Annotated in this window: 38 protein-coding genes, 3 tRNA genes and 1 pseudogene; 25 read left to right on the top strand and 17 right to left on the bottom strand. The window is 46.3% G+C overall.

Going from position 1 to position 49,588, the window contains the following annotated elements; all coding sequences use genetic code 11:
* The 4 genes from E5342_RS11170 to E5342_RS11155 form a co-directional block, all read left to right on the top strand.
* Positions 1 to 266: DegT/DnrJ/EryC1/StrS family aminotransferase (locus E5342_RS11170; RefSeq protein ID WP_210434966.1), on the top strand; the 266-nt coding region annotated here is incomplete at its 5' end.
* Between the two features lie 15 nt (positions 267 to 281).
* Positions 282 to 872, top strand: coding sequence for a sugar transferase (locus E5342_RS11165; protein ID WP_121736787.1), 591 nt, complete (start codon positions 282 to 284; stop codon positions 870 to 872).
* 57 nt (positions 873 to 929) lie between these two features.
* Complete coding sequence (locus E5342_RS11160) at positions 930 to 2,843, top strand: polysaccharide biosynthesis protein (RefSeq protein ID WP_121736788.1); 1,914 nt, start codon at positions 930 to 932, stop codon at positions 2,841 to 2,843.
* Positions 2,844 to 2,987: 144 nt separating this feature from the next.
* Positions 2,988 to 6,287 carry an AsmA-like C-terminal region-containing protein gene (locus E5342_RS11155; RefSeq protein ID WP_135959385.1) on the top strand — a complete coding sequence of 1,100 codons (3,300 nt, stop codon included), beginning with the start codon at positions 2,988 to 2,990 and terminating at the stop codon, positions 6,285 to 6,287.
* Here the strand turns inward: E5342_RS11155 and rfbB are convergent.
* Together rfbB and rfbC are read right to left on the bottom strand one after the other, a co-directional pair.
* The gene (gene rfbB / locus E5342_RS11150; protein ID WP_008780237.1) at positions 6,279 to 7,418 is read right to left on the bottom strand and encodes a dTDP-glucose 4,6-dehydratase; all 1,140 of its coding nucleotides are present in this window, start codon (positions 7,416 to 7,418) and stop codon (positions 6,279 to 6,281) included. The genes E5342_RS11155 and rfbB overlap by 9 nt on opposite strands.
* A 13-nt stretch (positions 7,419 to 7,431) precedes the next feature.
* Positions 7,432 to 7,989 carry a dTDP-4-dehydrorhamnose 3,5-epimerase gene (rfbC, locus tag E5342_RS11145; protein WP_057329448.1) on the bottom strand — a complete coding sequence of 186 codons (558 nt, stop codon included), beginning with the start codon at positions 7,987 to 7,989 and terminating at the stop codon, positions 7,432 to 7,434.
* A 165-nt stretch (positions 7,990 to 8,154) separates the two neighbouring features.
* Here rfbC and E5342_RS11140 point away from each other — a divergent pair.
* The 4 genes from E5342_RS11140 to guaA (E5342_RS11120) all read left to right on the top strand — a co-directional run bounded on the left by E5342_RS11140 (position 8,155) and on the right by guaA (E5342_RS11120) (position 11,628).
* Positions 8,155 to 8,226: transfer RNA gene (locus E5342_RS11140), tRNA-Cys, on the top strand.
* A gap of 59 nt (positions 8,227 to 8,285) precedes the next feature.
* Positions 8,286 to 8,357 (top strand) — tRNA-Cys (locus E5342_RS11135).
* Positions 8,358 to 8,748: 391 nt separating this feature from the next.
* A complete protein-coding gene (guaA, locus tag E5342_RS11125; RefSeq protein WP_135959383.1) occupies positions 8,749 to 10,269 on the top strand; it encodes a glutamine-hydrolyzing GMP synthase in 1,521 nt (506 codons plus the stop codon).
* Positions 10,270 to 10,320: 51 nt separating this feature from the next.
* The gene (gene guaA, locus E5342_RS11120) at positions 10,321 to 11,628 is read left to right on the top strand and encodes a glutamine-hydrolyzing GMP synthase (RefSeq protein WP_005854978.1); all 1,308 of its coding nucleotides are present in this window, start codon (positions 10,321 to 10,323) and stop codon (positions 11,626 to 11,628) included.
* An 88-nt stretch (positions 11,629 to 11,716) separates the two neighbouring features.
* Here guaA (E5342_RS11120) and E5342_RS11115 read toward each other — a convergent pair whose 3' ends face one another.
* The 6 genes from E5342_RS11115 to E5342_RS11085 all read right to left on the bottom strand — a co-directional run bounded on the left by E5342_RS11115 (position 11,717) and on the right by E5342_RS11085 (position 17,543).
* A complete protein-coding gene (locus tag E5342_RS11115; protein WP_057327341.1) occupies positions 11,717 to 12,454 on the bottom strand; it encodes a 3-keto-disaccharide hydrolase in 738 nt (245 codons plus the stop codon).
* A 110-nt stretch (positions 12,455 to 12,564) separates the two neighbouring features.
* Positions 12,565 to 13,263, bottom strand: coding sequence for a 16S rRNA (uracil(1498)-N(3))-methyltransferase (locus E5342_RS11110; RefSeq protein WP_135959382.1), 699 nt, complete (start codon positions 13,261 to 13,263; stop codon positions 12,565 to 12,567).
* A gap of 17 nt (positions 13,264 to 13,280) precedes the next feature.
* Positions 13,281 to 14,597, bottom strand: coding sequence for a NupC/NupG family nucleoside CNT transporter (locus tag E5342_RS11105; protein ID WP_135959381.1), 1,317 nt, complete (start codon positions 14,595 to 14,597; stop codon positions 13,281 to 13,283).
* Positions 14,597 to 15,232, bottom strand: coding sequence for a bifunctional nuclease family protein (locus tag E5342_RS11100; RefSeq protein WP_135959380.1), 636 nt, complete (start codon positions 15,230 to 15,232; stop codon positions 14,597 to 14,599). The genes E5342_RS11105 and E5342_RS11100 overlap by 1 nt, the downstream gene beginning before the upstream one ends.
* A 578-nt stretch (positions 15,233 to 15,810) precedes the next feature.
* Positions 15,811 to 16,605: a M48 family metallopeptidase gene (locus E5342_RS11090; protein WP_121736795.1), complete on the bottom strand. Its 795-nt coding sequence runs from the start codon at positions 16,603 to 16,605 to the stop codon at positions 15,811 to 15,813.
* 8 nt (positions 16,606 to 16,613) lie between these two features.
* Positions 16,614 to 17,543 carry a DUF5106 domain-containing protein gene (locus tag E5342_RS11085; RefSeq protein ID WP_168354477.1) on the bottom strand — a complete coding sequence of 310 codons (930 nt, stop codon included), beginning with the start codon at positions 17,541 to 17,543 and terminating at the stop codon, positions 16,614 to 16,616.
* A gap of 81 nt (positions 17,544 to 17,624) precedes the next feature.
* Here E5342_RS11085 and E5342_RS11080 point away from each other — a divergent pair, with 81 nt between their 5' ends.
* The 6 genes from E5342_RS11080 to E5342_RS11055 all read left to right on the top strand — a co-directional run bounded on the left by E5342_RS11080 (position 17,625) and on the right by E5342_RS11055 (position 26,316).
* Positions 17,625 to 18,512, top strand: a complete 888-nt coding sequence (locus E5342_RS11080; protein ID WP_121736796.1) for a LysR family transcriptional regulator — start codon at positions 17,625 to 17,627, stop codon at positions 18,510 to 18,512.
* Between the two features lie 109 nt (positions 18,513 to 18,621).
* Positions 18,622 to 19,677 carry a YeiH family protein gene (locus E5342_RS11075; RefSeq protein WP_135959378.1) on the top strand — a complete coding sequence of 352 codons (1,056 nt, stop codon included), beginning with the start codon at positions 18,622 to 18,624 and terminating at the stop codon, positions 19,675 to 19,677.
* Between the two features lie 87 nt (positions 19,678 to 19,764).
* Complete coding sequence (locus E5342_RS11070) at positions 19,765 to 22,110, top strand: transglycosylase domain-containing protein (protein ID WP_121736798.1); 2,346 nt, start codon at positions 19,765 to 19,767, stop codon at positions 22,108 to 22,110.
* A 226-nt stretch (positions 22,111 to 22,336) separates the two neighbouring features.
* Positions 22,337 to 23,902, top strand: coding sequence for a glycerol-3-phosphate dehydrogenase/oxidase (locus E5342_RS11065; RefSeq protein WP_121736799.1), 1,566 nt, complete (start codon positions 22,337 to 22,339; stop codon positions 23,900 to 23,902).
* A 32-nt stretch (positions 23,903 to 23,934) separates the two neighbouring features.
* Positions 23,935 to 25,434 carry a glycerol kinase GlpK gene (glpK, locus tag E5342_RS11060; RefSeq protein ID WP_121736800.1) on the top strand — a complete coding sequence of 500 codons (1,500 nt, stop codon included), beginning with the start codon at positions 23,935 to 23,937 and terminating at the stop codon, positions 25,432 to 25,434.
* A 144-nt stretch (positions 25,435 to 25,578) separates the two neighbouring features.
* Positions 25,579 to 26,316: an MIP/aquaporin family protein gene (locus E5342_RS11055; RefSeq protein WP_121736801.1), complete on the top strand. Its 738-nt coding sequence runs from the start codon at positions 25,579 to 25,581 to the stop codon at positions 26,314 to 26,316.
* On the opposite strand, the gene E5342_RS11050 is transcribed toward E5342_RS11055, so the two are convergent.
* From E5342_RS11050 to E5342_RS11020, 7 genes are read right to left on the bottom strand one after another with little or no spacing between them, the layout of a single operon-like run.
* Positions 26,282 to 26,761 (bottom strand): hydrogenase maturation protease, encoded by a 480-nt coding sequence (locus E5342_RS11050; protein ID WP_121736802.1) that lies wholly within the window; start codon positions 26,759 to 26,761, stop codon positions 26,282 to 26,284. The two genes, E5342_RS11055 and E5342_RS11050, sit on opposite strands and share 35 nt — an antisense overlap.
* Positions 26,758 to 27,495: a Ni/Fe-hydrogenase, b-type cytochrome subunit gene (cybH, locus tag E5342_RS11045; protein WP_121736803.1), complete on the bottom strand. Its 738-nt coding sequence runs from the start codon at positions 27,493 to 27,495 to the stop codon at positions 26,758 to 26,760. Before cybH ends, E5342_RS11050 begins: the two co-directional genes overlap by 4 nt.
* 14 nt (positions 27,496 to 27,509) lie before the next feature.
* Positions 27,510 to 29,231: a nickel-dependent hydrogenase large subunit gene (locus E5342_RS11040; RefSeq protein WP_121736804.1), complete on the bottom strand. Its 1,722-nt coding sequence runs from the start codon at positions 29,229 to 29,231 to the stop codon at positions 27,510 to 27,512.
* Between the two features lie 15 nt (positions 29,232 to 29,246).
* Positions 29,247 to 30,344: a hydrogenase small subunit gene (locus tag E5342_RS11035; protein ID WP_121736805.1), complete on the bottom strand. Its 1,098-nt coding sequence runs from the start codon at positions 30,342 to 30,344 to the stop codon at positions 29,247 to 29,249.
* A 19-nt stretch (positions 30,345 to 30,363) separates the two neighbouring features.
* Positions 30,364 to 31,413: a hydrogenase expression/formation protein HypE gene (gene hypE, locus E5342_RS11030; protein ID WP_121736806.1), complete on the bottom strand. Its 1,050-nt coding sequence runs from the start codon at positions 31,411 to 31,413 to the stop codon at positions 30,364 to 30,366.
* Positions 31,414 to 31,419: 6 nt separating this feature from the next.
* On the bottom strand, positions 31,420 to 32,499 hold the full coding sequence (gene hypD / locus E5342_RS11025; protein WP_135959377.1) for a hydrogenase formation protein HypD: 1,080 nt from the start codon (positions 32,497 to 32,499) through the stop codon (positions 31,420 to 31,422).
* Entirely contained in the window at positions 32,487 to 32,720 is a 234-nt protein-coding gene (locus tag E5342_RS11020) for a HypC/HybG/HupF family hydrogenase formation chaperone (protein ID WP_121736808.1), read from the bottom strand. The genes hypD and E5342_RS11020 overlap by 13 nt, the downstream gene beginning before the upstream one ends.
* 159 nt (positions 32,721 to 32,879) lie before the next feature.
* Between E5342_RS11020 and hypF the strand changes: the two genes are divergently transcribed.
* The 4 genes from hypF to E5342_RS11000 are packed head-to-tail and all read left to right on the top strand — an operon-like array spanning position 32,880 to position 38,339.
* On the top strand, positions 32,880 to 35,162 hold the full coding sequence (hypF, locus tag E5342_RS11015) for a carbamoyltransferase HypF (RefSeq protein WP_135959376.1): 2,283 nt from the start codon (positions 32,880 to 32,882) through the stop codon (positions 35,160 to 35,162).
* Positions 35,163 to 35,174: 12 nt separating this feature from the next.
* On the top strand, positions 35,175 to 35,522 hold the full coding sequence (hypA, locus tag E5342_RS11010; RefSeq protein ID WP_121736810.1) for a hydrogenase maturation nickel metallochaperone HypA: 348 nt from the start codon (positions 35,175 to 35,177) through the stop codon (positions 35,520 to 35,522).
* Between the two features lie 29 nt (positions 35,523 to 35,551).
* Positions 35,552 to 36,256 carry a hydrogenase nickel incorporation protein HypB gene (hypB, locus tag E5342_RS11005; RefSeq protein ID WP_121736811.1) on the top strand — a complete coding sequence of 235 codons (705 nt, stop codon included), beginning with the start codon at positions 35,552 to 35,554 and terminating at the stop codon, positions 36,254 to 36,256.
* Between the two features lie 22 nt (positions 36,257 to 36,278).
* Entirely contained in the window at positions 36,279 to 38,339 is a 2,061-nt protein-coding gene (locus E5342_RS11000) for an acetate--CoA ligase family protein (RefSeq protein WP_121736812.1), read from the top strand.
* 62 nt (positions 38,340 to 38,401) lie between these two features.
* On the opposite strand, the gene E5342_RS10995 is transcribed toward E5342_RS11000, so the two are convergent.
* Positions 38,402 to 39,019, bottom strand: a complete 618-nt coding sequence (locus E5342_RS10995) for a recombinase family protein (RefSeq protein WP_005855033.1) — start codon at positions 39,017 to 39,019, stop codon at positions 38,402 to 38,404.
* 140 nt (positions 39,020 to 39,159) lie between these two features.
* Positions 39,160 to 39,246: transfer RNA gene (locus E5342_RS10990), tRNA-Ser, on the bottom strand.
* Between the two features lie 139 nt (positions 39,247 to 39,385).
* Between E5342_RS10990 and mltG the strand changes: the two genes are divergently transcribed.
* From mltG to E5342_RS10955, 7 genes and pseudogenes are all read left to right on the top strand, one after another.
* A complete protein-coding gene (gene mltG, locus E5342_RS10985; RefSeq protein ID WP_121736813.1) occupies positions 39,386 to 40,435 on the top strand; it encodes an endolytic transglycosylase MltG in 1,050 nt (349 codons plus the stop codon).
* 209 nt (positions 40,436 to 40,644) lie between these two features.
* The gene (locus E5342_RS10980; RefSeq protein ID WP_121736814.1) at positions 40,645 to 42,246 is read left to right on the top strand and encodes a thiamine pyrophosphate-dependent enzyme; all 1,602 of its coding nucleotides are present in this window, start codon (positions 40,645 to 40,647) and stop codon (positions 42,244 to 42,246) included.
* On the top strand, positions 42,243 to 42,824 hold the full coding sequence (locus E5342_RS10975) for an indolepyruvate oxidoreductase subunit beta (RefSeq protein WP_121736815.1): 582 nt from the start codon (positions 42,243 to 42,245) through the stop codon (positions 42,822 to 42,824). The genes E5342_RS10980 and E5342_RS10975 overlap by 4 nt, the downstream gene beginning before the upstream one ends.
* Positions 42,825 to 43,012: 188 nt before the next feature.
* Positions 43,013 to 43,522 carry a TlpA family protein disulfide reductase gene (locus E5342_RS10970; protein ID WP_121736816.1) on the top strand — a complete coding sequence of 170 codons (510 nt, stop codon included), beginning with the start codon at positions 43,013 to 43,015 and terminating at the stop codon, positions 43,520 to 43,522.
* 5 nt (positions 43,523 to 43,527) lie between these two features.
* Positions 43,528 to 44,316 carry a 4Fe-4S binding protein gene (locus E5342_RS10965; RefSeq protein ID WP_121736817.1) on the top strand — a complete coding sequence of 263 codons (789 nt, stop codon included), beginning with the start codon at positions 43,528 to 43,530 and terminating at the stop codon, positions 44,314 to 44,316.
* 121 nt (positions 44,317 to 44,437) lie between these two features.
* Positions 44,438 to 46,864 (top strand): annotated as a pseudogene (locus E5342_RS10960) (alpha-L-rhamnosidase C-terminal domain-containing protein).
* A gap of 18 nt (positions 46,865 to 46,882) precedes the next feature.
* The gene (locus E5342_RS10955) at positions 46,883 to 48,613 is read left to right on the top strand and encodes a bifunctional metallophosphatase/5'-nucleotidase (protein WP_121736818.1); all 1,731 of its coding nucleotides are present in this window, start codon (positions 46,883 to 46,885) and stop codon (positions 48,611 to 48,613) included.
* The last annotated feature ends 975 nt before the right edge of the window (positions 48,614 to 49,588 follow it).

The raw sequence follows: 49,588 nt of genomic DNA, 5'->3' as shown, positions 1-49,588 counted from the left end.
TGTATCTTGTACGTTTGCTTGGTGAGGATGTGGAATATCGAAATGCTGTGATAGAACGGATGGCTGAACGTGGGATCGCTTGTAACGTACATTATAAACCTTTACCGATGATGACAGCCTATAAAAATTTAGGCTTTGATATCGCAGATTATCCGAATGCTTATAACCAATACCATAATGAGATTACTTTACCTTTACACACCAGTCTTACGGATGAGGATGTGGAGTATGTGATTTCTAATTTTGTTGATATTATTTCCCAATAAAATAATCCAAACGATTTGAAACGTATATTTGATATTGTAGCGAGCGGGATAGGGCTTATCTTGCTTAGTCCTCTATTTGTCATTTTGACAATTTGGATTAAGTGTGATTCTATCGGTCCAGTCTTTTATAAACAAGTTCGTGTGGGGCGTAATAATATGGATTTTCAGCTATTTAAATTCCGTAGCATGCGTGTGGGTTCAGATAAGAAAGGACTTATTACTGTAGGTGGACATGATCCTCGGATTACTCGGTCCGGCTATTATATCCGTAAATACAAATTGGATGAATTTCCTCAATTGATTAATGTGTTTAAAGGGGATATGAGTTTGGTTGGTCCTCGTCCAGAAGTTCGTAAGTATGTTGATATGTATACGGAAGAACAAATGCATGTGTTGGATGTTAGGCCGGGCATTACTGATTTGGCTTCTATTCGGTATCGAAATGAGAATGAACTTCTTGAACGGGTTAATGATCCAGATAAGTATTATGTTGAAGTAATAATGCCAGATAAATTGCGTATTAATCTGGAATATGTTGCCAGACATTCCTTTACTTTCGATATAAGATTGATATTTCAAACATTTAGAGCTATTGTATCGAAATAGCCCAAAAGAGCTTTTATTCTATAGATTATTCGTGTAACTACATAAACAAGAATTGATATGAGGGATCCTTTTTCTCGACTATCTACCTGGTACTTTTCCAAGAAATCCTTACCCTATTGGGGTATTATCTTGCTGGATTGCTGCTTGATCTTATTTTCCGGCTTATTGGTGTATACCTTGAATAATGGTGTGTTGTCGACTTTGGATATCTTAGGACATCTATTGGTCACGCTGTTGGTATGCCTGATTCCTTATCTGGTAGGCTTTCGCCTATTCCATACCTATTCGGGGATTATACGTTATTCCTCTTTCGTGGACTTGCAAAAGGTGGGATTCGCCGTCTTGTTTGGCTTGATTTGCGTGGTCGTGTTTCAGGCGTTGACGGACTTTTCTCCTTATTTGGTGTATATCCGTAAACGGGATCTGATCCTCTCCGCATTGTTGGCTATGAGCTTGATGTGGATGATGCGTGTGTTCGTGAAATATTTTTATGTAAGTACTTTTCGTGTGGCTAAGGCTGAGCGTGCGTTTATCTATGGCGTGAAGCAAGGTGGGGTGAGTTTGGCGAAGAGTATCCAGAATCAGGATCCGGCTCGGTTTGTGCTGGCTGGATTTATCTCGGACATGGCTGAGATTGGGAATCGGTATTTAATGGGAGTCAAGGTTTATCCAAATAACGAGGATTTGATTGGTGTGATGAGAAGGCTGCAAGCCGATGTTTTGTTGGTATCTCCCTTAAAGGTTGAGGCGATCCGGAATAATCAGGAGATGGTGGACAGGCTGATCAAGGCGAATATAAAGATCTATATGACTCCTGCCGCCCAAGAGTGGGACGGGAAGAGCGACTTGAGCCATACCCAGCTGAGGGAGGTGAATATAGAGGATTTACTGCCCCGTGATAAGATCGAGATAGACTTGGAGGCTGTGAGGAAGCAGCTTACCGGTAAGCGGATTCTGATAACAGGAGCCGCCGGGAGTATCGGTAGCGAGATCGTGCGGCAGGTAGCCCAGTTCGCCCCGGAACGTATGGTCTTGATAGATCAGGCGGAGACTCCCTTGCACGATGTCCGCTTGATGATGGCTCGTCAGTGGTCGAATATAGAATCCTATACGGTTGTGAGCGATATTTGTGTACGTGAACGCATGGAGGAATTGTTCGAGGAGCATCGTCCGGATTATGTGTTTCATGCCGCGGCTTACAAGCATGTGCCTATGATGGAGGATAATCCGGAGGAGAGTGTCCGCAATAACGTGGACGGTACCCGGGTGATCGCAGACTTGGCGGTGAAGTACGGCACGAGGAAGTTCGTGATGGTATCGACCGACAAGGCGGTGAATCCCACGAACGTGATGGGCTGTTCGAAACGTATTTGCGAGATCTACGTGCAGAGTTTGGATCAAGCCATCAAGGATGGGAAGGTGAGCGGTCGCACGCAATTCGTGACGACTCGTTTCGGTAATGTGCTGGGATCGAACGGTTCCGTGATCCCGTTATTCAAGGAGCAGATCAAGCGGGGCGGTCCTGTTACGGTGACGCACAAGGATATCATTCGTTTCTTCATGCTGATACCGGAGGCTTGTAAGCTAGTCCTAGAGGCCGGTACGATGGGTAATGGGGGAGAGATCTTCGTGTTCGATATGGGTAAACCTGTACGGATCGTGGATCTGGCTGAGCGTATGATCCGCCTGAGCGGCGTGAAGGGAATCGAGATCCAATTCACGGGATTGCGAGACGGGGAGAAGTTGTATGAGGAGGTACTCAATGAGGAGGAGACCTCTAAGCCTACTTTTCATCCGAAGATCAAGATCGCCCAAGTCCGTGCGTATGACTATGCTGACGCCAATCTGCGGATTGATGCCTTGGTACATGCTTGTGCCGTGGAGGGGGATATGCAGATCGTGAAGCGGATGAAGGAGATCGTTCCCGAGTTCAAGAGCCAGCATTCTAAATACGAGGTTCTGGATAAATAAATTGTAGGAAAATAAATAAGATGTAAAAAGAAGGTCTCTCATTACGAGAGGCCTTTTTTTATGAGATAAGCGTTGTCTTTGAGATAGTATTTCGTATTTTTGCTCATACAATTTAATTAGTGTTGTTTGTGATAAGATGAAGGAATGAGTATGGTACGAATAAGAAAGATATTGCTGGTTGTTGTGTCTGCGTTGGTCGGGATCTTTTTCATATTTCCCTTGATCGGGGTTGGTATACTGAAATGGGCGGTCTTACCCCCGGAAAAGCTGACACCTTTGGTCGTAGAGAAAACAAACGAATTCATAGAGGCGCACCTGGAATGTGAGCGGGTGGAGTTGACTTATTTCGAGACGTATCCTTATCTGGGAGTGAAGTTGACAAATGGGCGTTTGATCTCATATCAGGCTGAGGATTCTATGGAACATCAGGAGGATTTGATGATTCCTTCGGATTCTTTGTTGTCTTTCAAAAAAGCGATCGTCGTATTTAACCCTACGGATTATTTGTTTAGCGGGAAAGTGACGATTCCTCAGATTATCATGGATAGTATCTGTTTTTATGGTTATGTGAACGAGGAGGGAAAGGCGAATTGGGAGATTTATCAAAGTGAGATGGATTCGGTAGACGAATCATCGTCGTCTCTATTGCCTAAAATAGATTTACAGCAAGTGCATATTACGAATGGACACTTTGTCTATAATGACCGCCAGCAGGATTTATATACGGCCATCGATGGTTTCTTTTTACATATAGACGGTCTTTTGACCCAACGAGGAAATAAATTGGATGTGGAGACCGGTTCTTCCTCGATCGTATTCCGTAGCCCGTCTTATTCTTTGGCGAATAAGTTAGCGTTACGCTTCAAGGGACGTTTGTTGTTGGCTGACGGACTTCGCCGGATTGGGTTGAGGGATGCGGAGTTGCTGGTGAATAACCTGCCTTTTACGGCGGATGGCTTTATGGTGCCGGCTACCGAGGATAATCCGTCACGGATCGATATGACTTTCGGGTTGAAGATTTCCGACATGAATGATCTCTTACATTTTATTCCAGATGAATATTTTAAGGATCGGGATAAAACACTTGCTGAGGGACGTATTATTTTAGATGGGGATATCCGTGGAGAATTAGGAGATAGTATCGTTCCTACCGTGAATTTGTGCTGCAAGATAGAGGATGGTTCTTATCATATAAAAGGTATAGAGCAGGGGATTGATACCTTGCGCATGGACGTGGATTTGCATTTGAATGGTGCTTACCCGGATTCTTCCTATGTCTCTTTGGAGGAGTTGGCATTGATCGGGTTGAATACCTCGTTGACCATGAGTGGAGAGGTTAGGGATATCTGGAGGAACCCTGCGATTCGGGCGGAGATGAAAGGGAGGGTTGATTTTACCCGTTTGGCTAAAGAGTTCTTGAATCCCGACACGCTGTTGCTGGAGGGTACCATGATGGCTGATTTATCTACGGTGTTTAAGGTGGATGATATCGTGAATAGTCGCTTTGGAAAAGTCAAGTCATTTGGTAATTTGACGGTTGATCGTTTCAAAGCGTTTAGTAAGCCGTTAGGCGTGGATATGTATATCGCCGGGGCGAATCTGTTCGTAGGTTCTACTGAAAATGAAAGTAAATATCTGAATGCGAAAGGATTGTTGAGTGCTAATCTGTCGGTGGATACCTTGAATATAAAGTATAAGGATGAGATCAGTACGAATATCGGTGGATTGAAGATGGTAGCCAATACGACGCCGGTTATTGATACAACGGCTGTTATTCCTATGACCGCAGGGTTGGAATTTGATCATTTACGTACTAAGTTGCCGGATTCTACTTGGATGGTGGCCGGTAAGACCGTGTTGAAAGGGGGCATCAAGGCTTCTTCTACGGATAAGCGGATCCCTATGGCGGGAGCTACGATCTCGGTGGATACCTTAAAATATATTCTTATCCCTTTACGGACGGGTATGATTCTGACAGAAAGCCAGTTCTCTCTGGAAGCGTTACCTTATCGACAAGCGATCCGTCAACAACGTGAGCGCCGTATCGCCGCCGGTGATACATTGCATAGGCGTACGCAGACCACCCGAAGGGCGAATAGACAGCGGTCGCAAGTGGATTCAGTGGCTTCCTCAAACAGCATCTTGCGTCAATGGGAGGCTCGGGGACAAGTGAGGTTTAAGCAATTGAGGGGCTTTAGCCGCTTATTCCCTATTCCTATGCATATTGATGAGACAAGCGTGACGTTCAATACGAACAATATGACGTTGAGTGGTGCTCGCCTGCATTTAGGAAAAAGCGATCTTACTTTGAGCGGAGAGCTTAATGACATCCGGCGAGCCATGCTACGGGGAGGAAAGCTGAAAGCGAATTTCGAGTTGGAATCCGATCTGATCGATTGTAACCAGTTGATGCTGGCTATAAGTAAAGGTTTGCAGTTTTCTGATCAATTGGCATCCAATTCGGTTGGGGCCTTCTCGGAAGACAGTATCTCCGTACTGGAGACGGATCATCTATTAGCGAATACCGTGGATAGTGTCGCTACGGATTCGATCTCTCAACTATTTGTCGTTCCGAAATTCTTGGATCTGACGCTTCATACAAATGCTAAAAAAATAGATTTTAAGGATCTGAAGTTGGAGGATGTGAAAGGTGAGGTTGTAATCCGGGATCAAAGTATCAATCTGAGCGATTTATGTATGAGCTCGAATATCGGCTCCGGAGATCTGACGATGGTTTATACGACCAAAACAGATCAAGAGGCGACTATGGGATTTGAGTTGTCCTTAAATGATATTTTAGTGGAACGGTTAATCAGTTTATTCCCGGATATCGATACATTGGTACCTATGCTTCGTTCGTTCGAAGGCATGGTAGATTGCCAGATGACGGCGACTTGCAAGGCGGATTCTACGATGTCCGTGTTGCTGCCGTCTGTAAATGCCTCTTGCTACCTGAGCGGAAAGAATATGGTGTTGCTGGATGGTGAGACATTTACCGAGATATCGAAGACGCTGATGTTCAAGAATAAAAAACGGAATATGATTGATAGTATAGCGGTAGATTTAGCGATCCATGATAACAAGATCGAGGTATTCCCATTCTTGGTGGAGATGGACCGGTATAAAGTAGCCGTAGGAGGAACGCATAATTTGGATATGACGTTCGATTACCATCTCTCGGTTTTAAAATCGCCGGTGCCGTTTAAGCTGGGTATCGATATAAAAGGGAATCTGGATGATTTCAAGTTCAAGATCGTGAAATGTAAATATAAAGATTTCTTGAAACCTGCCAAGCAAGCGGAACTGGATAGTACCCGCAGGAATGTGCGTGAGGAGATACGCGAGACGATCCGGAAACAAATAAGAGAGGCCGCTCCCGAATTAGGAAACAGCCTCTCTGAGATTCATCCACATACACATGGTCACGTTGAGGAATCAACGTGATCCATACATTTGCTCGTAATATTTCATGTAATCTCCACCGGTGATATCTTCTACCCATTTTTGGTTCTCAAGATACCAACGGATGGTTTTTACGATACCGACCTCGAAGCAGGTCTCCGGTGTCCAGCCTAATTCGTTGGTAATCTTCGTCGGGTCGATGGCGTATCGTTGGTCATGGCCCAGACGGTCTTTCACGAATGTAATCAAGTTGTCGTTGATCCAGTCGATAGAGATTTCTCCATCGGCACCGATCTCTTTTTTCTTTAATACTTGGCGATATTCCGGTTGTTCGGTCATTAGTTGATGGATCGTCCGGATCGTGAGTTTCACGATCTCGATGTTCTGCTTCTCGTTATGACCGCCTACGTTGTAAACCTCTCCCACACGCCCGTGGTGGATTACGGCGTCGATCGCCTTGCAATGATCCTCTACATATAACCAGTCGCGTACGTTTGTGCCGTCACCATATACAGGTAGGGATTTACCTTCCAATATGTTCTTTATGATTAAGGGAATCAATTTTTCCGGGAAATGGTAAGGTCCGTAGTTGTTGGAACAACGGGTAATAGATACCGGCATCTTATACGTCTCGTGGTAAGCCTTTACGAATAAGTCTGCGCTTGTCTTGGAGGCGCTGTACGGGCTACGGGGATCTAAAGGCGTGGTCTCGTGGAAATACCCTTCGGCACCAAGGCTTCCATAGACCTCATCGGTAGAGACTTGATGGAAACGTACACCTTCACGCCATACCGGATAACCTGTCTCGGCCTTACCGGTAACCCATGCTTTTCGTGCGGCGTCCAATAGGTTTTGTGTACCAAGGATGTTGGTTTGCAGGAATAGCTGGGGATTTTCGATGCTTCGGTCCACATGACTTTCAGCGGCGAAGTTCACGACATAATCGAAGTTGTATTTCTCGAATAGCTGGTCGGCCAAGGCACGGTCGCAAATATCGCCTTTCACGAACTCGCAACGTACTCCATCGATATCCTCGGCGATGGTGCCTAAATTACCTGCGTAAGTCAGCAAGTCTAGGACAACGATCTTGATATCGTCATATTTCGCCAGCATGTGTTTGATGAAATTGGCACCGATAAAACCGGCGGCGCCGGTAACTAGGTAAGTTTTCATATCTGTACAGTGTTTAGTATTTGAAATTAAGCTCAGCGTCTTTCAGCGATGGAGCTTTGGTGTCTTTCTCGGATAGGTTGATCGATTCCGGATCCGTGATGCCCCAATCTACATGGACCGTGGGATCGTCATAGCGGATTCCCCGTTCATGCGTCGGAGCATATGGATTATCTACTTTATAGGTAAAGATAGCCTCGTCACTTAATACATGGAATCCGTGGGCGAATCCCTGTGGAATAAATAACTGGCGTTTATTCTCGTCCGATAACTCTACAGCTACATATTTGCCGAATGTGGGCGAGCCTTCACGTACGTCTACGGCTACATCCAATACCCGTCCTTTGATCACCCTGACTAATTTAGATTGAGAATAGGGCGCTAGCTGATAGTGTAATCCTCGTAGTACGCCTTTAGAGGAGCAAGATTCGTTGTCTTGCACGAACTGGATTTTTCCGATATGCTCCTCGAATTCCGCTTGCTTAAAAGCTTCCATAAAGTATCCGCGCGCATCTTTCAATACCTTTGGCTCAATGATCCATACGCCCGGTATTACAGTTTCTGTATAAGTCATTTTTTCGTTATTTATCTATTTGATAGGCAAAGGTAAGCTCATTTTCTCTACTTCTATAATATTCGGAGGGAAAAATAAAAAAGAAAGGAAAAGTTTGGTAATTCCAATATTATTCTCTTTCTTTGCACTCGCAAAACGAAAGCAGTTGTTTTGTGTTGAAATTATGGTTCCTTGGATGAGTGGCTTAGTCAGCGGTCTGCAAAACCGTGTACGGCGGTTCGAATCCGCCAGGAACCTCTTGGTAATTGAAAATTCAGTATTGAGAATTGAAAATTACTTTTATTTTTGATTGATTCGGTTCCTTGGATGAGTGGCTTAGTCAGTGGTCTGCAAAACCATGTACGGCGGTTCGAATCCGCCAGGAACCTCGGAGGAAAGCCTCGAAGTTGTTTGTAATGAACGCTCCGAGGCTTTTTTTGTTTTGTCCGTCCGTAACTCTCGCCGGGTTGTCGGGCGGTTCGCTGTTTTCATGGCTTCCCTTGGCCGGATCCTTAGGGGGATTTGTGGTTTTCCTCTTGAGGAATTCATCTTCTAATGGCTGTTGCATGATCGTCCACCATCCGTTGCATGATCATGCAACAGTTGGTGGACGATCATGCAACGGATGGTGGATAATGAATGTCTCAGGAGGAAAGGCGTAATAGGACAAGGGAAGATCTTTTAAAAGTATCGTGATAAGGAAGAATATTTGCCCAGTGTGTTTATGCTTCCCGAATTTATTACTACCTTTGCGCCACTCAATTAAATAATCATAATTGCATGCACGAGAAACTTATTATTCTTGATTTCGGCTCGCAAACAACCCAGCTTATCGGCCGTAGGGTCAGAGAGTTGAATATGTATTGTGAGATCGTTCCTTATAACAAATTCCCGCATGACGCTACCGACGTGAAAGGTGTGATCCTTTCCGGAAGTCCTTATTCCGTATACGACGAGAATGCCTTTAAGGCTGATTTGACCGAGATACGGGGGAAGTATCCCGTCTTAGGTATTTGTTATGGAGCGCAGTTTCTAGCTTATACATCCGGAGGTAATGTGGAACCAGCTAATTCACGTGAGTATGGACGTGCTAATTTGTCGCACATTGATGGTGAGGATGAATTACTGAAAGGGATCCATGTGGGTTCGCAGATATGGATGTCTCATGGAGATACGATTACCGTATTGCCGGATAATTTCAAGGTGATCGCCAGCACGGACGACGTGAAGGCTGCCGCTTACCATGTGGAAGGTGAGCAAACGTGGGGCGTTCAGTTTCATCCGGAAGTATTCCATTCGACAGACGGTACGAAGTTGCTGGATAACTTCTTGAATATTTGCGGATGCGCCAAGGATTGGACACCGGCTTCCTTTATCGAATCTACCGTAGCTGAGTTGAAGGAGCAATTGGGAGATGACAAGGTGATCTTGGCTCTTTCCGGCGGTGTGGATTCATCTGTTACGGCCGTATTGCTGAATAAGGCGATCGGTAAGAACTTGACTTGCATTTTCGTGGATCATGGTTTGCTGCGCAAGAATGAGTTCGAGAACGTAATGAGGGATTATGAGCATTTAGGATTGAACGTGATCGGCGTAAACGCGAAAGATAAGTTCTATAAAGAACTAGCGGGCGTTACGGAACCGGAGAAGAAACGTAAGATCATCGGCAAAGGATTTATCGATGTCTTCGATGAGGAGGCGCATAAGCTGAAAGATATCAAGTGGCTGGGGCAAGGTACGATTTATCCGGATGTGATCGAGTCGCTTTCTATCACAGGTACGGTTATCAAGAGCCATCATAATGTGGGCGGACTTCCGGATACGATGAACTTGAAACTCGTCGAGCCGCTTCGTCTTCTTTTCAAGGATGAGGTTCGCCGTGTCGGTATGGAGTTGGGTATGCAACCGCATTTGATCAAGCGCCATCCGTTCCCGGGACCGGGATTGGGTATCCGTATCTTGGGTGATATCACGCCGGAAAAGGTACGTATCCTGCAAGACGCTGACGATATCTATATGTCATTGATGCGTGAGTGGGGACTTTACGATAAGATTTGGCAAGCTGGGGTAATCTTACTTCCGATTCAATCCGTAGGTGTAATGGGCGATGAGCGTACCTATGAGAATACGGTAGCTTTACGTGCGGTAACTTCCACGGACGCTATGACCGCCGATTGGGCGCAGCTTCCGTACGAGTTCCTCGCCAAAGTTTCCAACGAGATTATCAATAAGGTGAAAGGCGTAAATAGAGTCGTGTACGACATCAGCTCGAAGCCGCCTGCAACCATCGAGTGGGAGTGACATTTGTCTTAGGTATAACAAAGTGTAAAATCAATAAAATTTAAAAGTCACATGAAGCAAGATATGATTGTTATCTTGGATTTAGGTAGTCATGAGAATACGGTGTTGGCTCGTGCTATTCGTGCGTTAGGCGTTTATAGTGAGATTTATCCGCATGACATCACGGTTGAGGAATTAAAAGCCTTGCCAAACGTGAAAGGTATCATTATCAATGGTGGCCCAAACAATGTTATCGACGGTGTAGCTATCGACGTGAATCCGGGTATTTACGAGATGGGCACTCCTGTAATGGCCGCAGGTCACGATAAGGCGTTGTGCGAGGTTAAATTGCCGGAGTTTACGGATGATGTCGAGGCGATCAAGGGCGCTGTCAAGTCTTTCGTGTTCGATACTTGCAAGGCTGAGGCAAACTGGAATATGACGAATTTTGTCAATGACCAGATTGAATTGGTAAAGCGTCAGGTAGGGGATAAGAAAGTTCTGCTGGCCTTGTCTGGAGGTGTTGATAGCTCTGTAGTAGCCGCTTTGCTTTTGAAAGCGATCGGCGATAAATTGGTTTGCGTACATGTTAACCATGGCTTGATGCGTAAGGGCGAGTCTGAGGATGTCGTTGAGGTCTTCAAGAACCAGTTGAACGCCAATTTGGTGTATGTAGACGCTACCGATCGTTTCTTGAACAAGCTGGCCGACGTGGAAGATCCGGAGCAAAAGCGTAAGATTATCGGTGGTGAGTTTATCCGTGTATTTGAGGAAGAAGCTCGCAAATTAGATGGAATCGATTTCTTGGCTCAAGGAACGATCTATCCGGATATCGTGGAGAGCGGAACGAAGACGGCTAAGATGGTGAAATCCCATCATAACGTAGGCGGTCTGCCGGAAGATTTGCAATTTGAGTTGGTTGAGCCTTTGCGTCAATTATTCAAGGACGAGGTTCGTGCTTGTGGCGTAGAGTTAGGTTTGCCTTATGACATGGTTTATCGTCAGCCGTTCCCCGGACCGGGTTTGGGCGTACGTTGCTTGGGCGCTATCACTCGTGATAGACTGGAAGCGGTACGTGAGTCGGATGCGATCTTACGGGAGGAGTTCAAGAACGCCGGATTGGATAAAAAGGTATGGCAATACTTTACGGTAGTACCCGACTTTAAGTCGGTTGGCGTACGTGATAACGCCCGTTCTTTCGAATGGCCCGTGATTATCCGTGCCGTCAATACGGTAGATGCCATGACCGCTACGATCGAACCGGTTGATTGGCCAATCTTGATGAAGATTACGGATCGTATCTTGAAAGAGGTGAAGAACGTGAACCGTGTATGCTACGATATGTCTCCGAAACCGAATGCGACAATTGAGTGGGAGTAATTGGGCTTACTTTTTAAACAGATATGAAAAGGCCCGGTGATTTATCAGAATCCCGGGCTTTTTATTTATATACGATAGATTCGAAGAACTATTTTAGTTCACGGATCTTGATATTACGGAACCATATAGGATAGCCATGATCTTGCAGACCTATATAACCTTCTTTAGAGATACCTTCGGTAAAACCCGGGAAGTTCTTGAATTTACTGTTAGCTACCAGATCATCCCACTCTTTGCTCCATAAAGTGTACTCAACTACTTTTTTGCCATTTTGAGTATGCGTTACTTTTCCATCTTTTACACGGATTACGATCGTATTCCACTCGCCGGCAGGATTAACTGTTTTCGGATCTGCGGGAAGCATGTCATATAGAGAACCTGCTAGGTGGTTTGCTAATTTGTTGTCGGTTGCGTCCACGTTATCTAGCACCTGTACTTCGGGAGCCGCATAATAAATAGGTTTACCGGGTACCTCGCGTACATAATAGAAGATACCGGAGTTTCCCATCTTGCTGGCTTTCCAGTCTACCGAAAGCTCGAAGTTTTTGAACTTTTTGTTCTGGTAAAGGATATCGCCATTAGCGCCTTGTCCCGGTTTCTTGCCTTCGCCGGTAAATACTTTCATTGCATTGTCTTCTATAACCCAGTTCGCAGGCATAGCGGTTCCGTTACATTGACGCCATCCTGAGAAGTCTTTTCCGTTGAATAATAATTCCCAGCCAGCTTTTTTCTCCTTTTTAGTCAATGTATTCGGAGTTTGAGCGATACAGGGGATAGCCATAGCTATGGCTGAAAGAATCAAGAATGATTTGAACAAATTTTTCATGTTACTTAAAATTGTTATTAGATTAGATTTGTTAATATCATTACAAATGTAACGATTTGCTTAATAACCCATATAAGGATTAATGTGTTTTTAATGGAAATAGGATTATTCTATTGATTTAACACATGGATCGTTTGGCAAGCGACTAGTGCGGCCGTTTCCGTACGTAGCCGGCTTTCTCCTAAAGAGATCGGCTCGAAACCATTCTCTTGAGCCAGTTTGATTTCTTCCGGGCTAAAATCACCTTCCGGTCCGATGAGGATTAAGGCATTCTCTCCCGGCTGATACGTATGTTTCAATAGCGGTTTCTCGCCTTCCTCGCAATGGGCGATAAACTTACGTCCGTCAAAAGGAGTGGCGACAAACTTCTTGAACTCCGTCATTCCTTCTAACACTGGCAAAGTCGCTTTCTGGGATTGCTTCATGGCGCTGATCAATATCTTCTCCAATCGAACCGGCTTGATCTCTTTACGCTCGGAGAAACGACAATTCAGACAGGTGATCGCATTGATCCCTATCTCCGTCGCTTTTTCCACGAACCATTCCATCCGGTCCATGCTTTTAGTAGGAGCTACGGCTATATGGAGATTGAAGTTCCATAGGTCGGGTTGTTTCCAACTCTCTAAGAGGGTCACCTCACAGTGTTTGGGATGTGCCCGGCTAATAGCCGCTTTATAAAAAGAGCCTTGTCCATCCGTCAATAATATCTCATCGCCTTCGCCTAGACGAAGTACCCGTATACAATGTCCTGCTTCTTCTTCCGGTAATTCCGGGTTTACCGCAATATCTGGTGTGTAAAAAATCTGCATAATAATTTAATTCTCAATTACCCAAGGATCATTCCAATTATAGTAGCCGATAGTACAGAGACCAAGGCTCCGCCGATCATGGCCAGTACGCCGATACGTGAAATTAATCCTCGTTTTTCCGGGGCTAATACACCCAATCCGCCTAATAAGATACCGATAGACGAGATATTAGCGAATCCACAAAGGATATAAGTAGACATCAAGATCGATTTCTCATACATGAATAATCCCGCATCTTTCCATTGTTGTAGCTGGAAATAAGCGACAAATTCATTCAATATGGTCTTTTGTCCTAATAGCGAACCTGCCAACATGATATCTTGACTAGGAATCCCGATCAGCCACATGAAAGGAGACGCTATTACACCTAGTATGAATTGGAAGGTCAAGCCTCTTGCTTTGCCATCGGTGGTCTCCACTATCCAGTCGTTCAATCCAGTGTAACGTCCTATCACGTCTTCCGTAATATAATTCGCTAACGCTACAAGGGATATGAATACCAATAGCATTGCGGCGATATTCGTCATTAACTTTACGCCGGTAACCGTACCTGATGAGATGGCATCTAAAATATTCGAGTTCTCTTTTTCCTTGCCGGAAACAGCTACATGATCTGTAGCTTCTTCCGTCTGCGGACAAAGCATCTTCGCTAAAACGATTGATCCCGGTACCGCCATCACGGAAGCCGAGAGCAAATGAGTGGCGAATAAGACCTTTGCCGCTGGGTCTGTTCCTCCCAACATACCGATGTAAGTACCCATTACCGAACCGGCGATCGTTCCCATTCCGGATACCATGACTAGAAATATCTCCGAACGATTCATCATCGGCAGGTAATTCTTGATCAACACCGGAGATTCTGTCATCCCCATAAAAATATTACCAGCAGCCACTAATCCCTCCGATCCGGATATATTCATGAATTTACGCAATACCCATGCAAAGGCACTGACTACTTTCTGGATAATCCCCCAATGGTAAAACATGGAGACCAAGGCGGAGAAGAATATAACGATAGGTAATGAATGAAGCAAAAAACTGAATCCAGCTGCTTTAGAGGCGTACGTACCTAGTAAGAAAGTAAGACCGGCATCCGTGAAGTCCATCAACTTGACAAATATCTTACCGCATCCTTCCAATAGGTTTCCGACGAACGGCACATATAAAACCGCCAAAGCGAATACGATCTGCATGAACAAACCACCGCCTACTAACTTCCAATCGATCCGTTTACGGTCATAACTCATCGCATAAGCGATACCTAGAATCGTAATGATCCCAAGCAGACCTCTTAAAAATGAGACCAGTCCGAATCCTCCTTGTTCTCCAATCATCAGTTTGTGCTCTCCTCTTCTTCTCGACGGCGCAACTCGTCTTTATACATTTTCGCATATTCGTAATTCTCGTCCGCTATAGCGTCTTCCAATCGTTCCTTTATTTCTTGAGTATCCAATAGGCTTAACCATTTCTTTAACTGGGCTTCGTCTTTGATCTCATCCGGTTCTAATTCTAATAAAGCCTCGTCCTCTTCTGATTCGTCTGTCGGGAGGGATAAGAGGTCTAGTATGACACCGCAATCATTGATGATCTCGTCTGAGATAAATATGTCGCAATTTATCCGGAGCGCTATGGCTATGGCGTCGGAAGTGCGAGAATCCAGCTTTATCGAGCGCTCTCCGTCGCTAAACTCTAATTCAGAGTAAAATACACCATCCTCGAATTTGTAGATATATACTTCCTTTAGAATGACGTTGAACGCTTGTGCGAAAGAGGCGAATAAGTCGTGTGTTAATGGACGAGGAGGTACGATATGTTCCAAAGCGATCGCTATAGACTGTGCTTCAGCGGTTCCAACGATGATTGGAATTCGCCGTGGACCATTTTCTTCAGCCAAAACTAACGCATAGGCCCCAGACTGAGTTTGGCTGTTCGTTAATCCTTGGACTCTTAATTTTATTCTTGTACTCACAGAACTGAAATTTTAAATTGTATACGAAAGCAAAAGTAATATTATTTTCGGGATTATCGAGAATAAATGCGATTAATCACTTTCAGTGTGTTTGGGGTTAAGGGGAAGGATATATGGAAAAACGGCTTCCTTTTCCCACTTCGGGCCCTATGGCGATATACCCATCGAAACGTTCGGCTATCACTTTGCAAATGGATAGTCCCTAACCGGTACCTTTGGCGAATTCATCCAGTTTCGTGAAACGATTGAAAACGCCGTCTTGCTTTTCTTCTTTGATACCAATGCCGGTATATATACATGCCGTTTTGTCTTATTCAATATTTATGTGTGTGTCATGATTCTTAATAGATAGATCTTTTGTAAAGGTAGAAGTTTTTTTTTTGATTATCAAAGCAAAAAAATGGTCATCCGTCACGGATGACCAATCTTCATTACTAACCTTAAATCTAATACCATGAAAAACACAGTGCAAATATATAGTGTTTTATGTTGTACAGCATGATTTCGTGGTACAAATCCTTGATACGTTAGCATTATTTTAATAATAGTCCGGCCTGCTAAAGGGCGGTTAACTGTTATTACTTGCTTTTCATGTACTCATCGGCCTTTTCTTTTACCCGATCGACACGTTTTTGAGTCTCGGGATGGCTTGAGAACATCTGCATAAACTTAGACGATTTAGCTTCCGACTCACTCAATTGTAACAACTTATTTAATGAGTTAGACATTCCGTACGGATCTCGTCCGTTATCTATACAAAATTGGAATCCGAATTCATCCGCCTCATACTCTTGTTTTTGGGAATATTGAGCGCCAGCCAAGGCCTGTGCCATGTCTCCCAATTGAGAGTCGGTAAGTTTGGATACGGTTCCATTTACGGCTCCGGCGGCATTTTTAGCGGCGGAGGTCAAGTAAGCGTTTTTCATGGCGTCTTTAGAGTCAGAATGAACGACGTGTCCGATCTCATGACCGATAACAGCGAATACCTCGTCATCGTCCATGATTTTCATTAATCCGCCACATACGCGTACACTTCCATCTCCACAGGCGAAAGCGTTTACATCTACTACATTATACACTTTAAAATTCAAGTCTAGGCCGGAAACTTTCTTCACATTAGCGGTCAAGCGTTCCAAGCGTTGTCCCATTTCCGTATCCGGACCAGCTACCTCGTTATGAGTGTCCATCCATTCGATGTACTCTTTTGCCATTTTGGCTACATCCTCGTCGGAAAGAGTAGCGGCATGCGCTACATCTGCTGCGGCATTAATCACTTTTTTTGTATTAATGGTCTTGCCGCCAATCTTGAATTGGGCGGAAACCGTTAGGCTCGCTCCTGCTAAGAAAGCCAAGGACAATAAGATTTTTTTCATGTTTTAAATTAGTTAGTTGTTTGTGATAAATAATTTTCGATTTGTTGAAAAGTAGCGTCTTTCAACAATACTTTCTTCTCTTTGTTCAATAGGTATAATGTGGGTATCGCTTTTAAGTCGTAGATCTCGTTGTTTTTAAGCGAAACACTTTTGTCGTATGAGTTGATCCAATCTTTAGGCATGACGGAAATGTGTTTTTTCCATGCGTTCAGATCCTCGTCCGGATAAACGGCTAAAATCTTTAGTTTGTTGTTGTTTGAAAATTCATTGATCAAGAAGGACGATTCCATTTGTCTAGTTATTTCTTGACAAGTATGGCAATCCGGATTATTGAAAAATAATAATAGATAATCCGCTTTTATATTGTATAATTTCTCGGTTTGTCCGTTTGCTAATGTGTATGTGAAATCGGCAGCGGGCGTCCCGATTCTGTTTTTTAATGAGAGCTCTAGCAAATGGGCGGGACGTATTTTTTCCACATCGCTTAATGACGAGGATTCGGTAATGTATTCTAAGACCGCTATATACATTTCCTCATTTCTTAGAGGAGAGTTCGGGTCGTATAGATATTTCTCCATCATCTCGGAAAAGTACTGAAACATGGCACTGTCTTGTTCTGTTTGTTTCATCATCGCTTTTACGGAAGAAGACATAGCCGCAGGCGAGACATAGTTCATCAAATCTATATAGTTGGATAATGCCTGCTCGGTCACTTGAGGTTCATGGATATAGGTCGTATCCTTGAAGTCGAATTTATCCCAATAATGTTTCACTAAATATTCGGCCCTTTCCACCGGGTCTGTGATTAGGGTGGGGACTGAGACCATTTCAAAGGTGGGTGGCGCTACATTGGATTCTTCCGTTTTTTGATTGTGTTGACCACTGCATGCATTGACGGTCAACGTCAACAATAAAACATATAGATATTTCATATTCATTCATATATTTATGTTTCAATCCACAAATATACAGTATTATTTTTATCTTTGTTAAATTAAAACGGCAAAAGATAGAATATCATGGATTTTCGATTAAAAGTATTTCATAGCGTAGCTTGTAACTTAAGTTTCACGAAAGCGTCCCGGGAGTTGTTCATTAGTCAACCCGCTATTAGTAAGCATATCCATGAGTTAGAGGTTCAATATAAGACGCCTCTCTTTGAACGAACAGGTAGCCAGATCCGTTTAACTCGTGCAGGCGAGTTGTTGTTTTCGCATACCCATTCCCTGTTGGCTTCGTATCGTCAATTGGATTTCGAGATGAATCTGCTGACAAATAATTTTCTAGGGGATTTACATTTAGGTGCCAGTACGACAATATCCCAATATGTTCTTCCTCCCGTGCTTGCTTTATTCATTAAGATGTTTCCGGATATACATGTATCCGTATTGAATGGGAATAGCCGGGATATAGAGTTGGCTTTGCGAGATGGAAAAATAACGTTAGGATTGGTGGAAGGGACTACCCGTCAAAATACGATGCATTATATACCTTTTATGAAGGATGAGTTAGTGGTTGTCACTCATGTAGGGTCTAAGTTGGCTGCTTATGACGAACTGACGTTGGAACAACTTTGTGCTTTGCCCGTAGTACTTCGTGAAAACGGTTCCGGTACGCTTGAGGTCTTGGAGGGGACTTTAGTAAAACACCAGATCAAACTGTCGCAATTGAACGTATTATTGCAGCTAGGTAGTACGGAGAGTATCAAATTATTCTTGGAAAATTCCGATGCATTGGGAATTCTTTCTATTCGGGCGGTGACACGTGAGCTGATGGATGGGCGTTTGAAAGTGATAGATATTGAGGGATTTAAGGCTGAACGGACTTTCTCCTTTGTGGAGCCGCAGGGACAAAACAGCGGTATGGAAGAGAGTTTCATGCGTTTTGCCAGTCAACATTGGCAATAACTTTAGGTTATTTGCTATAAAAACTTATGAAGTAAGGGATCGGATGAAAATATGTACTTTTGCGAACGAAATCAAATAATGATATGTTATACTAAAAAAATCAATAATTATGTTTAGTGAAAAACGAGGTAACGTATTACATGGTGTCTTGCTGATAGCCCTTTTTTCTTGTTCCGCATTCTATATAGCGGAGTTTCAATTTATTAAGCAATTGTCATTCAGCCCGTTGATTGTCGGTGTTATTTTAGGTATGTTGTACGCCAACAGCCTGAGAAACCATTTGCCGGAGACATGGGTTCCAGGTATCCTGTTTTGTACTAAGCAAGTACTTCGTGCGGGTATCGTTCTATATGGGTTTAAGCTGACCTTCCAGAGCGTGATTGCGATCGGCCTTCCGGCAGTCCTGATCGATATGGTGATCGTAGTGCTTACCATCTTGATCGGTGTTTGGGTGGGGCGATTGATGAAAATGGATAAAGACCTTGCTTTACTGACCGCCACGGGTAGTGCTATTTGCGGGGCTGCCGCAGTATTGGGCGCTGAACCGGTCGTGAAGTGTGAGGCTCATAAGACGGCGGTTGCCGTATCGACAGTCGTGATTTTCGGTACGCTTTCTATGTTTATTTATCCGGTGATGTACCGTGCGGGTATTCTTGATTTAGACCCGGAGCAAATGGGACTTTATACGGGTGCGACTTTGCATGAGGTAGCTCATGTGGTAGGAGCCGGTAACGCTATGGGAAAGGAAATTTCGGATGCGGCTATTATCGTGAAAATGATTCGTGTGATGATGTTAGCTCCTGTGCTAGTGGTCATGAGTTTCATGTTGGCTCGAATCGCCGTGAAGTCTGTGACTAACGGGGGGAGGGATGGTGGAGGCGTAGCCCCTTCTCGTGGAAAGATCACTATTCCTTGGTTTGCGTTTGGTTTCTTGGCCGTGATTGGTTTCAATTCGCTCGACTTGCTTCCTCATGCGGTTGTGGATGGGATCAATCAGGTAGATACGTTCATGCTGACAATGGCCATGACTGCTCTTGGTACGGAGACTAGTATCGAGAAATTTAAGAAAGCTGGCGTTAAGCCCTTTGTTTTGGCCACTATTTTATATGTTTGGTTACTCGCTGGTGGTTATTTGTTGGCGAAATATGTGCCTCAACTTGCATAAGATCGTATTTTCCTCTATTTTTGTGATCTTAAATTAGGTCGTTGTGGATAGGATGAGTCTCTTATCTATACCGTGAAATATAAAAAGATGGCATCAAAGATTACAAAAGGTATCCTTATTTCTTGTTGGATAGTATACCTCGCTATATTAGGGGCGGTGGTAATGGTGTTTATGGCGATAGCGAATGGTTCAATTGGTTATATGCCTCCGGTGGAACAATTGGAGAACCCGATTGATAAATATGCTTCCCTAGTTATCTCCTCAGACGGAAAGGCGCTGGGAGCCTATGCACATAGCAAGGACAATCGTATTTACGTGAACTACGAGGATCTTTCGCCGGATTTGGTGAAAGCCTTGATCGCTACCGAGGATATCCGGTTTGCCGAACATAGCGGTATCGATGCGCAGGGTTTGTTTCGTGCCATCGTGAAGCGGGGTATCTTGATGCAAAAAAGCGGTGGTGGCGGTAGTACCATTACCCAACAATTGGCGAAGCAATTATTCTCGCCGAGTGCCGATAATGTAATGGAACGTCTCTTCCAGAAACCGATCGAATGGGTGATCGCTGTTCAATTGGAACGTTATTATACGAAGGAAGAGATTATAAATATGTATCTGAATAAGTTTGACTTCTTGTACAATGCCGTGGGAATCCAATCTGCGTCTCGTGTGTATTTCGGGAAGACCCCTAAAACCTTAAAGATCGAGGAAGCCGCCACGTTGGTAGGCATGTGCAAGAACCCTTCTTATTTCAATCCGGTTCGCCATAACAAGCGTACCGTCGGTCGTCGTAATACGGTTTTGGAACAGATGGAAAAGGCTGGGTACATAACCAAGGCGGAATGTGATTCGTTGAAGGCTTTACCCTTGGTCGTACATTTTACCCGTATGGACCATAAAGACGGTTTGGCTCCTTACTTCCGTGAATATCTTCGTCTGGCAATGACTGCGAAGAAACCGGAGCGTAAAAATTACGCCTCTTGGCAATCCCAGAAATTCAGTGAGGACTCGTTATCTTGGGTTACGAATCCGTTATATGGATGGTGTAACAAAAATAAAAAGGCCGATGGAGAATTCTATAATCTTTATACGGATGGCCTGAAAATCTATACGAGTATCGATTCCCGTATGCAGAAATATGCGGAAGACGCTGTCCGTGAACATATGAGTAAAGATCTTCAACCGGCTTTCTTCCGGGAAAAGAAGGGACGTAGTTATGCTCCGTTCTCAAAAGACGTAAGTGTCGGCCAGGTAGACACGATGCTAATGCGTGCGATGCACCAGACAGATCGTTACCGGGCGATGAAAAAGAGTGGAATGGCTGAGGCCGATATGCGAAAGGAGTTTGAGAAGGCTGTTGATATGCGTGTGTTTAGTTGGGATGGTCCGATTGATACGGTCATGTCTCCCTTGGATTCGATTCGTTATCATAAGAGTTTCTTGCGTACGGCGTTTATGTCGATGGACCCTCGCACCGGACAGGTCAAGGCATATGTAGGTGGTATTGATTATAATGACTTCCAATATGATATGGTGAATGGCGGTCGCCGTCAGATTGGTTCAACCATGAAACCGTTCCTTTATTCGTTGGCGATGATCGAGGGGATCAGTCCTTGCGACCAGATGCTACATGTGCAGCAGCAGTTGATGGATGAGAACGGACGTTTGTGGATTCCTCGTAACGCCAGCGCTAAACGGATTGGCGAGATGGTTACGATTAAATGGGGATTACAGAACTCGGATAACTGGGTAACAGCTTATCTGATGAGCCAGCTCTCACCTTATACGTTTGTTCGTTTGCTTCATTCTTTCGGCTTGAAGAATCATATCGATCCGGTTATCTCGGTCTGTCTGGGTACTCCGGATGTATCGGTGGGTGAGATGGTCGGAGCCTATACTGTATTTGCCAACAAGGGCATCCGGGTAGAACCTTTATTCGTGACCCGTATAGAAGATTCATATGGAAATACAATTGCGAACTTTACCCCACAGATGAGTGAGGTGCTGACGGAAGATGCTTCTTATAAGATGTTACATATGTTGAAAAGCGTGATCGACGGCGGTACCGGAGGGCGTGTACGTTTCCGCTATGGGATTAAGGCGGAGATGGGTGGCAAGACTGGCACGACCCAGAATAACTCTGATGGTTGGTTTATGGGATTTACGCCAAGCTTGGTTTCCGGATGCTGGGTAGGAGGCGAGGATCGTTCCATCCATTTCGACCGCTTGGCGGAAGGACAGGGAGCGAGTATGGCGTTACCGATTTACGCCCTTTATATGCAAAAGGTTTATAAAGATAAAACGTTAGGCTACTCGGAAGATGAGAGCTTCGAGATCCCCGAGAAATATGCGAACCCATGTAGCGAAGGAGGGGAGGAAGATAGCCCTACGACTCCACCGGATACAGGAGGTATCGATAAGATGTTTGAGTGACAATAATCAGATTGTTATAGTTTTTTTAATTTCCCATAAGGAAAACTTTTGTTTTCCTATAGCAAAACTATAGTTTCATATCTATGAAACTATAGTTTCTTCCAATAGAAACTGCTGCTGTCTTTGTGGAAAATAGAAAGCACTACTGATCCTTTTTCCCAAATCCTTTGTTATACTAAGAATTAATGGTTAGATTTGTGACTGTTAATCTTAAAAAGGAGGAGCTATGGACCGTTGTAAAATGATTTCTCAGTTGGAAGACCCGTCTGAAGTCTTTGATTTTCTTGTGATCGGGGGAGGGGCTACCGGTATAGGTATCGCTTTGGACGCTTCGACAAGAGGATATAAGGTAGCTTTATTCGAGCGATTGGATTTCACGAAAGGGACTTCCAGCCGTAGTACGAAGTTGGTTCATGGCGGTGTCCGTTATTTGGCGCAAGGAGATGTCTCCTTGGTGCTAGAAGCCTTGCGGGAACGAGGTCTGCTACGTCAGAACGCTCCCCATTTGGTAAAAGATCAAACCTTCTTGATCCCTTGTTATCGTTGGTGGGAAGGTCCGTTTTATACGATAGGCCTGATCCTATATGATATGATGGCCGGAAAGCTAGGTTTGGGACGTTCGGTTTGTATCGGTCCGAAACGAGTGCTCCGTACCATTCCGATGCTTCGCTCGAAAGGGATGACCGCCGGGGTGCTTTATCATGACGGCCAGTTCGATGATTCCCGCCTTGCGATTAATATGGTCCGCAGCTCTATTGATGCTGGTGCTTGTATCTTGAACTATGCGAAAGTCATAGGGCTTCTGAAAGACGGCGACCATAAAGTATCTGGTGCTACGGTTCGAGATGAGGAGACTGGTACGGTTTATCAAGTAAAATCCCGTTGCGTGATCAACGCTACCGGTGTCTTCGCTGATGAGATCTTGCAAATGGACGAGCCGGGTAAACGCCCGACCGTTCGTCCTAGCCAAGGAGTCCATTTGGTATTGGATTCCTCTTTCTTGCAAAGTGATTGCGCCATTATGATTCCTAAGACATCGGATGGACGTGTGTTATTCGCCGTGCCTTGGCATGGCAAAGTCGTGGTAGGGACAACGGATACCTTGATGGAGTCGCCGGAAAAAGAACCGGTAGCCCTAGAGAAAGAAATTCAATTTATACTCGATACGGCCGCTAACTATTTGACCCGGCCACCCAAGCGAAGCGATGTCTTATCCGTGTTTGCGGGGCTTCGTCCGCTCGCCGCTCCCCGTAGCGAAGGTAAAAAGACAAAAGAGATATCACGTAGCCATAAATTGATCCGGGAGAAATCCGGTTTGATCACTATTATCGGTGGTAAATGGACAACCTATCGGAAAATGGCCCAAGACACCTTAGACCTAGCTGTACGTTACATGCATGTTCCTGCAAAAGATTGTATTACCGAGCGTTACCAAATCCATGGTAGCCGGAAGAATCCGGATTTCTCCGATCCTTTATACGTATATGGTACGGATGCCGACGAAATCCGTAACTTAGTGGCCTCTTCCCCCGTCATGGCGGAGAAGTTGCATCCGGGCTATGCCTATACGGTAGGAGAGGTAACTTGGCTGGTTCGTAATGAGATGCCTCGTACTTTGGAGGATGTATTGGCCCGCCGTTTGCGTATCTTATTTTTAGACGCACGGGCGGCGATGGCGATGGCTCCTAAAGTAGCGGGGATTCTGGCTGCGGAATGGGGGAAGGACGAGGCTTGGATCTCTGCTCAGATAAAGGCGTTTAATGAGGTTGCCTCGAGTTATATACTGAATTGACAAATTGATAAACGATACTAATAGAGAAGGATATGAATTTTCGAAATAAATATGTGCTGGCGATCGATCAGGGAACCACTAGCTCCCGGGCTATCCTGTTTAATCATCAAGGAACTATTATAACGTTGGCTCAGAAGCCATTTCAACAGTATTTCCCGAAACCGGGCTGGGTAGAGCACGACCCGAATGAGATTTGGTACACCCAATCATCAGTCATTAAGGAGGCGATGGCGAAAGCAGATGTCACGGATAGCCATATCGCCTGTATCGGAATCGCTAACCAGCGGGAGACTACCATCATCTGGGACCGGGAGACCGGTTTTCCCGTATACAACGCGATCGTATGGCAAGATCGCCGTACGGCGGATTATTGCGAGGAGCTTAAATCGCAAGGTTGGGCGGAACGTATCCAGCAGAAGACCGGATTGGTGATCGACGCCTATTTCTCCGCCACGAAAATAAAATGGATATTAGATAACGTAAAGGGTATCCGGGAGCGTGCGGAGCGGGGAGAACTGTGCTTCGGTACGGTAGATACTTGGTTGGTTTGGAAGTTGACTCGGGGCGCTCAATTCATCACGGATGTGACGAACGCTTCCCGTACCATGCTTTTCAATATCCGTACTTTGCAATGGGACCAAGAGTTATTGGATTTGTTTACGATACCCACCTCGATGTTACCGCAGGTGAAAGGTTGTAGTGAGGTTTACTGCGAGACATCAACCCCTGTTTTTAAGAAAGGCATTCCGGTATCCGGTATGGCCGGCGATCAACAGGCGGCTCTGTTCGGCCAGCTCTGCGTAGAGGATGGTATGCTCAAGACAACCTACGGAACGGGTTGCTTTATGATCTTGAATACCGGCAAGGAACCAGTTCTTTCCCAGAATAACCTATTGACAACGATCGCATGGAAACTGGGGGATCAGACAACCTATGCCTTGGAAGGGAGTGTCTTTGTGGGAGGTGCCGTCGTCCAATGGTTGAGGGATGGGATCGGCTTGATTCCGAATGCCTCGATTACGGAGCAAATGGCGAAATCCGTCAGTGATAATGGGGGCGTTTATTTTGTGCCGGCGTTGACGGGTTTGGGTGCGCCGTATTGGGATCAATACGCACGTGGCGCTATTATTGGGATTACCCGCGGAACTACGGCGGCTCATTTAACCCGTGCGGCTTTGGAGGGTATTTGTTATCAAGTATATGATGTATTGATGGCCATGGAAAACGATATTCACGCCAAGCCGAAAGAAATCCGGGTAGATGGCGGCGCTATCGCTAATAACTTCTTGATGCAATTCCAGTCCGATATCTGCCGTTGTCCGGTCGTACGTCCGAATGTATTGGAGACGACTGCCTTGGGAGCCGCTTATTTGGCAGGCTTGGCGATCGGCTACTGGAAAGATATTGATGAACTGAAAGAGCAATGGTCGATGGATAAGGTATTTACCCCGTGTATGCGGGAGGCTGAATCGATCCGTTTGCTGACCGGTTGGCATAAGGCGGTGGGCCGTTCATCGAACTGGGCGGAGTGAGAATCTGCTGATGCCCATTCTAAGCATGTAACAATGCCCATCGTAAGCTCCTTATAATGGGCAATCAAGGGTGCTTATAATGGGCATTGTAAGAACTGATTATCTAATACTGAAGTAAAACATTGAGAACTAAATTATTAAAGTATGACTCCTTTTTTAGCTGAATTGTTGGGTACGATGCTTCTTATCCTGATGGGAGGAGGCGTGGTGGCGAATGTCTGTTTGTCGAAAACAAAAGGTAATGGAGCGGGCTGGATAGCGATAACGACCGCTTGGGCTTTAGGCGTATTTATCGGTGTCGTGGTAGCCGGTCCTTATAGTGGCGCACATTTGAATCCGGCGGTATCGATCGGATTGGCGATCGGAGGGACTTTCCCTTGGTGTGATGTATGTACTTATATCGTCGGGCAAATGATAGGTGCCGCCTTGGGCGCTTTATTGGTTTGGCTGGTTTATAAGGATCACTTCGACGCTACGGATGATCCGGATGCGGAATTAGGCGTTTTCTGCACGTCACCGGCTATCAAGGATTATCCGATTAATTTCTTAGGAGAGGCTGTCGGTACGTTCGCCTTGATGTTCGTGGTGTTTTTTATAACAGATGGTGAGCTTGCTTATGATAGTAATAGTACCTTGCCGATCGGTTTAGGTTCGGTAGGTGCCATTCCTGTAGCGTTTACAGTTTGGGTAATCGGCCTTTCCTTAGGTGGAACTACCGGCTATGCGATTAACCCCGCCCGTGATTTAGCTCCCCGGTTTATACACTTTATATTGCCGATCAAGGGAAAAGGCAGCAGCCATTGGGAATATGCTTGGGTGCCCGTTCTAGGACCGATAGCAGGAGCGGCTATTGCCGGTATGCTCTATTACGTATTGAAATAATCTCTTGTATCATCCGGATCACTTCCGGAACCGCCGCCTTTACTTCGGGTGTCAGATCCATTCCGACCTCGTTGATATGAAGGGCAGAGATGACGATCAGGTGGGTCTCCGGGAGATCGTCGGTCAGGATCATGGCGTCGATCATATCTTTTAGACCGATCTCGTGGGCGCTCATGAGCGGGGGAAAGTCGGTGGCGTAACGAGGTTGGATCAGACGGACGGTGCCCGGAGGGTTATTATCCAGCGTGGCGTCGATCATGATGATACGGTCATATCCTTGCAGCCAACTTAATAAATGAAGCCCTCCCGTGCCCCCGTCCATCAAATGGACGTGAGCCGGGAGCTTCTCGTTTTCTAAATCCTTGATAACGTGTATGCCTACACCTTCGTCTTTCAGCAATAAATTGCCTACTCCTAATACTAATGTTTCCTTCTCCACTTTCATCCTTTTTTAGCGATCTTAGTGATAGTCTCGGCAGTCTCGGTTACTTCTTCCTTGTCCGCTATGTCTTCCTCGATAAACTTCCAGCCACCGATGATGGAGGAGGTTTCGCCGCGTTGCTCGATATAATCATGGTAAAATACTAGATAAATATGAACAATAGCGAAAAGGATGAAGAACCACATCAGGAAATGATGAATCTGTCGAGCCATCAAATCCCCGCCCATCAATGGGATGGTCCATGCGAATAATTGCGGAAAGAAAGACTGGCTCATCTTGGCGTATAGGCCGAATCCAGTGATACACTGTAACAAGAATGCCCAAAAAGTACCGAAATAAATTAAGCTAGCCAAGGTATTATGCCCGATACTGTCTACCGGTTTGTTCTTAATCATCAAGATATCTACCTTGATCACCTCCAACACCTCTTTCCATTGGGATTTCTTTAACGGGATGAAGTTATTCCATCTGGCATAACGATTCCCGACGAATCCCCAATAAAGCCGGAATACGAAATTGAAGAAGAACACGAACGCCGTTACGAAATGGATAAATCGGACCACGCCGAACCAATAGCTGAAATAAGCCTCCGATGCGGACATGATAGCCGGAGGATCGGCGATGATAAAGCCAGTCACGCAGAGTATGACGATACAGAGCGCATTTACCCAATGATAGATACGTACGGGCAATTCCCATACATACACTTCTCTTAAACGTTTCTTACGACTCTTCATGACTTTATTGTTTTTTAGAATGTATCAACTTGGTGTACATATTTTCCTTCCTCGTCATACAGATGCACGGCACATGCTAGGCAAGGATCGAAAGAGTGGATCGTCCGAAGGATCTCTAGGGGTTGCTTCGGGTCGTATATCGGTGTGCCGATCAAAGCGGATTCATAGGCGGATAATACGCCGTTCTCATCCCTCGGTGAAGCGTTCCAGGTAGTAGGTACTACCATTTGGTAGTTCTTTACCCGGTTCTTGTCGATTACGATGAAATGGGCTAACGCTCCACGGGGAGCTTCGGCCAATCCTACGCCTTGTTCATGATCGGGCCAGTTCTCCCGTTCCCATTCGGCGCTGTTTGCCATCCGGGAATCCCCGTTCTCGAGGTTTTTGATCAGTTGATTGAAAAACTCAAGAGCCCAGTCCGCTGCCATTTTACATTCCAATCCGCGAGCGGCGGTACGTCCTAGGGTAGAGAATAAAGCATCTACCGGTAAGTCTAGCTGACGTAAAGTCTCGTCTATGATGCTCTTTTGTGGTTCCTTCCCGGCGGCGTAAGCTACGATCAAACGAGCTAACGGACCCACTTCCATTGGCTCCTGTTTCCAACGTGGTGTCTTGATCCAACTATATTTATCCTCTACGTCCAGCAACTTATAGGGGGGACGAGGGCCGGTGTATTTCAAATGGGTTTCTCCCTCATAGGGGTGTAAACCAGTTTGGTCTCCTTGTGTGTATTTGTACCATGAATGGTAGATATACTCTTTGATTTCCTCCGGGGAGTTAGCGTCTACGGGATGTATTTTGCTTAGGTCGCGATCCAAAATGATTCCTCTGGGAATCTTATAACTTTCCACTTCCCCGAGATCGAACATCGGATAGTCTCCGTAAGACAAATAATTGCGTACTCCTCCGCCTATCTTACTCCATTTGTCTTTGTAGACGTTGGCGATCATTAATAAATCAGGGATATAAACTTGATCGATGAATGTTTTCGCCTCCTCTAGTTTCTGCTTTACCAAAGCGAGTCGTTCGGCGTTGATCGAGTTTGCCTCATTTAAGTCGATGCTGCAAGGCATACCGCCTACGATATAGTTTGGATGCGGATTCTTGCCCCCGAACACAGCGTGTACCTTGACGACCTCTTTCTGCCATTCCAATGCGTCCAGATAATGGACGGTAGCGATAAGGTTCTGTTCCGGCGTAAGTTTATAGTCCGGATGTCCCCAATACCCATTGGCGAATATACCAAGCTGCCCGCTGGCAACGAACTTCTTTAGTCGTTCTTGAGTGGAGGTGAAATACCCCTCGGTATTCTTTGCCCATGGAGAAAGTTGCTGGGCAAGTAAAGCGGCGGCTTTCGGATCGGCTTTTAAGGCGGATACCACATCTACCCAATCCAATGCATGCAATTGATAGAAATGCACCGTATGGTCATGCATGTACAATACGGCTTGCATGATATTACGAACCATACTGGCGTTGGGAGGGATCACGATACCCCGTGCGTTCTCGACCGCCCGTACCGAGGCAAGCGAGTGGATGGAAGTACATACGCCGCAAACACGGCCTACGAAAGCCCATACATCCCGGGGATCCCGATCTTTTACGATATTCTCGATGCCCCGCACCATGGTACCCGAGCTATAAGCGTTCTTGATAGTGCCACCTTCTATTTCAGCCTCTACTCGCAGGTGGCCTTCTATACGGGTAATGGGGTCTATGACAATTCTTTCTGACATGATAGTAGTGTTTTATTAGATCGTAGATTTACTTTCCGGCTCATCATTGTCGATAAGCTCTTTTTTCCGTATGTTAGTCGCTACGGCATGTACGGCGATACCGGCGGCGGTAGCGGCTCCAAGAGCCAGACCGATCTGATCCGCCGTGGCCTCGATACCGAATCCGTGTATATCGGGCATACGTTTATAGAACGGGCTGTTATCCCAGAAATTCTCCTCGCTGCAACCCAAACAGGGGTGACCGCTTTGGATCGGGTAACTGGTGCCCTCGTTCCATTTGATGATACCGCACGAGTTATAGGTGCTTGGACCTTTGCATCCCACTTTATACAGGCAGTAGCCATGCTTGGCGTTCTCATCGTCGAAGCTCTCCACGAACAAACCGGCGTCGAAATTCGCACGGCGGTAGCACGTATCATGTACCCGGCGTGAGTAGAACATCTTCGGACGACCCAATCCATCCAATTGTGGCATACGATCGAAGGTCAACATATAGATAATGACACCCGCCATCACGTCGGCGATCGGAGGACAGCCTTGTACATTAATAATAGGTTTACCTTTGATGACTTTATGGATACCTTTAGCGCCGGTAGGATTCGGGTTCGCCGCTTGCACGCAACCGGCGGAAGCGCAGTTGCCCCAAGCGATGATCGCTTTAGCTCCTGCGGCGGCCTCTTCGGTGATCTGCAAGGCACTCTTGCCGCCTACGCAACAATAAGCCTCGTCTTTTGTAGGTAACGATCCCTCGATCATCAGTAGATAATTGCCGTAATACTTTTTCATGGTCTCTTCCTTGGCGGTCTCGGCCTGTTCACCGGCGGCGGCCATTAGTGTCTCGGTATAATCTAGGGAAATCTTGTCTAACAACAAGGTTGCCACGATTGGGTGGGCGGCGCGGATAAACGATTCGGTACAACAGGTACATTCCTGTAGGTGTAGCCAGATGATCGGAAGGCGGGGTTTCGTCTCTAAGGCATTTACTACCTGTGCCACTCCCGAAGCCTCCAATCCCATAAGGGCGGCCATGGTGGTACAGAACTTCAGGAAGTCCCGGCGGGAAATGCCTTTCTGACGGCACTCTTCGTAAACGGACGGTCTTTTATTTTCCATATCTCTGCAATTAAGTATTCTAACAAATACGGGGGAGTTGTTCCCCGCTTAGCATATCGATGATCCGGTAGTTACCGTATAATGTCTTCATTTTGACCCGGGCTTGCTCTCCGCTTTGCTTGGCGATACGACCGATGACGGTCGCTTGCCTGCCCTCCTCGAAACCTCTCATAAGGGGTAACGCTTGTTCCGCATGGCTTTCCGGCAGGATCACAAGTACTAATCCTTCATTCGCTATATAGAGCGGGTCTAATCCTAGCATCTCGGATGCGGCACGTACCGCTTCCGGAATAGGCAGGGCGTCTTCGTCCAGCAGGATATCTACGCCGGCATCTTGGGCGATCTCGTTGAGGGTTCCGCTTATGCCACCTCGGGTAGGGTCACGTAAGACATGTACCTCTCCTATAGTATGTAACAGCTCAGAAATCATAATGTTTAGCGAAGTGGTATCACTTTTTAGATCCGTCTCGAATCCCAAGCTTTCCCGTGCGGAAAGGATCGTGATACCATGTAGGCCAATCGGGCCGCTACAAATGACGACATCGCCGGGAGTGGCTTGGTCAGGGGCAATTCGTATGCCCGGCGGGACGATCCCGATTCCGCTGGTGTTGATAAACAATTTATCGCATTTACCCCGTTCCACCACTTTGGTGTCTCCGGCTACGATCTGTACGCCTGCACGCTCCGCCGCACGTTTCATGGATTGTACGATACGCTGAATATCTGCTAGTGGCAAGCCCTCTTCCAGTATAAACCCAACGGTCAGGAACAAAGGACGGGCACCGCAACAAGCTAGATCGTTAACGGTTCCGTTGATCGCCAGATCACCGATATCTCCTCCGGGGAAAAAGATCGGGTCTACCACGAAGGAGTCGGTAGAGTAGGCTAGTTGCCCTTCTTCGATAGGAAACACGCATCCGTCATGATCCTGTTCCAGTAAAGGATTCCGGAAAGCCGGATAGAATACTTGGCTGATCAGTTGGTGTGTCATGCGTCCTCCCCCTCCGTGCGCTAGTAACACACGATCTGAGTCGGTAAAAGGAATCGGGCAATTCAAGTGTATATCCATATCTTTCTATTTATATCTATAATAAGCGGAACAAACCCCTTCCGAGGAGACCATCGGGGCTCCTAGCGGATGGGTGGGATGGCAAGCCTTCCCGAAATGGGGACAGTCCGAGGGGTGTTTCAAACCTCTCATAATCAGTCCTGCGAGACATTCGGATACGATCCGGTTTTCTTCCGGACGCAATTGAAATCTCATTCGGGAGGAATATCTTTTATATTCGGCTCGAAGTTGAAGCCCGCTGGAGGGGATGATTCCGATACCCCGCCAGTCTTGGTCGCAAGGTTCCAACATCTCATCCATAAGTTGACGGGCGGCGGCGTTCCCTTGCTCGGGAACGGCCCGTTTGTAAGCGTTCTCTACCTCATAACTTCCGGCTTCCAACTGGGAGACACAGCGATAAATGCCATATAATAGATCTACCGGCTCGAATCCGGTGACGACCATCGGTATTTTATAGTGGGCGGCTAATCGGTGATAGGTCTTGTTGCCTGTCACGGCGCAGACATGTCCGGCTGTTAGGAAACCGTCTACTTTACTTTCCTGATTGGATAAGATAGCCTCGATAGCGGGCGGTACTGTGAATAAGGAAGTCAAGATGGAAAAGTTTGGGAGCCCTCGGCGTATGGCTTCTTTCAAAGCTATGAGGTGGACAGGTGCGGTCGTCTCAAAACCAATTGCGAAGAATACGATTTCTTTATTCGGGTTCTTCTCGGCCAGTGATAGGGCATCTAAGGGTGTATATAGCATATGGATATCCGCTCCTTTCGCTTTTACGCTCAATAAATCCTCCTTACTTCCCGGAACTCGCATCATATCCCCGAAAGAGGCTAAGATCACATTCGGCTGTGTCGCCAACTTCAAGGCGTAGTCGATTGTCTCGACCGGTGTTACACAGACTGGGCAACCTGGCCCATGGAGCAGGTGAAGATTCGAAGGCAGCATCTCTTCCAGCCGATAACGGGCGATAGCATGTGTTTGTCCGCCACAAATCTCCATGATATACCAAGGCCGTGTCACCTTTTTGCGGATGGCCTCCAGAAGAGTTTGTACCTTCTCGTTACTTCTATATTCGTCTACGAAACGCACTTTTGTAATTCTTTTAGGTCTTTCAGTGTTTCCTCCGCTTCTTTCTCATCTACAACAGATATAGCGATTCCTGCGTGAGCGAGGATATAATCCCCCTCTTTCACATCCACCCATTCAATACATATATTTTTTAGGATGCCTCCGAAATCAACTTTAGCCATGGTCATTTCGGGGATCCTTCGATCGATTGAGATAATCTTTCCAGGTACCGCTAAACACATATCGTTTTAATTTATTTAATAACTTCAAAGGTACTTAATATGTTTAAGAGGGAAAGGTAAAATTGAAAAATATTATTTATAAGATGACAGATAATATCTCTTTGGCAAATACGATAGTCGATTCGTACCTGATTGGACATTTATTCCTATATTTGTGCTATGGCGAAAAATAAAGTATATGCGTTGATTGTTCAAGGCTTGGTTCAAGGGGTTGGTTTTCGTCCTTTTATCTACCGGATCGCTAAAGATCTGGGGATGAAAGGTTGCGTGGAAAATATGAATAATGGAGTGCGTATCTTGATTGTCGCCACTCCGGATGAACGGGATTTGCTGATAAGTCGTATACGGACCGAGCATCCTCGTGTCGCTTATATCCATCGGATCTCCTATACATATACGGAAATGGATGAAGATGATTTTGACGATTTTACGATTACGCCCAGCCATTCGGAATCGGATGAGGTCACGCAGGTCTCCCCGGATATCGCTGTTTGTGCGGATTGTATGCGAGACCGGACTACTCAACCCCATCGAATCGGATATCCTTTTGTTAATTGTACGCATTGTGGCCCTCGTTTCTCTATTATCCGGGACCTTCCTTACGACCGTTCGCAGACAACGATGGGCGGTTTCCTTATGTGTCCCGATTGTGAGAAAGAATATACGAATGTTATCGATCGCCGTTTCCATGCCCAACCGGTCGCTTGCAATCATTGTGGCCCGACTTATTATGCGACTTATAACGAGGAGACTTATATCGATTATGAGACCTTATTGAAACTAACCTCTCGCTTATTGCTTGGTGGAGAGGTTATTGCAGCTAAAGGAATCGGAGGCTATCATTTGATTTGTGATGCCTCGAACGAGAGAGCGGTTGCCCGTCTGCGAGAGATAAAGCGGCGGGATACCAAACCATTCGCTGTTATGTTCCGTGATTTGGAACATTTGCAAGTCTATACGGCAACGGAGCCGATGGAGGAGCGATGCTTAGTTTCTTGGCGCCGTCCGATCGTGTTGCTGAGGCAACGGAGCCGGTTAGCTTCTGGAATCAATCCGGGCATGCATACGCTAGGATGTATGTTGTCTTATATGCCGATTCATTACGATTGGTTTGCTTGTACAGGGGTACCTGCGTTGGTAATGACTAGCGGGAATCTAAGCGATTTGCCGATAGCGATCACCCCGGAGGATGCGGAGGCGCAATTAGCGGGAAAGGTAGCGATCCTCTTGCATCATAATCGCCCGATCCATAACCGGGTAGATGATTCTGTATTGCAGGTCTGCGGAGGACAACCTTGCTTGATCCGTCGTTCCCGGGGCTATGTGCCGGAACCCTTTTTCACGGATACAAATGTGGAGGGGATCATGGCTTTCGGTGCGGAGAAAGTGAACACGTTCGCTTTGGGAAAAGGAGAGACGATCCTGCAAAGTCAATATATTGGCGACTTAAAGAACTGGGAGACTTTCCGGTTCTATACGGAATCTATGGAGCGGTTTCGTCATTTGTTTCGTTTCAATCCCCAGCGATTGGTTTGTGATCTGCATCCGGATTATCTTTCCAGCCAAGAGGCGGAACGTATCTCGAAATCTCTTTCCTTACCTTTATTAAAGGTACAACATCATCATGCTCATGCCGCTGCTTGTATGTTGGAGCATGGATTGAATGAGCCGGTTCTCGCTATCGTGATGGATGGGACAGGTTTGGGTGATGATGGTAAGGTTTGGGGAGGCGAGTTCTTTCTTTGTGACCGGGCGAAATACCGTCGCCTTTCCCATTTTGAGTATGTCCCGTTACCTGGAGGCGACAAGGCGGCTGAGGAGCCATGGCGAATGGTTGTCGCCTATTTGTGGCATTATTTCAAGGACGAACCGTTGGGTATTCCTTATCCGGCCGATTTCGTGGAACGCATAGGTATGGAAAGGATCGCTATGCTTGAACGAATGATGGAGAAAGGTGTGAATACACCCTATACATCCAGCGCTGGTCGGCTGTTTGATGCGGTAGCTTCTTTATTGGGGATTTGCGATGTTTCCAGCCTCCAAGCGGAGGCTCCGGTCTTATTGGAGCAGGCGGCGATGGGAGAGAGGAACGCTTATGCGTATCCCGTCTCGGCTGAGGGAGAGGAAATCTCTTTTTATTCTTTGTTTGAGGCATTATTGCATGATAAGACGAACGAGGTTCCAGTGAGCTTGATATCCGCCCGTTTCCATACGACATTGGCTTCCTTGTTTGTGCAGAAAGCCCGCTTGTTGATTAAACGGACGAAAGCGACACAAGTGGTTATCTCGGGAGGATGTTTCCAGAATAAATTATTGACGGAGTCGATGAGGAGACTGTTCATCATGGCTGGCGTCCCCGTCTATATTCCGTCTCGTATACCTTGTAACGATGGGGGGATAGCCGTGGGGCAATTAACGATCGCCTCGGTGACTTCCTTTTAAAAGAGATCAGATATGCATGAGTTGTCCATAGCCCGTAGCATCGTGGAGCTGGTCGAGGAACAAGCGGATAACCGGGGAGCCTCGGTGGTCGAAGAGTTGGAGTTAGAGATAGGACATTTGTCCGGCGTAGAGATCCAAACCTTAGCGTTCGCATTGGATAGCGCCATAAAAGGTAGCAAGCTGGAAAAGGCCCGGATTATCCGTCATTATATTGAGGGGGAAGGACAGTGTAGCGACTGTGAGACCATTTTCCCAATGAACGCCTTGTTTTCCCCTTGTCCCCATTGTGGTTCCTATTTAGTTAAAATCCTTAAAGGGAAGGAACTTCGGGTGAAGTCGATTGTTGTTAAAAAGGAATGATATATTAATGAAATAAAAACTTAAATACTATGTGCGGAACTTGCGGATGCGGAGAGCATCATCACCATCCTGATGAAGGGATCGTAATTAATCTGGAACAAGATATACTTCAACGTAACAACTTATTGGCGGAGCGAAACCGGGGATATTTCGAGGCTAAGAACCTGTTCTGCCTGAACTTGATGAGTTCACCCGGATCTGGTAAGACAACCTTGCTGGAAGAGACGATCTGCCGTTTGAAAGCGAAGCAACCGATCTATGTGATAGAGGGCGATCAACAAACCTCAAACGATGCCGACCGTATAGCGGCGTTGGAGATTCCCGTGTTTCAGGTAAATACCGGTTCCGGCTGTCATTTGGAAGCCGACATGGTCAATCATGCCGTTAAGCATCTGAATCCGAAGGAGGGAGCGATCCTTTTTATAGAGAATGTCGGTAATTTGGTCTGTCCGGCTATGTTCGATCTCGGAGAGTCCAAGAAAGTCGTTATCGTGAGTACGACGGAGGGGGATGATAAACCGTTGAAATACCCACATATCTTTCAGGAGGCAGATATCTGCGTAATCAACAAGATTGATCTGGCTCCTTATCTGAATACAAAAGTGGAAGTGCTTCGGGAAAACGCCTTGAAGGTAAATCACCATCTTCAGATATTTGAGGTATCCGCCACGAAAGGAGATGGGATGGATGCATGGTGTGACTGGTTGCAGACAGAGAGTGCAAAGTGTAAATAAATAACGAACTAAACAAAATATTATGATTAACCGAGAATTGATTAATCCTCAAAGCATCGTAGTGGTGGGAGGTTCCAACAGCGTACATAAACCGGGCGGTCGTATCGTGCGAAACCTGTTGGATGGAAAATATAAAGGAGAATTATGTGTGGTAAACGCCAAGGAGACAGACGTGCAAGGCGTCAAGTCTTATCCTTCTGTACATGATATCCCGGAGACGGAGTTGGCGATCATCTCGATTCCGAGTAAATCGTGCCCCGAGGTGATGGAAGTGCTGGCCCGGCAAAAGGGGGTAAAAGCTTTTATCGTGATCTCGGCTGGCTTCGGCGAGGAGACACACGAGGGCGGTATCTTGGAACAACAGATGCTGGATGTCGTGAATGAGGCGGGAGCTTCCTTGATCGGTCCGAACTGTATCGGGTTGATGAATATGAATTATCATGGCGTGTTTACGCAACCGATACCGGAATTCCATCCCGATGGCGTGGATTTCATCTCTAGCTCCGGCGGTACGGCCTTGTTCATTATCGAGTCGGCGCTGACAAAAGGGCTGCGTTTCTCTTCTGTTTGGTCGGTTGGAAACTCCAAGCAGAATGGAGTAGAGGATATTCTTGAATATATGGATCGGAACTTTGATCCGGTATTGGACTCCAAGATCAAGATGTTGTATATCGAGCAAATCAAGCAACCGGATAAATTGTTGTATCATGCGTCTTCCTTGATACGTAAGGGATGCAAGATCGCCGCTATCAAGGCGGGAAGTACGGAGTCGGGAAAGCGAGCTGCCTCTTCGCATACGGGCGCTATCGCTAGTTCGGACTCTGCCGTGGAGGCTTTGTTCCGTAAGGCGGGTATCGTGCGTTGTTTTAGCCGTGAGGAATTGACTACCGTGGCGAGTATCTTTACCTTGAAAGACGTGAAAGGGAAGAATTGTGCGATCGTGACACATGCCGGAGGGCCTGCGGTAATGCTGGCGGACGCTTTATCCAAGGGGCGTTTGAATGTTCCTAGTTTGGAAGGCCCTATCGCTGATGAGTTGAAATCCAAGCTGTATCCGGGTGCCGCTGTCGGTAATCCGATTGATATTATCGGTACGGGGACACCGGAACATCTGGCTACAGCCATCGATTTCTGTGAGAATCGTTTTGATAATGTGGATTTGATGATGGTCATCTTCGGTAGTCCCGGTTTGGTAAAACTTTATGATACCTACGAGGTACTTCATAAAAAGATGGAAGAGTGCAAGAAGCCGATCTTCCCGATATTACCGTCTATCGTGACGGCCGGACCGGAGGTGAAGAGCTTTGTCAAGAAAGGCCATGTGAACTTCTCGGACGAGGTGACATTGGGTACCGCCCTTTCACGGGTGATCAATACGCCGAAACCGATGAGCACGGATATCCAGCTATATGGCGTGGATGTACCGGAAGTTCGTCGTATCATAGACCGGTTGCCGGGTAGCGGTTATTTAAATCCGGAGGAAGTGCGTACATTGTTGCGTGCCGCTAATATCCCGTTAGTGGAGGAATATGCTTCGGATGATAGGGATGCGTTGCTGGCTTTTGCCAAGAAGGTGAAATATCCGGTGGTAGCCAAGGTCGTGGGGCCTGTGCATAAGAGCGATATCGGTGGTGTGGCCTTGAATATCCGTGGAGAAGAGCATTTATTGTTCGAGTATGAACGTATGATGCGTCTGCCGGGTGTTACGGGCATCATGGTACAACCGATGTTGAAAGGACAGGAATTATTCTTGGGTGCCAAATATGAGGATCGTTTCGGCCATGTAGTGCTTTGCGGATTGGGTGGAATCTTTGTGGAGGTATTGAAAGATGTGTCTTATGGTTTGGCTCCGTTGTCATACGATGAGACTTATTCCATGATTCGTTCCTTGAGAGGGTATCCGATCATTAAAGGTACACGTGGGCAAAAGGGTATCGACGAGCAACAATATGCGGACATTATCGTTCGCCTCTCTACCTTATTGCGTTTTGCCAGCGAGATAAAGGAAATGGATATAAATCCGTTGGTGGCTACGGATAGAGGCTTGTTCGCTGTAGACGCCCGTATCCGTATAGAGAAATAAAAAAACAAGCTCCTTTCACTACTGAATGCTAATATACTTAGCAGAGGTGAAAGGAGCTTTTCTTATTTTTTAGTCTTCTTCTTTTTCTTATCGGGAAGATACTCTTTCAGGAAGCGTTTAAAGCTACTTAGTGATACATTGTATTTTTCCGCTATCTGGGCGTAAGTCAAGCTCGGGTCTTTCAAATCTTTCTCGATTTGTTCCTTATAAGGCTCCAAGCGTCCCATTTGTTGGCTACCTTTCGGACGGCCCAGCACCACACCTTTACTTCTGATCAAGGCAAGGGCTTCCTTTGTACGGATAGAGACCAGCTTTCGCTCGATCTCAGAGACCAGACCGAAGGTAAAGGCCAAAGTCTTACTGTCGATATTATCTTCGAACACATATCCGTCGCTTACGCTACGAAGCGTTACTTTTCGTTCGATACAAAGCAAAATGATATGGATGATCTCGATCATCTTACGGCTCACACGAGATATATCGGACACAAGTATCTCATCCCCGGGACTTAAAGATTTGACAATACTTTCCAGTCTGCGGTTCGCGCGAGGACTATTTCCCACCTCTTTAGCCCACTTCCCGATCTCTATCTTCTGTGATTCGGCAAATTCCCGGATCACAGCTTCTTGGACCTCGGAGTTTTGCTTATTGTTATATGTTCGGATAAAAGCAATTGTCATAATGTATATATTTAATTATCTCCTTTTAATAACAGATCGACTTACGATAAGTTCAAATATGACAAATATATGAAACACTTTAATTCGGTTGGCTTAAAAAACAAAAAAACCAACTAATAAATTTATTAGTTGGCTCTTTGCGGAAGCGGGGGGATTCGAACCCCCGGTACCCTAACGAGTACGTCAGTTTAGCAAACTGGTGGTTTCAGCCACTCACCCACACTTCCTTGTGTGTTCTGTGCTTCTTCCTTAGAATTGCGATGCAAAGGTATAACTATAATTTTAAATAAACAAGGCTTTGCACATCATTTTTTTCGAAAAAAGATACTACTTTTGTGCCTTATTCTGATATTCAATAGATTATTCATGGATTTGAACAAACAAATTTTATCGAAGCGTTCGATAACCATCGCCTTGATAGCGATTCTCGTTGTTTTGATAGGTGGTGGAGGCTTTTGGGCGTACCGTTTGGCTTGGGCTCCGAATTTTAAGCCGGATAAGCCGGTTTATGTCTATATAAATGATAAGAGGGATTTTGATGATCTTTGCCGGCAGTTGGGGGATTCGGCGAACTGTCTCCGTATCGGTAGCTTTAAGCAATTGAGTGGATTGCTGAAATATCCTGCGTCTATGCGTACCGGTCGATACGCCGTGAAGCCCGGCATGAGTAATTTAACCTTATTGAACGACTTGCGGAGAGGGCATCAGGTAGCGACCCGTGTTACTTTTAATAATATCCGTCTCAAGGAGGATCTGGCGGAGCGTATAAGTGATCAATTGATGTTCGGGAAGGAAGAGCTCCTGCGTTTATTGAGTGATTCCGTGTATTGCGACTCTTTAGGTTTTACCCCGGAAACGATCCATGCCCTCTTCATTCCGAATACCTATGAGATTTATTGGAATATATCCGCAGATAAATTTATACGTCGTATGAAACGTGAATACGACGCTTTCTGGACACCGGAACGATCGAAAAAGGCTGAGGAGATCGGGCTTAGACCGATCGAGGTGTCTATTCTGGCTTCTATCGTGGAAGAAGAGACGGCGGCATCGGACGAATATCCGATCGTGGCGGGCCTTTATATCAACCGCCTTCATGCCGGTATTCCTTTACAGGCAGACCCTACCGTGAAGTTCGCGGTGGGGGATTTTTCTTTGCGACGTATCTTATTTGAGCATTTGGAAGTAGATTCTCCTTATAATACCTATAAGTATGCGGGCCTGCCTCCCGGTCCTCTGCGGATCCCTACGATCAAGGGATTGAATAGCGTATTGAACCATACGAAACATAAATATTTGTACATGTGCGCTAAGGAGGATTTCTCGGGACGGCATAATTTCGCCGTGACCTTGGCGGAGCATAACCGCAATGCCAACCGCTATCGGGCAGAGTTGAATCGGCGCCGGATCCGGTAATGGATCTCTCTTGTTGAATCGTTATCACTGCAACCCGCCTTGCAGTAGTTCTGCAACGCCTGTGCAGTGATGCTGCAAGGCGGGTTGCAGTGATGTATGTTCATTACTGAATCTACATGCGCATTGCGTTATTCATTCTAAATTGAACATTTTTCATTACCTTTGGCCGTTAATAGTGTGAATAGTCAATATTAAGAAAACAGATACACATGGAAAAACATTTATTTTTGGGGGACGAGGCCATAGCGCAAGCCGCTATAGACGCTGGCATCTCCGGGGTGTACGCATACCCGGGAACCCCTTCTACTGAAATCACGGAATATATCCAAGGTTCTCCGGTAACGAAGGAAAGAGGTATCCATTGTCGCTGGAGCGCGAATGAGAAAACCGCCATGGAAGCCGCTTTGGGTATGTGCTATGCCGGTAAACGTGCGCTTTGCTGCATGAAACATGTAGGCTTGAACGTAGCCGCCGATTGCTTTATGAACGCCGCTATGAGCGGTATCAACGGAGGTATGATCATCCTTACGGCCGACGACCCATCCATGCACTCTTCCCAGAATGAGCAAGACAACCGTGTTTATGGCAATTTCGCCATGATCCCGATGTTCGAGCCATCCAGCCAGCAAGAGGCTTATGATATGGTATATCATGGGTTCGAGCTGTCCGAGAAATTAGGGTATCCTATCTTGCTGCGTGTAACGACCCGTATGGCGCATTCTCGTGCCGGTGTCGTAACCAGCCCGTTGAAGCCGGAGAACCGGATGAGTTGTCCGGAAGACGGTCGTCAACGTTTTATCTTACTCCCGGCATTGGCTCGTAAACGTTTCAAGAGTTTGCTGGTGTCTCAAGAGGCTTTCACGGAAGCTTCCGAGAATTCCGCGTATAATAAGTATTTCGATGCCCCGAATAAAGACTTGGGTATCATCACGACGGGTATCGCTTTCAATTATCTTTCCGAGAATTATCCGGACGGTTTCGAGCATCCCGTATTGAAGATCTCCCAGTATCCGCTTCCGAGAAAGCAAGTGGAGAAGATCGTTGGCGAGTGTAAGGAGATCTTAGTGTTGGAAGAGGGATATCCGGTTGTCGAGGAGCAATTGAAGGGTTTCTTGGGGAAGGGAGTGACGGTTCATGGCCGTTTGGACGGTACGCTTCAGCGTGACGGCGAGCTTACGCCAGACGCGGTAGGCAAAGCCTTGGGTAAGGAGATCCAGAGCTATTACGCGATCCCCGAGGTGGTTGAGCAACGTCCGCCCGCATTGTGCCAAGGTTGTGGACACCGGGATATGTATGAGGCCTTGAACGAGGTGATCGCCGAGTATAACGGTACGGCTAAGGTGTTTGGCGATATCGGCTGTTATACCTTGGGAGCTTTGCCTCCTTTCCGTGCGATCGATTCTTGTATCGATATGGGGGCCTCCATCACGATGGCGAAGGGGGCTTCCGACGCGGGTGTATTCCCTGCTATCTCCGTGATCGGCGATTCTACGTTTACCCATTCCGGTATGACTGGTTTGCTGGATTGCGTGAACGAGAACACGAACATCACTATCGTTATCTCCGATAATGAGACGACGGCCATGACCGGAGGGCAGGATTCCGCCGGAACAGGACGTCTGGAGTCTATCTGCGCCGGTATCGGTGTGGACCCGGCTCACATCCGTGTGATGGTTCCTTTGAAAAAGAACTACGAGGAGATGAAAGCCATCATCCGCGAGGAGATCGAGTACAAGGGCGTATCCGTATTGATCCCCCGCCGTGAGTGTATCCAGACATTAACCAGAAAGAAAAAAGCAAGCAAGAAATGAAGACAGATATTATACTATCAGGCGTAGGAGGACAGGGTATCCTTTCTATCGCCGCCGTTATTGGAGAAGCCGCCTTAAAAGAAGGTCTGTATATGAAGCAAGCGGAAGTACACGGTATGAGTCAGCGGGGTGGAGACGTGCAGTCTAACCTGCGTCTTTCCGATGAGCCGATCGCCTCGGACTTGATCCCTAAGGGCCACGCAGATTTGATCATCTCCTTGGAACCGATGGAGAGCTTGCGTTATCTGCCTTACCTGAAAAAAGAGGGTTGGCTGGTGACAAACTCCCGTCCGTTCGTGAACATCCCGAACTATCCGGAGATCGAGAAAGTGAACGCCGAGTTGGACAAACTCCCTCACAAGGTCGTATTGGACGTGGAGGAGATCGCCAAGGAAGCGGGTTCTGTCCGTGCCGCCAATATCGTGATGTTGGGGGCAGCTACCCCGTTCCTAGGTATCGATTACGATAAGATCGAGGCGGGAATCCGTCAGATATTCGGTCGTAAGGGCGAGGAGATTGTCAATATGAACTTAAAGGCATTGAAAGCGGGCTATGATTTAGCTCGAGGGATTCAGTAGGCATTGTCAAAAACCGTGACAGTGTAGAAGTGCTGTCGCAAACCGAAATAGCGCTTATGATTTTCTAGAAGCACTGTCACGGATCGTGGCGGTGCTTTTAATTTATAGTAAGCTCTGTCCTGCTTTTTTCAAGGATGAGAAAAAATAAACGTATCTTTGTGGCTGAATCTTAAACAAGAATTAGCCTTATGAAAAAGTGTTTATTGACAAGTTTACTAGCGTTATTAGCTTTCGTAGGCAAAGCTCAGGAGGATAACTCCGATCTCGTGAAGGTCGGTGATACCATGCCGTCATTTACGATTGTTTCCGACAACGGGAGTAAGTTGCAGTCCGCTTCGTTGAAGGGAAAAGTGATCCTCGTGAATTTTTTCGCCACTTGGTGTCCTCCTTGCCAAAAAGAATTGGCCGCTGTCCAACAAACCCTCTGGCCGAAATACAAGAACAACAAGGACTTCGTTCTCTTGGTGATCGGGCGTGAGCATTCCGATGCCGATCTACAGAAATATAACGAGAAAAAAGGCTTCGATTTTCCTTTGTATCCCGATAAGGACCGGGCTATTTTCGGCGCTTTCGCCAAGAACTTGATCCCTCGCGGCTATTTGGTCGGAAAAGACGGGAAGATCATTTATACGAGCAAAGGCTATACCGATGAGGAATTTGCTGAGTTAATGACTAAAATAGAGGGTGCGTTAAAATAAGAATCATGAAATATAGTAACATACATTTAATTTATTTTTCTCCGACACACACGTCCGCCAAGATCGTTTATGCGATAGCGGAAGGAATGGGTGCCACTTCGATGTCCGAGTCGGATGTCACTTGCGAGTGTCCGGATATGGAAGAGCATATTGATGATGAGCTGACGATTATAGCCGCTCCTGTATACGGTGGCCGTGTAGCGGAGACTGCCATGGAACGTTTTCGCATGTTCCGCTCCGCCCACCATGCGCCGGTAATCCCCGTGGTACTGTATGGGAACCGGGATTATGAGGATGCCTTGAAGGAGCTTTGCGATTTAGTGTCGGAGCAGGGGTTCGTACCTGTGGCTGCCGGAGCGTTTATCGGCGAACATTCTTTCAGCCGCAAGGGGATGCCCATTGCCGAGGGGCGTCCGGACGAGTCGGATCTTAATCAGGCTACGGAATTCGGGAAAAAGATTATCGAGGAGTTGGAGAAGGTTTCCTGCGTGGAATGCTTGTCCGCCTTGGAGGTGAAAGGTAATTTCCCGTATCGGGTGAAAAGCCCTTCCACTCCGCAGGCTCCGGTTACGGATAACGATCTATGTACGCAATGTGAGTATTGCGTGGATGTATGTCCTACGCATGCGATATCCTTGGCAGACGAGGGTATGTATAGCGACCCGAACCTATGTATCAAATGTTGCGCCTGCGTGAAAGAGTGTCCCGAGGGCGCACGTACTTTCGATACTCCTTACACGGCGATGCTCCATAAGAATTTTAGCGCACGGCGGGAACCGGAGATATTCTTCTAATGGAGGATCGGGCATCCGGTATATTGTGAGGGAAAGCGTCAAAAGGCAAAAGTTCTTTTGGTGCTTTCTCTTTTTTTGTACCTTTGTTCGGATCGTTAATCTCAAATAATACCGTGTTTGTATGAAAAACTATTTATTCCTTTTGCTTTTTGTGTTTCAAGCCTTCTCCCTGTCTTCCCAGATTAGCCTGAAAGGGTATCATCAGGAGAAGATCGACCCTTCTCTTTTTGAGGGACGTTGGAAAGCCCGTTGGATCTCCTACCCGGGTGAGGCTCCAAATGTATATGGGGTCTATCATTTTCGTAAATCGTTCGATCTGGAGGTGGTTCCTTCCCGGTTTATCGTCCATGTTTCCGCCGATAACCGTTATAAATTATATGCAAACGGGAAATTGGTATCCTTGGGCCCGGCCCGTGGGGATGTCTATAACTGGAATTTCGAGACGGTGGATCTGGCTCCTTATCTGAGGAAGGGGAAGAATACGCTGGCCTCTGTCGTCTGGAATTATGCCGAGCGGAAACCTGCCGCCCAGATCAGTTACGATCAGACTGGCTTTATCTTACAAGGCAATACGGGGCAAGAGGCGATCGTAAATACGGATACCACTTGGGTCTGCCTGCGTAATAAGGCGTACGCTCCTTGGACCGAATGGCAGGTCTTGGGGTATTACGTGGCCGGCCCGGGTGAGGAATTGGAAGCCTCCGCTTATCCTTGGGGCTGGGAACAACCGGATTACGACGACAGGAAATGGGAGAAGGCCGTACGGGGCATGGAGGGTGCCACGAAAGGATCGAGAGATTACCCGGGACGGTTGCTGGTTCCTAGCCCGATACCTCCGATGGACAGCCGGATCGAGCGTCTGGCCAAGCTCCGCCGGTCGGAAGGGATCGAATGCCCGCAAGGATTTCCTTACTGGCCAAAAGCCTTGACAATCCCGGCGAATACGGAGGTCCGCTTGCTTCTGGATAATGATTACCTGACAACGGGGTATTTCTCCTTGGCCTTCAGCAAGGGAAAGGAGGCCGAGATTCGTATCGGTTATTCGGAAGCCCTTTATAGGCAAGAAGAAGAATCGACCACTAAATCGTATGCGCTGAATGGCAAGGGGCATCGGGATGAGTTGACGGATAAGCGGTTTATCGGGTACGAGGATAAGATACTGGCTGATGGGGGAGATAATCGTCTTTTCACCTCCCTGTGGTGGCGTACATGGAGATATGTGGAGTTGAAAGTGAAGACAGCTTCCGAGCCTTTGGTGATCGAGGATATATATGGGACTTTCTCCGCTTATCCCTTCCGTAACGAGACCGCTTTCTCCGCTCCGGGGCATGAGGAGCTGGGCCGTATGCTTGAGATAGGCTGGCGTACCGCTCGTCTGTGCGCCAATGAGACGTATATGGACTGCCCGTATTACGAGCAACTGCAATATTTCGGGGATACACGTATACAGGCAATGATTTCCATGTATAATACATCAGACCCTTATATGGTGAAGAATGCCATAGAGCAAGGACGGCAGTCCATGGTGGCGGAAGGAATTACGATGAGCCGATATCCGTCTAGCGTACATCAGTTTATATCCTCGTTCTCTCTCTGGTGGATTTGTATGGGGCACGATTATTGGATGTACCGTGGGGATGAGGCATACATGAAGACCTTGCTTCCCGCTTACCGTCAGGTTTTGTCGTGGTACGAGCAATGGTTGAAGCCGGATTATAGTTTGTCCTACGTTCCTCATTGGTTCTTCGTGGATTGGGCGGCTGGCTTTGATTATGGTGAGCCGATACGGGAGAAAGAGGGAAACTCGGCGCTCCAGGATTTGATGTATATAATGACCTTGGAGTTTGCGGCGGAGATGGAGCAAGCGATCGGCCTTCCTGCCATGGCAGATCATTATCGGGAGATCGCTACCGAGATGCGTAAGACGATCCGCCCGAAATATTGGGACGCTGCCCGTAATCTATTCGCCGATACGCAGGATCATCGAGGCTATTCCCAGCATGTAAATGCCTTGGCGATTCTAACTGGGGTTACGAAAGGGGAGGAGGCCGTAAAGGTGATGACCCAAACCTTAGCGGATACGAGCTTGATCCAATGCACGATCTATTTTCGTTATTACTTGAATCAAGCGTTAAAAGCCTCCGGCCTAGGGGATCAATTCTTGGATAACTTACAAATATAGCGGGATCAGATGGCATTGGGATTGACTACATGGGCTGAGATGCCGGAGCCGTCTCGTTCGGATTGCCATGCTTGGGGAGCCAGTCCGAATATCGAGTTTTACCGGATCTTGTTGGGGATAGATAGTGATGCTCCCGGATTTAGGAAGATACGGATCGCTCCGTCTTTGGGAAAACTGAAGGAGGTTTCCGGTACGATCCCACATCCGCTTGGAAGCGTGACCGCCGCTTATAAATTGGATGAGAGAGGTGAGGGAACCGCCCGTCTGGTCTTGCCGGAAGGTACTACGGGTATATTTATCTGGAATGGAAAAGAAATCCCGTTGAAACCGGGCGAACAGGTTATTTCGTTATCTTCGCGTCATTAATCTATCTAAAATCCTGATATGAGACGAGTTTATTCAATTGCCTTATTGCTGCTGGTCGCTCTCGGTCTGTCGGCGACAACGAAGGAAGTAAAGTTGAAATTAGTGGAAACCGGTGATATCCATGGAAACTTCTTCCCGTATAATTTTATCGAGCAGCGGGAGTGGGGAGGAAGTCTGGCACGGGTATATTCGTTCGTGCAAGAAGAACGCCGGGCGTATGGCGATAACCTTTTGCTATTGGATAATGGCGATATCTTGCAAGGACAACCTTCGGCGTATTATTATAATTTCATGGATACGGTCTCTACGCATATAGCTTCCGCCATGATGAATTATATGGGGTACAATGCGGGAAATATGGGTAACCATGATGTAGAGGCTGGCCATGCCGTTTTCGATCGTTGGATCAAACAATGTGATTTCCCAATCTTGGGTGCCAATATTATCCGTACCTCCGACCGGGAGACCTATTTAAAGCCCTATGAGGTATTTGAGCGTGACGGTGTGAAGATCGTTGTACTGGGGATGATTACTCCGGCTATTCCTGTATGGTTGCCGGAGACTCTGTGGCAAGGTCTTTATTTCGCCGATATGGAAGAGACGGCCCGTAAATGGATGAAGATCATTCAGGAGAAGGAGAAGCCGGATGTTGTGGTAGGTATCTTTCATGCGGGAAACGAGGCTCGTACCATGTCTGGCCAGTACCGTGAGGATGCGTCGATGGAGGTTGCCCAGCGCATTCCGGGCTTCGATGTGGTTATGATGGGGCATGATCATCGCCGGTATTGTGGTAAGGTGGCGAATATCGAGGGAGATTCCGTGTTACTGATAAATCCGGCAAGTAATGGGCGTGTAGTCGGTTCCGTTGATGTCGTGTTAAAGATGGAGCATGGAAAGGTTTTGGATAAACAAGTATCGGGTGTTTTGACGGATGTGGATAAGTTGGAGCCTAGCGAGGAGTTTATGGAGAAATTCGCTCCGCAATACAAAGCGGTGAATGATTTTGTCTCCGAGAAGGTGGGAACTTTTACGGAGAGTATCGCGACCCGTCCCGCTTACTTTGGGCCATCCGCTTTTATTGATTTTATTCACTCTTTACAATTGGAGTTGACTGGTGCGGACGTCTCTTTTGCCGCCCCGTTATCCTTTGACGCAAAAATAGATAAAGGGGATATCACGATCAGCGATATGTTCAGTCTTTACAAATATGAGAATATGCTTTATACGATGAATTTGACGGGAGCCGAGATCAAAGGTTTCTTGGAGGAATCATACGCTATGTGGACCAACCGGATGAAATCTCCGGACGATCATGTCTTATTATTGAAAGAGAGAAAGAAAGGACAGGAGAATTATGTCTCATTCGTCAACTTCAGTTTTAACTTTGACTCCGCAGCTGGTATCATTTACACCGTGGACGTAACGAAACCAGAGGGTGAGAAGATTACGATCTTGAAAATGGCGGATAACAGGCCTTTCGACGAGAATAAAACGTATAAAGTAGCTCTCAACTCTTACCGAGGTAATGGAGGAGGTGAGTTATTGACGAAAGGGGCCGGTATTCCCCAAGACGAGTTAAAGAGTCGTATCATTCATTCGACCGATAAAGACCTCCGTTATTATATGATTCAATATATAAAGGAAAAGGGCGTACTTAGCCCACAACCTTTAAACCAATGGCAAATGATCCCGCAGGATTGGACGAGACCGGCGGCCGAACGGGATTGTAAGTTTCTTTTCGGGGAATGAGTTTCCGTCCTTGAAGTGTCTGGTTTGCGATAGTATCTCAATGGGAAACGGTGGTAAAGTCAATGGAATAGAGATGGTTTCTCAATGACTTTACGGCCGTGTCCCATTGACTTTTTTGTATCCTGGATAAGTTGGTAGAGGATGGTTCAGGGCGATTAAGGCGATTATTTACATGGTTTGTAAAACTTTTTCTGTAAACAACGTGTATACTCTCTGTCTATAGAGTGATGTAATGATATTATTTTTTTTAAAAGTTTCTTTAACCACGTAAATAATCGCCCTGGATTTTTTCTGGGAATTTTTCTGATGCTTTAAAATATAGATATACAGTTGTTTATATGGTATTGTTCTTTTAGCCCTTTTTAATCTTTGGGGCGATATAATAGGCTTTTACTCACATTTACGTGATCCGAAAGCATTAAAACCAAGTGCATTTTGCGTGATTCCATGAGCTAAAAGCCGTTTTTTGTGTGATTTCCTTGAGGGGCCAAGATCATTTTATCGTTTTTATTACGTGCGAATGTACTTGTGGAGCACTTGTTTTTAAGTGTGTGTGGTGATACATAAGGCCACGTGGTGGGCCACGTGAGCCAAGAATGGATATTGCGTATTATTAATGTATGAAATCCCCCTCGTGAGAAAAACCTTGAAAAATAATGCCGAAAAAGTTTGGATGTTATGTTTTATAGCATTACTTTTGTACCCGCATTCGAGAGAGAACGGAGATGCCGAAATAATGAAACAAATTTTTCTTGAAAAAAGTTCCGAGATAATTTGGAAGTTTGAAAGAAAAGCACTTATCTTTGTATTCATGTTCGCAAAACGATAGCGAGAGAGAGTTCTTTGAGAGACTTACATAATTCAACAAGTAGTACAAGTATTAGGAAAAGGAATTTTTCCGGATCGATACCGTCAAAGACGTATGACTTTGGACTACGATATACGGATTCCGGGGCGAGGATAAAAGAAACAATT

The organism is Parabacteroides distasonis (assembly GCF_004793765.1).
Taxonomy (GTDB): domain Bacteria; phylum Bacteroidota; class Bacteroidia; order Bacteroidales; family Tannerellaceae; genus Parabacteroides; species Parabacteroides distasonis_A.
Note: the sequence above shows the minus strand (reverse complement) of the source record. Positions and strands in the feature narration are given on the sequence as shown.

Excerpts from the sequence above, each read along its gene's own strand:
- guaA (WP_135959383.1), top strand. The coding sequence starts at position 8,749 with ATGCACGAGAAACTTATTATTCTTGATTTCGGCTCGCAAACAACCCAG.
- hypE (WP_121736806.1), bottom strand. The coding sequence starts at position 31,413 with ATGGATATACACTTGAATTGCCCGATTCCTTTTACCGACTCAGATCGT.
- E5342_RS11065 (WP_121736799.1), top strand. The coding sequence starts at position 22,337 with ATGGACCGTTGTAAAATGATTTCTCAGTTGGAAGACCCGTCTGAAGTC.
- E5342_RS11035 (WP_121736805.1), bottom strand. The coding sequence starts at position 30,344 with ATGGAAAATAAAAGACCGTCCGTTTACGAAGAGTGCCGTCAGAAAGGC.
- E5342_RS11085 (WP_168354477.1), bottom strand. The coding sequence starts at position 17,543 with ATGAATATGAAATATCTATATGTTTTATTGTTGACGTTGACCGTCAAT.
- E5342_RS10980 (WP_121736814.1), top strand. The coding sequence starts at position 40,645 with ATGGAAAAACATTTATTTTTGGGGGACGAGGCCATAGCGCAAGCCGCT.
- E5342_RS10965 (WP_121736817.1), top strand. The coding sequence starts at position 43,528 with ATGAAATATAGTAACATACATTTAATTTATTTTTCTCCGACACACACG.
- E5342_RS11105 (WP_135959381.1), bottom strand. The coding sequence starts at position 14,597 with ATGATTGGAGAACAAGGAGGATTCGGACTGGTCTCATTTTTAAGAGGT.
- hypB (WP_121736811.1), top strand. The coding sequence starts at position 35,552 with ATGTGCGGAACTTGCGGATGCGGAGAGCATCATCACCATCCTGATGAA.
- E5342_RS10975 (WP_121736815.1), top strand. The coding sequence starts at position 42,243 with ATGAAGACAGATATTATACTATCAGGCGTAGGAGGACAGGGTATCCTT.
- E5342_RS10955 (WP_121736818.1), top strand. The coding sequence starts at position 46,883 with ATGAGACGAGTTTATTCAATTGCCTTATTGCTGCTGGTCGCTCTCGGT.
- E5342_RS11075 (WP_135959378.1), top strand. The coding sequence starts at position 18,622 with ATGTTTAGTGAAAAACGAGGTAACGTATTACATGGTGTCTTGCTGATA.
- E5342_RS11110 (WP_135959382.1), bottom strand. The coding sequence starts at position 13,263 with ATGCAGATTTTTTACACACCAGATATTGCGGTAAACCCGGAATTACCG.
- E5342_RS11080 (WP_121736796.1), top strand. The coding sequence starts at position 17,625 with ATGGATTTTCGATTAAAAGTATTTCATAGCGTAGCTTGTAACTTAAGT.
- E5342_RS11040 (WP_121736804.1), bottom strand. The coding sequence starts at position 29,231 with ATGTCAGAAAGAATTGTCATAGACCCCATTACCCGTATAGAAGGCCAC.
- guaA (WP_005854978.1), top strand. The coding sequence starts at position 10,321 with ATGAAGCAAGATATGATTGTTATCTTGGATTTAGGTAGTCATGAGAAT.
- E5342_RS11000 (WP_121736812.1), top strand. The coding sequence starts at position 36,279 with ATGATTAACCGAGAATTGATTAATCCTCAAAGCATCGTAGTGGTGGGA.
- E5342_RS11055 (WP_121736801.1), top strand. The coding sequence starts at position 25,579 with ATGACTCCTTTTTTAGCTGAATTGTTGGGTACGATGCTTCTTATCCTG.
- E5342_RS11115 (WP_057327341.1), bottom strand. The coding sequence starts at position 12,454 with ATGAAAAATTTGTTCAAATCATTCTTGATTCTTTCAGCCATAGCTATG.
- hypA (WP_121736810.1), top strand. The coding sequence starts at position 35,175 with ATGCATGAGTTGTCCATAGCCCGTAGCATCGTGGAGCTGGTCGAGGAA.
- cybH (WP_121736803.1), bottom strand. The coding sequence starts at position 27,495 with ATGAAGAGTCGTAAGAAACGTTTAAGAGAAGTGTATGTATGGGAATTG.
- rfbC (WP_057329448.1), bottom strand. The coding sequence starts at position 7,989 with ATGACTTATACAGAAACTGTAATACCGGGCGTATGGATCATTGAGCCA.
- E5342_RS11070 (WP_121736798.1), top strand. The coding sequence starts at position 19,765 with ATGGCATCAAAGATTACAAAAGGTATCCTTATTTCTTGTTGGATAGTA.
- hypF (WP_135959376.1), top strand. The coding sequence starts at position 32,880 with ATGGCGAAAAATAAAGTATATGCGTTGATTGTTCAAGGCTTGGTTCAA.
- E5342_RS11160 (WP_121736788.1), top strand. The coding sequence starts at position 930 with ATGAGGGATCCTTTTTCTCGACTATCTACCTGGTACTTTTCCAAGAAA.
- E5342_RS11155 (WP_135959385.1), top strand. The coding sequence starts at position 2,988 with ATGAGTATGGTACGAATAAGAAAGATATTGCTGGTTGTTGTGTCTGCG.
- rfbB (WP_008780237.1), bottom strand. The coding sequence starts at position 7,418 with ATGAAAACTTACCTAGTTACCGGCGCCGCCGGTTTTATCGGTGCCAAT.
- E5342_RS10995 (WP_005855033.1), bottom strand. The coding sequence starts at position 39,019 with ATGACAATTGCTTTTATCCGAACATATAACAATAAGCAAAACTCCGAG.
- E5342_RS11050 (WP_121736802.1), bottom strand. The coding sequence starts at position 26,761 with ATGAAAGTGGAGAAGGAAACATTAGTATTAGGAGTAGGCAATTTATTG.
- E5342_RS10970 (WP_121736816.1), top strand. The coding sequence starts at position 43,013 with ATGAAAAAGTGTTTATTGACAAGTTTACTAGCGTTATTAGCTTTCGTA.
- E5342_RS11090 (WP_121736795.1), bottom strand. The coding sequence starts at position 16,605 with ATGAAAAAAATCTTATTGTCCTTGGCTTTCTTAGCAGGAGCGAGCCTA.
- mltG (WP_121736813.1), top strand. The coding sequence starts at position 39,386 with ATGGATTTGAACAAACAAATTTTATCGAAGCGTTCGATAACCATCGCC.
- E5342_RS11020 (WP_121736808.1), bottom strand. The coding sequence starts at position 32,720 with ATGTGTTTAGCGGTACCTGGAAAGATTATCTCAATCGATCGAAGGATC.
- glpK (WP_121736800.1), top strand. The coding sequence starts at position 23,935 with ATGAATTTTCGAAATAAATATGTGCTGGCGATCGATCAGGGAACCACT.